Origin of the sequence: Citrobacter sp. Cf088 (assembly GCF_030334295.1) — a bacterium.
Lineage (GTDB): Bacteria > Pseudomonadota > Gammaproteobacteria > Enterobacterales > Enterobacteriaceae > Citrobacter > Citrobacter freundii.
Map to the genome: position 1 here is coordinate 57,672 of NZ_JAOWEE010000043.1, position 57,033 is coordinate 114,704.

At 52.6% G+C, this 57,033-nt stretch carries 55 protein-coding genes, 1 tRNA gene and 1 riboswitch (2 of these 57 running past the window's edge); of the genes, 37 read left to right on the plus strand and 19 right to left on the minus strand.

What is annotated here, in order from left to right; translation table 11 throughout:
- The 3 genes in view from cpdA to nudF are tightly spaced (at most 24 nt apart) and all read right to left on the minus strand, a layout consistent with a single transcriptional unit that may run on beyond the window.
- Positions 1-556, minus strand: the 5' portion of a protein-coding gene (gene cpdA / locus OGV71_RS08060; RefSeq protein ID WP_003838143.1) for a 3',5'-cyclic-AMP phosphodiesterase. The gene continues 272 nt to the left of window position 1, outside the view; the window shows 556 of its 828 coding nt (coding positions 1-556); it begins with the start codon at positions 554-556; the stop codon falls past the left edge of the window.
- Positions 557-580: 24 nt separating this feature from the next.
- Positions 581-1,003: a DUF1249 family protein gene (locus tag OGV71_RS08065; RefSeq protein WP_003024582.1), complete on the minus strand. Its 423-nt coding sequence runs from the start codon at positions 1,001-1,003 to the stop codon at positions 581-583.
- Entirely contained in the window at positions 1,000-1,632 is a 633-nt protein-coding gene (nudF, locus tag OGV71_RS08070) for an ADP-ribose diphosphatase (RefSeq protein ID WP_003024585.1), read from the minus strand. The genes OGV71_RS08065 and nudF overlap by 4 nt, the downstream gene beginning before the upstream one ends.
- Positions 1,633-1,831: 199 nt before the next feature.
- Here nudF and tolC point away from each other — a divergent pair, with 199 nt between their 5' ends.
- The 3 genes from tolC (at position 1,832) to OGV71_RS08085 (ending at position 5,311) form a co-directional block, all read left to right on the plus strand.
- The gene (tolC, locus tag OGV71_RS08075; RefSeq protein WP_085951568.1) at positions 1,832-3,310 is read left to right on the plus strand and encodes an outer membrane channel protein TolC; all 1,479 of its coding nucleotides are present in this window, start codon (positions 1,832-1,834) and stop codon (positions 3,308-3,310) included.
- Positions 3,311-3,467: 157 nt separating this feature from the next.
- Positions 3,468-4,145: a DUF1190 family protein gene (locus OGV71_RS08080; protein WP_003024591.1), complete on the plus strand. Its 678-nt coding sequence runs from the start codon at positions 3,468-3,470 to the stop codon at positions 4,143-4,145.
- 5 nt (positions 4,146-4,150) lie between these two features.
- Entirely contained in the window at positions 4,151-5,311 is a 1,161-nt protein-coding gene (locus tag OGV71_RS08085) for a glutathionylspermidine synthase family protein (protein ID WP_003024594.1), read from the plus strand.
- A gap of 85 nt (positions 5,312-5,396) precedes the next feature.
- Here the strand turns inward: OGV71_RS08085 and ygiD are convergent, their stop codons facing one another.
- Positions 5,397-6,185: a 4,5-DOPA-extradiol-dioxygenase gene (gene ygiD, locus OGV71_RS08090; protein ID WP_003024597.1), complete on the minus strand. Its 789-nt coding sequence runs from the start codon at positions 6,183-6,185 to the stop codon at positions 5,397-5,399.
- A gap of 147 nt (positions 6,186-6,332) precedes the next feature.
- Between ygiD and zupT the strand changes: the two genes are divergently transcribed.
- The 8 genes from zupT (at position 6,333) to OGV71_RS08135 (ending at position 16,239) form a co-directional block, all read left to right on the plus strand.
- Entirely contained in the window at positions 6,333-7,106 is a 774-nt protein-coding gene (zupT, locus tag OGV71_RS08095) for a zinc transporter ZupT (RefSeq protein ID WP_003024600.1), read from the plus strand.
- Positions 7,107-7,745: 639 nt separating this feature from the next.
- The gene (gene assT, locus OGV71_RS08105) at positions 7,746-9,542 is read left to right on the plus strand and encodes an arylsulfate sulfotransferase AssT (RefSeq protein WP_204583274.1); all 1,797 of its coding nucleotides are present in this window, start codon (positions 7,746-7,748) and stop codon (positions 9,540-9,542) included.
- A gap of 23 nt (positions 9,543-9,565) precedes the next feature.
- Positions 9,566-10,234 carry a thiol:disulfide interchange protein DsbA/DsbL gene (locus OGV71_RS08110; RefSeq protein ID WP_003024608.1) on the plus strand — a complete coding sequence of 223 codons (669 nt, stop codon included), beginning with the start codon at positions 9,566-9,568 and terminating at the stop codon, positions 10,232-10,234.
- Between the two features lie 14 nt (positions 10,235-10,248).
- The gene (gene dsbI, locus OGV71_RS08115) at positions 10,249-10,920 is read left to right on the plus strand and encodes a protein-disulfide oxidoreductase DsbI (protein WP_204583273.1); all 672 of its coding nucleotides are present in this window, start codon (positions 10,249-10,251) and stop codon (positions 10,918-10,920) included.
- A gap of 425 nt (positions 10,921-11,345) precedes the next feature.
- Positions 11,346-11,909 (plus strand): fimbrial protein, encoded by a 564-nt coding sequence (locus OGV71_RS08120; protein WP_044713712.1) that lies wholly within the window; start codon positions 11,346-11,348, stop codon positions 11,907-11,909.
- A gap of 67 nt (positions 11,910-11,976) precedes the next feature.
- Positions 11,977-14,424 carry a fimbria/pilus outer membrane usher protein gene (locus OGV71_RS08125; protein WP_286533026.1) on the plus strand — a complete coding sequence of 816 codons (2,448 nt, stop codon included), beginning with the start codon at positions 11,977-11,979 and terminating at the stop codon, positions 14,422-14,424.
- 13 nt (positions 14,425-14,437) lie between these two features.
- A complete protein-coding gene (locus tag OGV71_RS08130; protein ID WP_071696299.1) occupies positions 14,438-15,169 on the plus strand; it encodes a fimbrial biogenesis chaperone in 732 nt (243 codons plus the stop codon).
- Positions 15,166-16,239, plus strand: coding sequence for a fimbrial protein (locus OGV71_RS08135; protein ID WP_071684667.1), 1,074 nt, complete (start codon positions 15,166-15,168; stop codon positions 16,237-16,239). The genes OGV71_RS08130 and OGV71_RS08135 overlap by 4 nt, the downstream gene beginning before the upstream one ends.
- A 54-nt stretch (positions 16,240-16,293) precedes the next feature.
- Here OGV71_RS08135 and ribB read toward each other — a convergent pair whose 3' ends face one another.
- On the minus strand, positions 16,294-16,947 hold the full coding sequence (ribB, locus tag OGV71_RS08140) for a 3,4-dihydroxy-2-butanone-4-phosphate synthase (RefSeq protein WP_003828424.1): 654 nt from the start codon (positions 16,945-16,947) through the stop codon (positions 16,294-16,296).
- Between the two features lie 107 nt (positions 16,948-17,054).
- A riboswitch (FMN riboswitch) is annotated at positions 17,055-17,204 on the minus strand.
- A gap of 132 nt (positions 17,205-17,336) precedes the next feature.
- Here ribB and ubiK point away from each other — a divergent pair.
- Entirely contained in the window at positions 17,337-17,633 is a 297-nt protein-coding gene (gene ubiK, locus OGV71_RS08145; protein WP_003024618.1) for a ubiquinone biosynthesis accessory factor UbiK, read from the plus strand.
- Positions 17,634-17,665: 32 nt separating this feature from the next.
- On the opposite strand, the gene glgS is transcribed toward ubiK, so the two are convergent.
- A complete protein-coding gene (gene glgS / locus OGV71_RS08150) occupies positions 17,666-17,872 on the minus strand; it encodes a cell surface composition regulator GlgS (protein WP_019077704.1) in 207 nt (68 codons plus the stop codon).
- 260 nt (positions 17,873-18,132) lie between these two features.
- Here glgS and OGV71_RS08155 point away from each other — a divergent pair, with 260 nt between their 5' ends.
- Positions 18,133-18,762, plus strand: a complete 630-nt coding sequence (locus OGV71_RS08155; protein ID WP_204583272.1) for an OB-fold-containig protein — start codon at positions 18,133-18,135, stop codon at positions 18,760-18,762.
- Between the two features lie 24 nt (positions 18,763-18,786).
- Positions 18,787-20,454, plus strand: a complete 1,668-nt coding sequence (locus OGV71_RS08160; RefSeq protein ID WP_071696301.1) for a flotillin family protein — start codon at positions 18,787-18,789, stop codon at positions 20,452-20,454.
- 92 nt (positions 20,455-20,546) lie between these two features.
- Here the strand turns inward: OGV71_RS08160 and hldE are convergent, their stop codons facing one another.
- The 3 genes from hldE to OGV71_RS08175 form a co-directional block, all read right to left on the minus strand.
- Entirely contained in the window at positions 20,547-21,980 is a 1,434-nt protein-coding gene (gene hldE, locus OGV71_RS08165) for a bifunctional D-glycero-beta-D-manno-heptose-7-phosphate kinase/D-glycero-beta-D-manno-heptose 1-phosphate adenylyltransferase HldE (protein ID WP_054528791.1), read from the minus strand.
- A gap of 59 nt (positions 21,981-22,039) precedes the next feature.
- The gene (glnE, locus tag OGV71_RS08170; protein WP_003846303.1) at positions 22,040-24,880 is read right to left on the minus strand and encodes a bifunctional [glutamate--ammonia ligase]-adenylyl-L-tyrosine phosphorylase/[glutamate--ammonia-ligase] adenylyltransferase; all 2,841 of its coding nucleotides are present in this window, start codon (positions 24,878-24,880) and stop codon (positions 22,040-22,042) included.
- 125 nt (positions 24,881-25,005) lie between these two features.
- Entirely contained in the window at positions 25,006-26,307 is a 1,302-nt protein-coding gene (locus OGV71_RS08175; protein WP_044700902.1) for a CYTH domain-containing protein, read from the minus strand.
- Between the two features lie 241 nt (positions 26,308-26,548).
- Here OGV71_RS08175 and OGV71_RS08180 point away from each other — a divergent pair, with 241 nt between their 5' ends.
- Positions 26,549-27,169: a TIGR04211 family SH3 domain-containing protein gene (locus OGV71_RS08180; protein WP_003024650.1), complete on the plus strand. Its 621-nt coding sequence runs from the start codon at positions 26,549-26,551 to the stop codon at positions 27,167-27,169.
- 61 nt (positions 27,170-27,230) lie between these two features.
- Positions 27,231-28,472, plus strand: coding sequence for a multifunctional CCA addition/repair protein (locus tag OGV71_RS08185; RefSeq protein ID WP_286533029.1), 1,242 nt, complete (start codon positions 27,231-27,233; stop codon positions 28,470-28,472).
- A 61-nt stretch (positions 28,473-28,533) separates the two neighbouring features.
- Here the strand turns inward: OGV71_RS08185 and bacA are convergent, their stop codons facing one another.
- Both bacA and folB read right to left on the minus strand, forming a co-directional pair.
- On the minus strand, positions 28,534-29,352 hold the full coding sequence (bacA, locus tag OGV71_RS08190; RefSeq protein WP_049015216.1) for an undecaprenyl-diphosphate phosphatase: 819 nt from the start codon (positions 29,350-29,352) through the stop codon (positions 28,534-28,536).
- An 86-nt stretch (positions 29,353-29,438) separates the two neighbouring features.
- The gene (folB, locus tag OGV71_RS08195; protein ID WP_204583270.1) at positions 29,439-29,807 is read right to left on the minus strand and encodes a bifunctional dihydroneopterin aldolase/7,8-dihydroneopterin epimerase; all 369 of its coding nucleotides are present in this window, start codon (positions 29,805-29,807) and stop codon (positions 29,439-29,441) included.
- 106 nt (positions 29,808-29,913) lie between these two features.
- Between folB and plsY the strand changes: the two genes are divergently transcribed.
- Positions 29,914-30,531: a glycerol-3-phosphate 1-O-acyltransferase PlsY gene (gene plsY / locus OGV71_RS08200; protein WP_003024662.1), complete on the plus strand. Its 618-nt coding sequence runs from the start codon at positions 29,914-29,916 to the stop codon at positions 30,529-30,531.
- Between the two features lie 31 nt (positions 30,532-30,562).
- On the opposite strand, the gene ttdR is transcribed toward plsY, so the two are convergent.
- The gene (gene ttdR / locus OGV71_RS08205) at positions 30,563-31,504 is read right to left on the minus strand and encodes an L-tartrate utilization transcriptional activator TtdR (protein ID WP_061547806.1); all 942 of its coding nucleotides are present in this window, start codon (positions 31,502-31,504) and stop codon (positions 30,563-30,565) included.
- Positions 31,505-31,716: 212 nt separating this feature from the next.
- Between ttdR and ttdA the strand changes: the two genes are divergently transcribed.
- From ttdA to ureG, 10 genes are all read left to right on the plus strand, one after another.
- Positions 31,717-32,625 carry a L(+)-tartrate dehydratase subunit alpha gene (ttdA, locus tag OGV71_RS08210; protein WP_016150995.1) on the plus strand — a complete coding sequence of 303 codons (909 nt, stop codon included), beginning with the start codon at positions 31,717-31,719 and terminating at the stop codon, positions 32,623-32,625.
- Complete coding sequence (gene ttdB, locus OGV71_RS08215; RefSeq protein ID WP_016150996.1) at positions 32,622-33,227, plus strand: L(+)-tartrate dehydratase subunit beta; 606 nt, start codon at positions 32,622-32,624, stop codon at positions 33,225-33,227. Before ttdA ends, ttdB begins: the two co-directional genes overlap by 4 nt.
- Before the next feature lie 47 nt (positions 33,228-33,274).
- Complete coding sequence (locus tag OGV71_RS08220) at positions 33,275-34,738, plus strand: anion permease (RefSeq protein ID WP_032950139.1); 1,464 nt, start codon at positions 33,275-33,277, stop codon at positions 34,736-34,738.
- 121 nt (positions 34,739-34,859) lie between these two features.
- Positions 34,860-35,684, plus strand: a complete 825-nt coding sequence (locus tag OGV71_RS08225) for an urease accessory protein UreD (RefSeq protein ID WP_199991600.1) — start codon at positions 34,860-34,862, stop codon at positions 35,682-35,684.
- Between the two features lie 10 nt (positions 35,685-35,694).
- A complete protein-coding gene (locus OGV71_RS08230) occupies positions 35,695-35,997 on the plus strand; it encodes an urease subunit gamma (protein ID WP_003024678.1) in 303 nt (100 codons plus the stop codon).
- A gap of 9 nt (positions 35,998-36,006) precedes the next feature.
- On the plus strand, positions 36,007-36,327 hold the full coding sequence (locus OGV71_RS08235) for an urease subunit beta (RefSeq protein WP_003024680.1): 321 nt from the start codon (positions 36,007-36,009) through the stop codon (positions 36,325-36,327).
- Positions 36,320-38,023: an urease subunit alpha gene (gene ureC, locus OGV71_RS08240; protein ID WP_204583269.1), complete on the plus strand. Its 1,704-nt coding sequence runs from the start codon at positions 36,320-36,322 to the stop codon at positions 38,021-38,023. Before OGV71_RS08235 ends, ureC begins: the two co-directional genes overlap by 8 nt.
- An 8-nt stretch (positions 38,024-38,031) precedes the next feature.
- Positions 38,032-38,490 carry an urease accessory protein UreE gene (gene ureE / locus OGV71_RS08245; RefSeq protein WP_003024684.1) on the plus strand — a complete coding sequence of 153 codons (459 nt, stop codon included), beginning with the start codon at positions 38,032-38,034 and terminating at the stop codon, positions 38,488-38,490.
- Complete coding sequence (locus tag OGV71_RS08250) at positions 38,490-39,161, plus strand: urease accessory protein UreF (protein ID WP_061547810.1); 672 nt, start codon at positions 38,490-38,492, stop codon at positions 39,159-39,161. Before ureE ends, OGV71_RS08250 begins: the two co-directional genes overlap by 1 nt.
- A 9-nt stretch (positions 39,162-39,170) precedes the next feature.
- Positions 39,171-39,788: an urease accessory protein UreG gene (ureG, locus tag OGV71_RS08255; RefSeq protein WP_003024692.1), complete on the plus strand. Its 618-nt coding sequence runs from the start codon at positions 39,171-39,173 to the stop codon at positions 39,786-39,788.
- Between the two features lie 37 nt (positions 39,789-39,825).
- On the opposite strand, the gene tsaD is transcribed toward ureG, so the two are convergent.
- Complete coding sequence (tsaD, locus tag OGV71_RS08260; RefSeq protein ID WP_003024694.1) at positions 39,826-40,839, minus strand: tRNA (adenosine(37)-N6)-threonylcarbamoyltransferase complex transferase subunit TsaD; 1,014 nt, start codon at positions 40,837-40,839, stop codon at positions 39,826-39,828.
- Positions 40,840-41,075: 236 nt separating this feature from the next.
- Here tsaD and rpsU point away from each other — a divergent pair, with 236 nt between their 5' ends.
- The 5 genes from rpsU (at position 41,076) to OGV71_RS08285 (ending at position 48,584) form a co-directional block, all read left to right on the plus strand.
- Entirely contained in the window at positions 41,076-41,291 is a 216-nt protein-coding gene (gene rpsU, locus OGV71_RS08265; RefSeq protein WP_001144069.1) for a 30S ribosomal protein S21, read from the plus strand.
- A 237-nt stretch (positions 41,292-41,528) separates the two neighbouring features.
- A complete protein-coding gene (gene dnaG, locus OGV71_RS08270; RefSeq protein ID WP_003024697.1) occupies positions 41,529-43,274 on the plus strand; it encodes a DNA primase in 1,746 nt (581 codons plus the stop codon).
- Between the two features lie 243 nt (positions 43,275-43,517).
- Positions 43,518-45,365, plus strand: coding sequence for an RNA polymerase sigma factor RpoD (rpoD, locus tag OGV71_RS08275; protein ID WP_003024699.1), 1,848 nt, complete (start codon positions 43,518-43,520; stop codon positions 45,363-45,365).
- Positions 45,366-45,526: 161 nt separating this feature from the next.
- Positions 45,527-46,576, plus strand: coding sequence for a 7-bladed beta-propeller protein YncE (yncE, locus tag OGV71_RS08280; protein WP_048218613.1), 1,050 nt, complete (start codon positions 45,527-45,529; stop codon positions 46,574-46,576).
- Between the two features lie 10 nt (positions 46,577-46,586).
- Positions 46,587-48,584: a TonB-dependent receptor domain-containing protein gene (locus OGV71_RS08285; RefSeq protein ID WP_003838090.1), complete on the plus strand. Its 1,998-nt coding sequence runs from the start codon at positions 46,587-46,589 to the stop codon at positions 48,582-48,584.
- Between the two features lie 30 nt (positions 48,585-48,614).
- On the opposite strand, the gene mug is transcribed toward OGV71_RS08285, so the two are convergent.
- Positions 48,615-49,121 (minus strand): G/U mismatch-specific DNA glycosylase, encoded by a 507-nt coding sequence (gene mug / locus OGV71_RS08290; RefSeq protein ID WP_048218614.1) that lies wholly within the window; start codon positions 49,119-49,121, stop codon positions 48,615-48,617.
- A 125-nt stretch (positions 49,122-49,246) separates the two neighbouring features.
- On the opposite strand from mug, the gene OGV71_RS08295 reads away from it, so the two are divergent.
- Positions 49,247-49,322, plus strand: a tRNA-Ile gene (locus OGV71_RS08295).
- A gap of 220 nt (positions 49,323-49,542) precedes the next feature.
- Here the strand turns inward: OGV71_RS08295 and OGV71_RS08300 are convergent.
- The 5 genes from OGV71_RS08300 to OGV71_RS08320 form a co-directional block, all read right to left on the minus strand.
- The gene (locus OGV71_RS08300; RefSeq protein WP_001573898.1) at positions 49,543-49,866 is read right to left on the minus strand and encodes a DUF1889 family protein; all 324 of its coding nucleotides are present in this window, start codon (positions 49,864-49,866) and stop codon (positions 49,543-49,545) included.
- 109 nt (positions 49,867-49,975) lie between these two features.
- Complete coding sequence (locus OGV71_RS08305; RefSeq protein WP_264859468.1) at positions 49,976-51,790, minus strand: diol dehydratase reactivase subunit alpha; 1,815 nt, start codon at positions 51,788-51,790, stop codon at positions 49,976-49,978.
- A 10-nt stretch (positions 51,791-51,800) separates the two neighbouring features.
- Positions 51,801-52,229: a diol dehydratase small subunit gene (locus tag OGV71_RS08310; RefSeq protein WP_003024721.1), complete on the minus strand. Its 429-nt coding sequence runs from the start codon at positions 52,227-52,229 to the stop codon at positions 51,801-51,803.
- Positions 52,230-52,231: 2 nt separating this feature from the next.
- The gene (locus OGV71_RS08315) at positions 52,232-52,816 is read right to left on the minus strand and encodes a propanediol/glycerol family dehydratase medium subunit (RefSeq protein ID WP_003024724.1); all 585 of its coding nucleotides are present in this window, start codon (positions 52,814-52,816) and stop codon (positions 52,232-52,234) included.
- A gap of 11 nt (positions 52,817-52,827) precedes the next feature.
- Complete coding sequence (locus OGV71_RS08320; protein WP_048217121.1) at positions 52,828-54,495, minus strand: propanediol/glycerol family dehydratase large subunit; 1,668 nt, start codon at positions 54,493-54,495, stop codon at positions 52,828-52,830.
- A 392-nt stretch (positions 54,496-54,887) separates the two neighbouring features.
- Here OGV71_RS08320 and OGV71_RS08325 point away from each other — a divergent pair, with 392 nt between their 5' ends.
- The 4 genes in view from OGV71_RS08325 to OGV71_RS08340 are tightly spaced (at most 22 nt apart) and all read left to right on the plus strand, a layout consistent with a single transcriptional unit that may run on beyond the window.
- Positions 54,888-55,316, plus strand: coding sequence for a GlcG/HbpS family heme-binding protein (locus OGV71_RS08325; RefSeq protein ID WP_003024730.1), 429 nt, complete (start codon positions 54,888-54,890; stop codon positions 55,314-55,316).
- 22 nt (positions 55,317-55,338) lie between these two features.
- Positions 55,339-56,502, plus strand: coding sequence for a 1,3-propanediol dehydrogenase (dhaT, locus tag OGV71_RS08330; RefSeq protein WP_148361444.1), 1,164 nt, complete (start codon positions 55,339-55,341; stop codon positions 56,500-56,502).
- Between the two features lie 16 nt (positions 56,503-56,518).
- Positions 56,519-56,872 carry a glycerol dehydratase reactivase beta/small subunit family protein gene (locus tag OGV71_RS08335; RefSeq protein WP_032950260.1) on the plus strand — a complete coding sequence of 118 codons (354 nt, stop codon included), beginning with the start codon at positions 56,519-56,521 and terminating at the stop codon, positions 56,870-56,872.
- Positions 56,873-57,033, plus strand: partial view of a cob(I)yrinic acid a,c-diamide adenosyltransferase gene (locus OGV71_RS08340; protein ID WP_003841452.1) — the start only. It continues 370 nt past the right edge of the window; 161 of the gene's 531 nt are visible here — the first part of the coding sequence; its start codon is at positions 56,873-56,875; its stop codon lies off the right edge, out of view. It abuts the gene before it with no gap.

The window sequence follows — 57,033 nt, forward strand, 5'->3', positions numbered from 1 at the left end:
GCTCAGCGGCATTGCGCAGGCTATGCTGATCGAGCCAGCTACAGCCCGCAGGCAGAGGATGATGATGCAGAAGCAGCAAGGTATTACGCTCTGGTGCATCAGCAAGTTTACGCTCCAGCCATTCGAGCTGGAATTCACTTAATTCACCGTGGGGAACGCCGAACACCTGGCTGTCGAGCAGCAAAATTTGCCACTGTTCGCCGATGAAAACACGCTTGGCAGGGGAAATTCCCGCATCCTGCAGCGCGCTGTACATTGCCGGCTGAAAATCGTGATTGCCCGGTAGCCAAACGCAGGGCGCACGAAAGCTTGCGATGCCCTCAGCAAAATGCTGATAGGCCGCAGCGGATTGATCCTGCGCCAAATCACCCGTCGCGACGATCAGATCGTACTCAGGCGACTCTGCATGTATGGCATCCAGTACGGATTGATAACTGTCCCAGGTATTCACACCCAGCAGCGTTTCATGCTTTTCGGCAAACAGGTGAGTGTCTGTAATTTGTAAGATCCTGACTCTGGCCTCACCAGCCAAAGGAAGGGTTAACAGGCTTTCCAAATGGTGTCCTTAGGTTTCACGACGCTAATAAACCGGAATCGCCATCGCTCCATGTGCTAAACAGTACCGTAGCCAGTCGGCCAGAAACTGATTAATTTGATGCTTTTCGTCGCGTTGATGCAACTTTTTATTTGGATAATCATACCGCGCTTTGAAGCGAAAGATCTGCTGACTTGAACACACTTCAGCCACCCTCGCGTCATGATACAGGCGCACGGTCAATGACGGCAGGCTCCAGTATGTGACGGCCGGCGCCGTTTGTTCGATCGCGACAAGCGTAGTGTATCGGGTCGATTCAACGATCGTTAACCGATATTGTGCGTTTGCTACCTGATAGCTCACTGTTTCACCGGCTGCATCATTACGTGGCAGCAGGCGGCGCAATTGCGAATAGTTGGTTTCGCACAGGCGCATCATTTCAGGGAAGTCAGGTGTGTAACGCTTCATTTTTTCCACTCAGTTTTTAACTCTTGATAGTGCAGCTGTAACCATTGCAAGGCGATGACAGAAGCCGCGTTGTCGATTTTCCCCTCTTCTACCCATTGATAAGCCTGCTCCCGGCTCACCACATGAACACGAATATCTTCGTTTTCATCAGCCAGACCATGAATTCCGCTCGCGGTCGTAGCGTCCACTTCGCCAACTAAAATAGACAGGCGCTCACTGGTGCCGCCAGGGCTTGCCAGATAGCTCAGAACGGGTTTCGTACGTTTAACGTCCAGTCCGGCTTCTTCCATCGCTTCACGACGGGCCACATCTTCAACGGTTTCGCCCTCTTCGATCATTCCGGCTACCATTTCCAGTAGCCACGGGCTTTCGCTGGTATCAAACGCCGCGATACGGATCTGCTCGACCAGTACAACTTCGTCCCGCTCAGGGTCAAAGGGTAGCAAGACTGCCGCGTGTCCGCGCTCAAAAATTTCGCGCTTTACCTCACCGCTCATACCACCGTTAAACAAGCGATGGCGGAACCGATAAAGATCCAGTGAAAAAAAACCGCGGTATAGCGTTTCTCGTGCAATAATTTCTACATCATTTTTAGTGAAAGTCATTGGCAAGTTGTCTGGTTTACGCATTGTGCTGTCCTGAAACCAATAGTGATTAAAATGTGAATTTCAAGGTCGTTTGACTGATGTTTGAACGCCCTTGTGTTAAATTGATGCAAATTAACGCCGTATGGCACGTAACGCCAACTTTTTGCAGTGGCGGATTCTGCTAGAATCAGCAAATATTTTTACAATTTGATCAGCGCTAAATACTGCTTCACAACAAGGAATGCAAATGAAGAAATTGCTCCCCATCCTTATCGGCCTGAGCCTGTCGGGGTTCAGTACTTTGAGCCAGGCAGAAAACCTGATGCAGGTTTATCAGCAAGCACGCCTGAGCAACCCGGAATTGCGTAAATCCGCCGCCGATCGCGATGCTGCATTCGAAAAAATTAACGAAGCGCGTAGTCCATTACTGCCGCAACTGGGTTTAGGTGCCGATTACACCTACAGCAATGGCTACCGTGATGCAAACGGCGTCAACTCCAACGCCACCAGCGCGTCATTACAATTGACTCAGACGCTGTTCGACATGTCTAAATGGCGTGCCCTGACGCTGCAAGAAAAATCAGCGGGCATCCAGGACGTAACGTATCAGACCGATCAGCAAACGCTGATCCTGAATACCGCTACGGCCTATTTTAACGTACTGAACGCGATTGATGTGCTGTCTTACACCCAGGCACAGAAAGATGCGGTTTATCGTCAGTTAGATCAGACCACTCAGCGTTTTAACGTTGGTCTGGTCGCCATCACTGACGTGCAGAACGCCCGTTCACAATACGACACCGTGCTGGCGAACGAAGTGACCGCGCGTAACAATCTGGATAACGCGGTAGAACAGTTGCGTCAGGTGACCGGTAACTATTACCCGGAACTGGCTTCGCTGAACGTTGATGGTTTCAAAACCAACAAACCGCAGGCGGTGAATGCGCTACTGAAAGAAGCGGAAAACCGCAACCTGACTTTATTGCAGGCGCGTTTAAGCCAGGATCTGGCGCGTGAGCAGATTCGTCAGGCACAGGATGGTCACTTACCAACGCTAGATTTAACCGCCTCTACCGGGGTATCTGACACCTCGTACAGCGGATCTAAAACCAACAGCTCCCAGTATGACGACAGCAACATGGGCCAGAACAAAATCGGTCTGAGCTTCTCGCTGCCGCTGTACCAGGGCGGGATGGTTAACTCGCAGGTGAAACAAGCGCAGTACAACTTTGTTGGCGCGAGTGAACAACTGGAAAGCGCACACCGCAGCGTGGTGCAGACCGTTCGTTCTTCATTCAACAACATTAATGCTTCTATTAGTAGCATTAACGCGTACAAACAAGCGGTTGTCTCTGCTCAAAGCTCATTGGATGCGATGGAAGCCGGTTATTCCGTAGGTACACGTACCATTGTGGATGTGTTGGATGCCACCACCACGCTGTACAACGCCAAACAACAATTGGCTAATGCGCGTTATACCTATCTTATCAATCAGTTAAACGTCAAATCTGCGCTCGGTACGCTGAACGAGCAGGATTTGGTGGCACTGAACAATACGCTGGGTAAACCTGTATCCACAACGCCGGATACCGTGGCACCGCAAAATCCACAACAAGATGCCGCCGTGAATGACTTTAACGGCACTGGCAATTTGCCTGCGGCTCAGCCGACAGCAGCACGTTCAACCAGCAGCAACGGCAACAATCCGTTCCGTAACTGATGCTGATGACGGGGCTTCGGCCCCGTCTGAACGTAAGACAACGTAAAGATCCGCCCCTTCCTGCGCATTCTCGCCTCTTCCCGCTTCAATTTCGACCAGTCATCCTCTATCCTGAGCATTATTTACTGTGTTTACCACTGGGTCCTGGAAGACAAAAATGAAACGGACAAAATCTATACATCACGCCTCGTTCCGCAAAAGCTGGAGCGCGCGCCATCTGACTCCTGTCGCCCTGGCAGTTACCGCAGTGTTTATGCTCGCGGGCTGTGAAAAGAGTGACGAAACGGTTTCGCTTTATCAGAACGCTGACGACTGCTCTGCAGCGAATCCAGGTAAAAGCGCCGAATGTACTACCGCGTTTAACAATGCGCTGAAAGAAGCTGAACGTACCGCACCAAAATACGCCACTCGTGAAGACTGTATCGCTGAATTCGGCGAAGGCCAGTGCCAGCAGGCTCCTGCGCAAGCAGGTATGGCGCCGACCGGTGAAGGTCAGGCTCAGGCGCAGAATCAAAGCAGCGGCAGCTTCTGGATGCCACTGATGGCAGGCTACATGATGGGCCGACTGATGGGTGGCGGAATGGGCGCTCAGCAACCGCTGTTTAGTTCGAAAAACCCAGCCAGCCCGGCTTACGGCAAATACACAGATGCCAGCGGTAAAAACTACGGCGCAGCAACGCCGGGCCGCACCATGACCGTACCGAAAACCGCTATGGCACCGAAACCAGCCACCACCTCTACCGTAACCCGCGGCGGATTTGGTGAGTCTGTGGCCAAACAGAGCACCATGCAGCGTAGCGCAAGCGGCACCACCACACGTTCAATGGGTGGCTGATCGTCATGGAAAGAGTCAGTATTGTTGAGCGCCCGGACTGGCGCGATAAAGCCACCGAATACGGTTTTAATTTTCACACTATGTACGGCGAGCCGTACTGGTGTGAAGACGCGTACTACAAACTCACCCTTGCTCAGGTTGAAAAGCTGGAAGAGGTCACCGCAGAGCTGCATCAAATGTGCCTCAAAGTGGTGGAAAAGGTCATTGCCAGCGATGAGCTGATGACCAAGTTTCGCATTCCGAAGCATACCTGGGGTTTTGTCCGCCAGTCCTGGCTGACACAGCAACCGTCGCTGTATTCACGTCTCGATCTGGCGTGGGATGGAACCGGTGAACCCAAACTGCTGGAAAACAACGCTGATACCCCAACCTCGCTGTACGAAGCTGCGTTTTTCCAGTGGATCTGGCTGGAAGATCAGCTCAATGCGGGCAACCTGCCGGAAGGCAGCGATCAGTTCAACAGTCTGCAGGAAAAGCTGATCGAGCGTTTCACCGAGCTGCGTGAACAGTATGGTTTTCAACTGCTACATCTGACCTGCTGTCGTGATACGGTGGAAGATCGCGGTACGATCCAGTATCTGCAGGATTGCGCGGCCGAAGCAGAGATCGCTACAGAATTCCTCTATGTAGAAGATATTGGTCTTGGTGAAAAAGGCCAATTCACCGATATGCAGGATCAGGTGATCGCTAACCTGTTCAAGCTCTATCCGTGGGAATTCATGCTGCGTGAAATGTTCTCCACCAAGCTGGAAGACGCTGGCGTTCGCTGGCTGGAACCCGCCTGGAAGAGCATTATTTCCAACAAAGCACTGTTACCGCTGTTATGGGAAATGTTCCCGAATCATCCGAACCTTCTGCCAGCATATTTCGCCGAAGACGACTACCCGCAGATGGATAAATTCGTTGTCAAACCGATCTTCTCGCGCGAGGGAGCTAACGTCTCCATCATTGAGAACGGTAAAACGATCGAATCCGTGGAAGGACCGTACGGTGAAGAAGGCATGATCGTGCAGCAGTTCCATCAGCTACCGAAGTTTGGCGACAGCTATATGCTGATTGGCAGCTGGCTGATCAACGATCAACCCGCAGGGATCGGCATTCGTGAAGACCGTGCGTTGATCACGCAGGATCTTTCACGTTTCTATCCGCATATTTTTGTCGAATGATTGAGAGTGCCGGGTGGCGGCTCCGCCTTACCCGGCCTACGGCACGAACTTAATGCCCGATAAGCGTAGCGCCATCGGGCGTTCATCACCCAACCTGCACCGACAACATACTTAAACTTCCCATCTCGATACCATCTACAGGGATCGTAACAGACTCTTTACCATCCCATGCCCCGAGAACATACAGCAGCGGCAGATAGTGATCTGGCGTCGGGTTCGACAACGATCCACCTTCATGATCGAGATAGTTCACCAGCGGGTGCTGCTCAGCCGGTCCCTGCCAGGTCAGGTTAGCCTTAACATAATCATTGAATGAGGTTGCCCACGGATATGGCGTGTTCTCACCGTGCCAACGCGCAGTACGCAGGTTATGCACCACGTTACCACTGGCCACCAGCATAATACCCTCATCACGCAGTGCCGCCAGCTTGCGGCCCATCTCAAAATGCCAGGCCGCCGGTTTTGTACTATCGATGCTTAACTGCACCATCGGGATGTCGGCATTCGGGTACATCTTGATCAGTACGCCCCAGGAACCGTGGTCAAAACCCCACGCCTCTTTGTCTAACGCGACGGGTACAGGAGCAAGTAAATCAACCAGGTGCTGCGCCAGTTCAGGCGAACCGGGCGCTGGGTAATGGGTGTCATACAGCGCTTGCGGAAAACCGCCGAAATCGTGGATCGTTTTAGGCGCTTCCATCGCTGTCACACCCGTTCCACGGGTGAACCAGTGCGCCGAGACCACCACAATGGCTTTCGGACGCGGCAACGTTTCCCCCAGTTGCTGCCAGGCACGGGTATAAACGTTATCTTCCAGAACATTCATCGGGCTACCGTGGCCCAAAAACAATGCTGGCATACGAGTTGAAGACATGATGATATCCTTACTGAGGGAGTCATTTTGATACCATTACAATACGCTTATTCGGTTGATGAAGAACTCAGATAACCATGATGAAGATCATCAGTTATTTTGACGATCCAGTCCGGAAAGCAGATTGATAAGGAGTTTTATTTGTCGATGTCAGTACCTTTACTTCTGACTTTACTGGCAGGTGCCGCCACGTTTATCGGCGCATTTCTCGGCGTGTTAGGGCAAAAGCCTTCCAACCGCGTTCTCGCCTTTTCTTTAGGCTTCGCTGCCGGGATTATGCTACTGATCTCTCTAATGGAAATGCTACCTGCTGCGCTGGCCGCTGAAGGCATGTCGCCAGTTCTGGGCTACGGAATGTTTATCGTCGGCTTGCTGGGCTACTTTGGCCTGGACCGTCTATTGCCGCATGCGCACCCTCAGGATCTGGTACAAAAAACAACGCAGCCTCTACCCGGATCCATTAAACGCACCGCGATTTTATTAACGCTCGGCATCAGCCTGCACAATTTTCCGGAAGGGATTGCGACGTTTGTTACCGCCAGCAGCAACCTCGAGCTGGGCTTTGGTATTGCGCTTGCCGTCGCATTACACAATATTCCTGAAGGATTAGCCGTTGCAGGTCCGGTCTATGCAGCAACGGGCTCCAAACGTACGGCGATATTCTGGGCCGGGATCTCGGGCATGGCGGAAATACTGGGCGGCGTACTGGCGTGGTTAATTCTGGGGAGTCTCATCTCGCCTGTGGTGATGGCGGCAATAATGGCGGCAGTCGCGGGTATTATGGTGGCGCTGTCAGTCGATGAATTGATGCCACTGGCAAAAGAGATCGACCCAAATAATAATCCCAGCTATGGGGTCCTGTGCGGAATGTCGGTGATGGGGTTAAGTCTCGTCATCCTCCAGTCCATGGGAATCGGATAATCCAGAGGGCGGATGCCACCCTGCTATTTTACAGCATCCGCTCATCCATAGCAGAACGTGAAGGACTATTCCTGTTCCTTAATCACGCTGTTATCTTCACCAGAACGTCGGAAGAGTTTGTTTCGCGCCTCAAGCAATGCGTCCCTGTCTTGTCGGAATGCCCGACAATAACGCTTCATATGGCAATAATAACCCAATGCAACGAGTGCAATTAATACGATCCAATACCAGGCAATAAACATTCTTTTACCCTTAACATTTAACATCATTAAACATTTAACGTTAAAATTTTACATAAACTTATTCTGACATACCCCTATAGTGGCATATTTCAGAAACAAATATATGATTTCGATCATATAAACCAGCAGCTATGCCAATAGCTAAAACAGTTATAAAAAATAAAACTCTGTCGACGAGATCACACTAAGCAATAATAAACATTGTCCTTAAAATACCTCACTCATACTATCCAGAAAACAATAAAAATTAGATTTTGTAGAATAATACACTTCATCAATATTTATATACCCACAATAAAAGTGACATCAGTAGTACCATTTTCATTTTTAGCCATATCGTAAAAACATAATATATTCAGTGGAATTATATTTAAAGTTAATATAAGGAGATATATCCATGTTTAGACAATACCGAAAAACACTTCTCGCTGGCACACTCGCACTGACGTTTGGATTAACCGTTGGAAATTCGTTTGCTGCAGGTTTTCAACCCGCCCAACCCGCAGGGAAGCTGGGCGCTATAGTCGTTGATCCTTATGGAAACGCCCCGCTTACCGCACTGGTTGAATTAGATAGTCACGTTATTTCAGATGTTAAAGTCACCGTTCATGGCAAAGGCGAGAAAGGAGTTCCTGTTACTTATACAGTTGGCAAAGAGTCGTTAGCAACCTATGACGGCGTGCCTATTTTTGGTCTTTATCAAAAGTTTGCTAATAAGGTCACCGTTGAATATAAAGAAAATGGCAAAGCCATGAAGGATGATTATGTGGTGCAAACGTCCGCCATCGTTAATCACTACATGGATAACCGTTCTATTTCCGATTTACAGCAAACGAAAGTTATTAAGGTAGCGCCTGGTTTTGAAGACCGTCTCTATCTGGTGAATACCCATACTTTCACCGCACAGGGGGCGGAATTCCACTGGCATGGTGAAAAAGACAAAAATGCCGGCATCCTGGATGCGGGTCCTGCGGGCGGGGCATTACCCTTTGACATTGCCCCCTTCACCTTTATCGTCGATACGGAAGGTGAATACCGCTGGTGGCTGGATCAAGATACCTTTTACGATGGCCATGACATGGATATCAATAAGCGCGGTTACTTGATGGGTATCCGGGAAACGCCGCGCGGTACCTTCACAGCCGTTCAGGGTCAGCATTGGTACGAATTCGATATGATGGGGCAGATTCTGGCCGATCATAAGCTACCGCGCGGCTTCCTCGACGCGTCGCATGAATCGATCGAAACAATCAACGACACCGTGTTGCTTCGCGTGGGCAAACGCGATTATCGCAAAGAAGATGGCATCCATGTGCAAACCATCCGCGATCAGATAATTGAAGTAGACAAGTCCGGTCGTGTGGTTGATGTGTGGGATCTGACAAAGATACTCGATCCGATGCGTGATGCGCTTCTGGGTGCACTGGACGCAGGCGCGGTATGCGTCAACGTTGACCTCGCTCATGCCGGTCAACAGGCGAAACTGGAGCCAGATACTCCTTACGGTGACGCCCTCGGAGTGGGTGCAGGTCGTAACTGGGCGCACGTTAACTCCATTGCTTATGATGCCAAAGATGACTCCATTATTATCTCTTCCCGCCATCAGGGCGTCGTCAAAATCGGTCGCGATAAACAGGTGAAATGGATCCTCGCTCCGTCGAAAGGCTGGAATAAGGCGCTGGCAAGCAAGCTGTTAAAACCGGTTGATGATAAGGGCAACGCGCTAAAATGTGACGAAAACGGTAAGTGCGAGAATACTGATTTCGATTTTACCTACACCCAACACACCGCATGGATCTCGAGCAAAGGGACATTAACCATCTTTGACAACGGCGATGGTCGTGGGCTCGAACAACCGGCATTGCCGACGATGAAATATTCCCGTTTCGTCGAATATAAAGTTGACGAGAAAAAAGGAACCGTTCAGCAAATTTGGGAATACGGCAAAGAACGCGGTTACGATTTCTATAGTCCCATCACCTCGGTTATCGAATATCAGAAAGACCGCGACACCATGTTTGGATTTGGTGGTTCTATTAATTTATTTGACGTTGGACAACCAACCATCGGCAAAATCAACGAAATTGACTATAAGACTAAAGAAGTCAAAGTCGAAATTGATGTCCTTTCAGATAAGCCAAACCAAACGCACTACCGCGCATTACTGGTTCACCCACAACAAATGTTTAAATAATATCGTTAGATTAAGGATTAATTATGTCATCTAAATGGATTACTTCATTATTTAAAAGCGTGGTATTAACCGCCGCACTTGCCTCGTCGTTTGCCGCCTCAGCTTTTACAGAAGGCACTGATTATATGGTTTTGGAGAAACCGATTCCTAATGCTGATAAGACGTTAATAAAAGTATTCAGCTACGCCTGTCCGTTCTGTTACAAATATGATAAAGCCGTGACTGGCCCGGTTTCTGAAAAAGTGGCCGATCTCGTCACCTTCACACCATTTCATCTTGAAACCAAAGGGGAATATGGTAAACAGGCCAGTGAAGTTTTTGCAGTAATGATTGCTAAAGATCAGGCAGCAGGGATTTCATTATTTGATGCCAAATCACAGTTCAAAAAAGCGAAATTTGCTTATTACGCTGCTTACCACGACAAGAAAGAGCGCTGGTCAGATGGTAAAGATCCGGCCGCATTCATTAAAACAGGCCTGGATGCTGCAGGCATGAGCCAGGCAGATTTTGACGCCGCGCTACAAGATCCCACCGTTCAGCAAACGCTGGAGAAATGGAAAGCGGCATATGACGTCGCCAAAATTCAGGGGGTTCCGGCTTACGTCGTTAACGGTAAATACCTGATCTACACCAAGAGTATCAAATCCATTGACTCCATGGCTGAGCTTGTCAGAGAGCTGGCGACAAAATAAACAGGGACGAGGCTATGGTTTTCATAAAAGGATGGTGGCGGGACTTACGTACCACGCCGGTTGATACGCTGGTGAGATGGCAGGAACGGCGCTTTCTGTGGCTACTGATGGCCTGCGCGATGGGCGGGTTAATAATATTGGCCCACTCGTTTTTCCAAATCTATCTCTATATGGCCCCCTGCGAGCAGTGTGTCTACATTCGCTTTGCCATGTTTGTGATGGTTTTCGGTGGATTGATCGCGGCAATAAACCCTAAAAATGTTGTTCTGAAGCTTATTGGCTGCATTGCGGCATTTTACGGCAGCATCATGGGCATTAAGTTCTCGCTCAAACTCAATGATATTCATCATGCGGTACATAGCCCGGATTCGCTGTTTGGCGTCCAGGGGTGTTCCACCGATCCGACATTCCCTTTCAATTTGCCGCTGGCAAACTGGGCTCCGGAGTGGTTTAAACCCACTGGAGATTGCGGCTATGATGCCCCCATAGTGCCTGATGGCGTGGCACTCAGCAGTACGCAAAAGTGGTTTATCGATCTATACCAACAGTCTGAAGGCTGGTATCTGCTTCCACCGTGGCAATTTATGAACATGGCGCAGGCATGCCTGCTAGCCTTTGGCTTATGTTTATTACTGTTGGTGATAATGAGCGGCGCATGGGCATTGAAACTGGCCAGGGCCAAATAACCTGAATGGAAAAACCAAAGCAGAAGTCTGTATTCAGATTTCTGCTTTTTTTACGATGGTTATACAATCCTGCTGCTTGCTTCCCTTCGGTTCAAATCATACAAAACGCAAATTATTTGGCGCAAACAATAATAAATCAATATTTATACATTCTGATTTGCAGAAAAAACTCATCTAAATCACAGTTTTACAATAATCACCTTAAAGCCAACACCACGAAAATAATAATAAAACACCATTCATTTCCTCATCAAATGCAATGCAAATTGCAACATTGAAATATATATACACCAAACTTAATCAATGCCGGGTCAAATTCCGAATATCACGCAAAAACAAAATATCCTGGTGATATAATATTTTAAAAAACCTATTATTTCGACTTAAGCATAAAGGATATTGTATATTACTAAAGGAATGATTGTATGAAACTAGGCAAAGAAACGTTATTAGCAGTGGCTATCGCCACATTAACTACCACCAGTGCCTTCGCCGATGTTGACGGTGGTAGCGGCAAAATAACCTTCACGGGTACCATTATTAATGCCCCTTGCGCCATTGAACCTGACGATATTGACAAGCAGGTTGAGCTGGGTGAAGTTCCTGCCAGCTATATCAATACTAACGGACATTCTGATGCGGTTGACTCCAGCCTTCACTTAGTCAATTGCGATCTGCCACACTCAAATAATGGCAGCGATGTACCTGTGTCCAAAGTTGATGTCACATTTAACAGTGACAGCGTTACAGCTGAAGATACCAGCCTGCTTAGCAATACTTTTGCCAGTGGTGCAACAAATGTTGGCGTACGCCTTCTGGACAAAACAAGCACGAAGATTACTCTGGGGACCGCAAAAACCATTGATCTAAGTGCAGGATCAGCGACTCAAATCCTTCCATTCCAAGCCTATATGGAAAAAATTGGCGCAACGGATGTCACCGTGGGCGCTGTCGCCGCGACGGCAACCTACAGACTTACCTATAAGTAGTCACATTATGGTGGCCGGATGGCCACCCTATAACACTTGCAACGCTTGGGTATAGGTAAGGATTGCCATGAATACCTGCAAGGTCGTGGCCTATGGATGTGGGCTACTGTTGTCATTTTCCACTCTGGCCGTCGAATTCAACCTGAATGTACTGGATAAATCCATGCGTAGCAGTGTGGATCTCTCACTACTAAAAGATGATCTCTCAATTGCCCCTGGGAACTACTTTGTCACAATTGCTGTGAATAAAAACCAAATCTCCTCTGGCCGCCAACTGAGCTGGGGGAAAAAAGGTGAAGGTGTTGCAGTCTGTATTCCTACCGATCTTGCCGAGCAATTGGGGTTAAAAGAGAAAATTTTACGTTCCCTGCCAATGCAGAACAATTGCGTAGATTTCACCGCATACGCCGACATTGCGTTTACGCTAGACATTGCGAATCAACACCTGGATATTAGTATTCCGCAAGTATTAATGGCATGGAAATCAGAGAGCTGGATGCCGCCATCCACCTGGGATCACGGCGTAAATGGCTTGCTCTTCGACTACAACTTATTTGCCAGCACTTATCGCCCCGATCAGGGCGCAAGTACAGAAAATATAAACTCATACGGTACTTCGGGTCTGAATATGGGCGCGTGGCGCTTACGTAGCGATTACCAAATCAGTCAGAACCGCAATGAAAAAAACACCCAAACGACACGGAGCATTTCGCGTACCTATCTTTTTCGCCCTCTCCCTTCTCTGGGCGCCAAACTCACACTGGGAGAAACTGATCTAAGTTCCAATATCTTCGACGGTTTTTCCTATAATGGCGCTGCACTGGCAAGCGACGATCGCATGCTGCCGTGGGAATTACGTGGCTATGCCCCACAAATCAGCGGTATCGCACAAACCAATGCGACCGTCACCGTCAGCCACTCCGGTCGCGTTATTTATCAAACAAAGGTTGCCCCTGGCCCCTTTGTCATTACCGATCTCAACCAATCGGTACAGGGTACGCTAGATGTTAAAATCACCGAGGAAGATGGCAGAACCAATACATTTCAGGTTTCTGCAGCATCCACGCCCTTCTTGACCCGCGAGGGGCAGGTCCGTTACAAAATCGCGGCAGGCCGTGCACGTCCGGACATCTCGCATTATGTGATCGATGAGACCTTTGCCAGTGGAGAAGCCTCGTGGGGAATATTGTCCAATACCTCGCTGTATGGCGGGATCCTCGCAGGAGGCAGCGATTATCGCTCTGCGGCACTCGGCATTGGGCAGAATATGCTATGGCTGGGCGCACTTTCATTTGACGTTACACGTGCCAGCAGCACTTTCGATGATGGTCATCAAGAAAACGGTCTCAGTTACCGACTGAACTACAGCAAACGCTTTGATGCGACAAACAGCCAGATTTCACTTGCGGCATATCGTTTCTCCGAACGTGAATTTCATAGCTATGCCAACTTTATCGCCCATCAGTACAACAATGCTGATACGCAGGACGAAAAGCAGACCGTAAGCATCGCCTTCAACCAGCCGATCGATCCTTTGCGGATGAATTTGTACGTCAGCGCACTACGCCAGCAATGGTGGGATGGCGACAGCTCTACTACCGCATCCGTAACTGCCGGATTTAATTTCGATATCGGTGACTGGAAAGGTTTATCGCTATCGACATCCTTCAGCACAACGCATTACGAAGAGAGTGATAACGATAAGCAGGTCTATGTTTCGCTCTCCGTTCCCTTCGACTTTGGTCGGCGGTTGAATTACGACATGCGCAATAGCAGCAACACCACTAACACTCTCTCATGGAATGATTCCTCCGATCCCCGTAATACCTGGGGCGTTTCCGCAGGAACCGTCACCGACAAGCCAGATAACGGCGCGCAATTCAGGGGCAACTACCAGCATACTACCCCTGCGGGCGAACTACAGTTCTCCGGAAGCTATGCTGCCAGCGACTACACCTCTGTCAGCGCCAGTTGGAGCGGTTCAATGACCGCCACGGGCAAAGGTATTGCCTTGCATCGTCGCAGTTTTGGTAATGAACCTCGAGTTATGATCGGTACAGATGGCGTGGCCGATATACCTGTTCAGGGAGATAGCAATCGCACCAACCGCCTCGGCTATGCGGTTGTACCGATGATATCCAGTTATCAACCCTCAACCATCGCCGTCAACATGAACGATCTCCCTGACGGCGTTACCGTTGATGAAACGATCACCCGCCAAACCTGGACGGAAGGAGCTATCGGTTACAAAGCGCTGATATCCCGTGCAGGCAAAAATATTACCGTCGCCATCAGAATGGAAAATGGAGACTACCCGCCACTTGGCGCGATCGTTCGGCATATTGCCAGCAATACCGAAGTAGGAATGGTCAGTGAAGAAGGTCATGCCTGGCTTGGTGGTGTCGACAGTGGGCAACACTTTACAGTTCAATGGGGTGATAAAAAGGCATGCACCTTCGCATTACCAGACACATTGGATATCACCACGCAAAACCTTATTTTACCTTGTCATTAATTAAGGATGAAAAATGACATTATTTAAAAAATTGCCAATAGTACTACTCGCCTTATCACTCACCTCTCAGGCGGCAATTCAACCTGACAGAACGCGGATAATATTTAACGGCAACGAAAAGGCCAGCAGCCTGAAAATCGAAAACCAGAGCGAGCAGCTGCCCTATCTGGCCTATTCATGGATTGAAGATGAAAAAGGTAATAAGGACGACACCTTTCTGGTTGCCCTGCCTCCAATCCAACGCTTAAATCCCAGCGCAATTTCACAAGTGAGGATCGTTAAGCAGGATAAAGCTCGCTCACTACCTCAGGATCGGGAAACGCTGTTCTATTTTAATGTCCGTGAAATTCCGCCTGCGCCAGAAAATAAGGGAAGCAATGCCATTGTGCAGATGGCCCTGCAATCTCGATTGAAATTGTTCTGGCGTCCAGCGGCTTTGAAGAAAAAGCCGGGTACTGAAGTTGAACTTCAGCTCAAAGTTAGCCAACAGGGAAATACGCTGTTGGTTAATAATCCTACCGCCTACTACATTACGTTGGCTTTTTTTGGCAAAGACAGCAAAAGCCAATTGTCAGGCTTTAGCAGTAAGATGATTGCCCCTTTTTCCTCTGTCACATTAAATGCCGGCGGTTATAACGGAAATGCGTTCGCACTAGGATATATGGATGATTATGGCGGACTGCGCATGCTGAACGTGAAATGCCATGGTCAATGCGATCTTATCGTGCCGGAGGCCAGAAAATGATCCGCACGCTACGGTTATTTCTGCTGTTAATATTCATCGCGCTCCCTTTTCGTTCAGCGCTGGCGGTTCACTGCTATCTGGGAGCCACCGGAGGTCCTGTTGAAGGTTATACCGCTATCGAACCGTTTGCAGTCCCTAACAACGCCAAACCCGGGGACAAAATATGGGAAAGCAACGATATAAAAATTCCCGTGTACTGTGATAACGCCACTTCCGATGATGGATATAGCGGTGAAAACGCCTATGCCTGGGTTAACCCCTATGCTTCTGTCAATGATACCTACTACCAGTTAGGTGTCACCTACGAAGGCGTTGATTATGACGCGACGCAAGGTGCTATCAGTATTGATACCCACCAGTGTATTGATAATCAGAAACTGAAGATCTATAACCCGGCGCAAATCAAAGCCAGCGGTTGGGAACATTATCTTTGCTCAGGTAATGCGGAAGATACACACTACTCGAGAACGTTTATCGCACGAATGCGCCTGTATGTAAAAGTCATCTCTATGCCTCCCCATGACTACACCAGTAGTATCGGCGATTATATTCTTGTGCAGTTTGATGGTGTTGGTGGTATCAACGTCAGCCCGGATGCCGCTAACCTGAAATATCATGTCACTGGATTAGATCAAATTCGAGTACTGGACTGTAGCGTAAAATTCAACATCTATCCGGAAAATCAGACCATTGACTTTGGCACCTTTAATAATATGGAAATTAATGCCAAAACCATGACCAAAAGTTTCTCCATCAAGACTATAAAGAATTTAAATGCAGACAGTGGATGTACTGATACATTCAAAGTTTCATCTTCATTCTATACTACTGAAGAATTAGCAGAAGATGATACTTCACTGAGAATAGGGAATGGCTTGCAATTAAAAATCCGTAATATGGAAGATAATACACTCTCCACCTACAACGCGTACGCAGAGTATGCCGAATTTGATACGGAATTATTGACCAGAGAGAAAAGTTATCAAGCAGAGTTAAGTCAAGTCGCTGGCGAGGCCGTTCAGACCGGACCATTTGAAACGGTAGTGTTATTTAAAATTAACTACAACTAAACAAAAAAAGCCGATGGCATTGCATCGGCTTTTCTTCACCATGGCACTGTACGATTAGCTGGCTTTGCGCTCGTGCGCCTGACGGTAAGCCACCAGGTCTTCGATAGTCACCACCGCCATATTATGCTTGCCGGCAAATTCGATGCACTCTGGCGCACGCGCCATGGTGCCATCATCATTAGTCAATTCGCACAGCACCCCCGCTGGTTTAAACCCAGCCAGCGTCATCAAGTCGATGGTCGCTTCAGTATGACCACCGCGGGTCAACACACCACCAGCTTGAGCACGCAGCGGGAACACGTGCCCCGGACGGTTCAGATCGGAAGGTTTAGCGCCATCCTTAATTGCCGCACGCACCGTAGTAACACGGTCTGCTGCGGAAACGCCGGTGGTCACGCCTTCTGCGGCTTCAATGGTCACGGTAAAACCGGTACCGTAAGCGCTGGTATTATTTTCCACCATCATTGGCAGATCGAGCTGTTTACGTCGGTCTTCAGTGATGCAAAGGCATACAATACCGCTACCGTGACGGATGGTCAGCGCCATCTGTTCTACGGTCATGGTTTCTGCCGGGAAAATCATATCGCCTTCGTTTTCACGGTCTTCGTCGTCAAGCACCATTACACCGCGTCCTTCACGCAGCGCAGACAGCGCATGTTCAACACGTTCGAAAGGCGTACCAAAAGAGGAAAGTAGCGTCTGATTCATGGTAAAAAAAACCTCACTAAAATTATGGTTACCAGAATCAGGGCAGTCTTAGGAGTACCGTCTAAGCGGCAAAAAAATAACGTGAGCGGGTCCATGCCCGACTGGATCGTTACTCTCTCCCATCCGGACTCTAACCGTCGGCCCCGGAATTACACCGGATCTGCTGACCTTTTTGCCGTAACAAAAAGCGCTCGCGGGCTTTCAACATCAGTTGATTTACCGCCGGTGGGGAATTTCGCCCCGCCCTGAGAATAAGCGAGTTAACTATAACGCTATTGATTACCTTCATCAACGCCTTTACTCGTCTTAGCTTCACACAATTCTGGTTTATGCCTGTGCCAGTTCGCACTACAATAGGCAGCAACACGTACCAGTTCAGGGAAACCACAATGATTGACCCGAAAAAAATTGAGCAGATTGCTCGTCAGGTTCACGAGTCGATGCCGAAAGGGATCCGCGAGTTTGGCGAAGACGTCGAGAAGAAAATTCGTCAAACGCTGCAGTCACAGCTGACCCGTCTGGATCTGGTAAGCCGTGAAGAATTCGATGTACAGACTCAGGTTTTATTGCGCACACGTGAAAAGCTGGCGCTGCTTGAGCAACGTCTGACTGAGCTGGAATCGCGTGAAAAAACGGCAGAAGTTAAACCTGCCCCCGCGATCCCGTCAGTCGATCCGCAAGAGTAAAACAACAACGGGCCGCAAGGCCCGTTTTTCTGTTAGTGTTCCAGTTCTAGCTTCCTGGCTTCCGTCGCCTGCTGGCAGTACAGCGCATAGCGTTTGCAAAACCAGCTACGATGTTCTTCATCCATGTTCCCGGTTATCGCCTGGATATCAACGGGATGGCCCTCAGCCTGCATTCTGGCAAAACTACGGGCCAGGAAATCGAAATTGTTCATTGAATACATATTGCTGTTCATGAGCATACCCTCCAGTTATTGAATATCTGCTAAGGCCATATGCTTTTTCTAATTTCAGTATTTCCCTGGATACGAAGTTATTCTGTACATATTGTGCGCAAAAAAACCGCCTGCTTCACAGTTTCCTACAAAATCTAAGAGGGGGATGAGCCCCTTTTCGGATTAAAGACCAGGGTAACGCATGTTATTGTAACGTCATGTAAAAGTAAGAGGTAAAACCATTACTTTTGACACGGACAGGGAACGCAGTAACAGGAGGAAACAACTTGGTATTATTCACGGATTATAACAGCCCCTACCTGTTTGCTATTTCATTTGTACTGTTGATTGGCCTACTGGAAATCATCTCTCTTATTTTTGGCCATTTTCTTTCAGGTGCGCTTGATGCTCACCTCGAACATTACGATGCCCTGACTTCCGGCAATATCGGCCAGGCGCTTCACTATCTCAATATCGGGCGGATCCCGGCACTGATCGTGCTGTGTTTACTCGCTGGCTTCTTTGGACTCTTCGGTATCCTCCTTCAGCATGGCTGGGTCACGCTGTGGCAAGCACCGCTCAGCAACCTGCTGCTTGCTCCGGTGAGTTTTATTCTTGCCGTCTTCGCCGTGCATTACAGCGGAAAAATCATTGCTCCCTGGCTTCCGCGGGATGAAACCACCGCCCTCGCTGAAGATGAATTTATCGGCAGCATGGCGATTATTACCGGCCATTCCGCAAGTGCCGGAACCCCCTGCGAAGGCAAATTTACCGATAAGTTCGGGCAGACTCACTATGTGCTGCTGGAGCCTGAAGCGAGCAAAGAATTCAAAAAAGGAGACAAGGTGCTGATTATCTGCCGACTCTCCGCAACGCGTTACCTGGCCGAGCTAAACCCCTGGCCAAATGTTTTGTAATTTTTACTTTAAGGGAATAACACAATGGATGATGTTTTTGGCATGTTACCTTCATGGATGTTTACCGCCATTGTGGCGGTGGTCATCTTAGTAATTATCGGGATTATCTTTGCCCGCCTGTATCGCCGCGCGTCAGCTGAACAGGCGTTTGTGCGTACCGGCCTTGGCGGACAAAAAGTGGTGATGAGCGGCGGCGCAATTGTCATGCCTATCTTCCACGAAATTATTCCTATCAACATGAACACCCTCAAACTTGAGGTGAGCCGTTCAACTGTCGACAGTCTCATCACCAAAGACCGTATGCGCGTGGATGTCGTCGTCGCCTTTTTCGTGCGTGTAAAACCGTCTGTTGAAGGGATTGCTACCGCCGCACAGACGCTGGGACAGCGAACACTGTCACCAGAGGATTTACGTGTGCTAATAGAAGATAAGTTTGTTGATGCCCTACGTGCCACTGCGTCGCAGATGACCATGCATGAACTGCAGGATACGCGTGAAAACTTCGTTCAGGGCGTACAAAATACCGTCGCGGAAGACCTGTCCAAAAACGGCCTGGAACTCGAGAGCGTTTCACTCACCAACTTTAACCAGACCGAAAAAGTCCATTTCAACCCGAATAACGCCTTTGATGCCGAGGGTCTGACCAAGCTGACCCAGGAAACAGAACGCCGTCGTCGCGAACGTAACGAAGTCGAGCAGGACGTAGAAGTTGCCGTTCGTGAGAAAAACCGTGATGCGCTGTCGCGCAAGCTGGAGATCGAACAGCAGGAAGCCTTCATGACGCTCGAGCAGGAGCAGCAGGTGAAGACCCGCACGGCCGAGCAAAACGCCAAAATTGCCGCCTTCGAAGCCGAACGTCATCGTGAAGCTGAGCAGACGCGCATTCTTGCCGAACGGCAGATTCAGGAAACAGAAATCGAGCGCGAACAGGCGGTGCGATCCAGAAAAGTCGAGGCCGAGCGTGAAGTTCGCATCAAAGAGATCGAACAGCAACAGGCAACGGAGATCGCCAACCAGACCAAGTCCATCGCCATTGCCGCCAAGTCTGAACAGCAGTCTCAGGCTGAAGCACGCGCTAACGATGCGCTAGCCGAAGCGGTTCGCGCCCAGCAGAACGTAGAAACCACCCGCCAGACCGCAGAAGCGGATCGTGCCAAACAGGTGGCGTTGATTGCCGCAGCGCAGGATGCAGAAACCCAGGCGGTTGAACTGACCGTCCGGGCAAAAGCGGAAAAAGAAGCCGCAGAATTGCAGGCGGCGGCAATTGTGGAACTGGCCGAAGCCACGCGGAAAAAAGGTCTGGCGGAAGCCGAAGCCCAGCGTGCGCTGAACGATGCCATCAACGTGCTTTCCGACGAACAGACCAGTCTGAAATTTAAGCTGGCCCTGCTGCAGTCCCTGCCAGCAGTCATTGAGAAATCCGTTGAGCCAATGAAGTCTATCGATGGGATCAAGATTATCCAGGTTGATGGTCTGAATCGTGGCGGCGCCGTCGGTGAAGTGACCGCAGGTAACGTAACCGGAGGGAATCTGGCTGAGCAGGCATTATCCGCCGCCCTTGCCTATCGTACACAAGCGCCGCTGATTGACTCGCTGTTAAATGAAATTGGTTTGTCCGGCGGTTCGCTGTCGGCACTGGCCGATCCGCTGAAAAACAGTCCACAGCCTGTTGAGAAAACGACTGAAGAATAAGAAACAGAAATGCCGGATGGCAACGCTTACGCGTTTTATCCGGCCTACAACCTCGTAGGCCGGACACCGCCATCCGACAAACATTCCAATTGTTATTTATCGCTGTCTTTCTGGATCTTCTTGATGATATTGGTCGTTGAGCAGCCATCTTCGAAGTTCAGCACCAGCACTTCACCGCCGTTCGCCCATACCTCTTTGCTACCCGCAATATCTTCTGGCTTATAGTCACCGCCTTTGACCAGCAGATCCGGCAGGATGCCGGCGATCAGACGCTGCGGTGTATCTTCTTCAAAAGAGACCACCCAGTCGACGGATTCCAGCGCGCCCAGCACGATCATGCGCTGTTCCAGCGGGTTGACCGGACGCGTTTCTCCTTTCAGACGTTTGGTCGACGCATCGCTGTTTACCGCCACGATCAGGCGATCGCCCAGCTTGCGCGCATTTGCCAGATAGGAAACGTGGCCCGCATGCAGGATGTCGAACACGCCGTTAGTCATCACCACTTTCTCACCGCGCTTGCGGGCGCTGGCAACGGCCTGTTTCAGCTCAGATTCGCTCATCACGCCAAAACCAGTATCAGCCCGACCACGCACCGCGTTTTCCAGTTCAATCGGAGAAACGGTGGAGGTTCCCAGTTTACCGACCACAACACCGGCTGCAGCGTTGGCAAAATAGCACGCCTCTTCCAGTGTGTTACCCGCCGCCAGCGTCGCCGCCAGCACGCCGATTACCGTATCGCCCGCACCGGTCACGTCATACACTTCCTGCGCCTGCGTCGGCATATGCAGTGGCGATTTGCCCGGTTGCAGCAACGTCATCCCCTGTTCTGAACGGGTAATCAGCAGTGCGGAAAGGTCGAAATCAGCAATCACTTTCATACCGCGCTCAACCAGTTCATCTTCGCTTTTGCATTTACCCACTACCGCTTCAAACTCAGACAGGTTGGGCGTTAGCAGCGTTGCGCCGCGGTAACGTTCAAAATCGGTCCCTTTCGGATCGATAAGTACCGGCACGCCAGCCTTACGCGCCAACGCAATCATCTGCTGCACGCTTGCCAGCGCGCCTTTGGCGTAGTCGGAGAGCACCAGAGCGCCAATAGAACCCAGCGCCTGGTTAATACGCTCGTGCAGCGGCTGCGGATCCACGCCTTCAAAACCTTCTTCAAAATCCAGACGAATCAACTGCTGGTTGCGGGAAAGCACGCGCAGTTTGGTGATTGTCGGATGCGTCGGCACGGACACGAAATCGCATTTTACGTTCACATCCGCCAGCGTTTTGCTCAGTGCACGCGCCGCGTCGTCGATACCGGTCAAACCCACCAGACGGGAATTTGCGCCCAGAGAGGCAATGTTCATCGCCACGTTTGCTGCGCCACCGGGACGTTCTTCGATGGTATCGACCTTCACCACCGGAACCGGCGCTTCAGGTGAAATACGGCTGGTAGGGCCGTACCAGTAGCGATCCAGCATCACATCACCGACAACCATGACTCCTGCACGTTCAAACTCTGGCAGCGTTACTTTCATTCCTGTCTCCTGAGAGATTCTCTGAGGGTCTTAAAATTTGCGCGCGATAATAGCACACTTCACTCGGCAACCAGCCACTTCTGCCAGCTGTCACGCACCAGCGTACGTTCAGCGTCAAAGTGCTCCAGCGCCACATGGCCCGGAAGTTCCTGCAACGCAAGATGGTGAAGTTCATCACGCAACGTCGTATAAGCACGGGTAAGCGCCAGCGCTTCCTGCTCGTCCATAATGTCGTTTTGCGCCAGTAATTCCAGAATGCGCACATTATCCGACCAGCGCGTCAGCTTCGGTTTTTCATGCGCATAGCGCAACACCAGATACTGCGTAATAAACTCAATGTCTGTGATGCCACCCTCATCCGCTTTAATATCAAAACGATCCCGATGCTTATTGCCCAAATGGGCGCGCATTTTCTCACGCATTTCACGCACGTCGGTCTGCAAGGTTTTCCCATCACGGACGAGGGTCATGATATCGCGACGAATCGCATCAAACTGAGAGGTCAACTGCGGGTCGCCATATACCACACGAGCACGCACCAGCGCCTGATGCTCCCATGTCCAGGCTTCGTTGCGCTGGTAATCGTCGAAAGCGTCGGTTGATGTCACCAGCATTCCCGCCGCGCCGGATGGACGCAGCCGCGCATCCACTTCGTACAAAATACCGGACGAGGTGCGGGTGCTGAAAAGGTGCATAATGCGCTGCGACAGACGCAGATAGAACTGTCGCCCGTCAATCTCACGCTCACCGTCCGTCATCACGTCCATCGGACAATCATGCAGGAAGATCAAATCAAGATCCGAACTGTAACCCAGTTCCCAGCCGCCCAGTTTGCCATAGCCGACGACGGCAAAACCGCGCCCCTCACGTTCGCCAAGATGGGTAGGTTGGCCGTAGCGAGCAACCATCTGCGTCCACGCCTGCTGGACTACCGCATCAATAATCGCTTCCGCCAGCCAGGTTAAATGGTCGCTCACCTTCATCACCGGCAGCGTGCCGGCGATATCAGCCGCGGCAATACGCAGTAGCTGCGTTTGCTTAAACTGGCGCAGTGCCTCCAGTTGCTGCTCTTCGTCATCTTCCGGCACGCGCAGCAAATACTGGCGCAGCTCATCACGGTAGGCGTCCGTCGCGGTAGGTTGATACAGGGTATTCGGATCCAACAGTTCATCGAGCAACAACGGATACCGCGCCAGCTGGCTGGCGACCATCGGCGAAGCCGCACAGAGCGAAATCAAATGCTTCAGCGCCCCGGGGAATTCGCTCAGCAGTTCCAGATAGGTCGTGCGAGTCACAATACCCACCAGCAGCGGTGTAATGCGTGACAGCGGGACTGAGGCGTCGTCACGCGTACAGACATCGCTCAGCAGATGCGGCATTAAATGATCCAGCACCTGTCGTCCGCGTGGGCCAATAGTGCGTTTATCCAGCTCTTTGCGGAAATCAGCAATCAGAGACAGCACGCGCCGCCGATCGTCATCCGCCAGATGCGTCAGCACTGGCGTGGTGTCATCTTCCTGTAAGGCATCCTGCCACAATTCGCGCCACTGTTCTGAGAGCGACTCTTCCTGGGTTTCGGCCTCGTCATCGCCAATCAGCTCGTTAAATACCCGGCGTACGTTGTCCATATGATTGGTCAGCACATCGGTTAACTGCTGCCAGTCATCAACGTTCATCCCCCACGCTAGCCGCGCGCGATTCAGTTCATCACCCGGCAGCGTCTGAGTCTGCTCATCATTGATACTTTGCAGCAGGTTTTCCAGGCGGCGTAAATAGAGATAGGCTGCGCGCAGTTGTTCCGCGTCGGTATCAGAAAGCAAGTGCAGCGCATTGATGGCGCTAAGCGTCGGTAACAGCGAGCGGGATTGCAGCGATGGCTCGCGCCCACCGCGAATCAGCTGGAATACCTGCACGATAAATTCGATTTCACGAATGCCGCCCGCCCCCAGCTTGATGTTGTCTTTCAGGCCACGACGGCGTACTTCACGCGCAATCATCCCTTTCATGTTACGCAGCGACTGGATCACGCTGAAATCAATATAGCGACGGAAGACAAAAGGCCGCAGCATGGCACGAAGCTCGCTGACGTATGTGCCGTCGGCATCGCCCATAATGCGGGCTTTAACCATCGCATAGCGTTCCCAGTCGCGCCCTTGTTCCTGATAATAATCCTCCAGCGCGGAGAAGCTCAGCACCAGCGGGCCGCTGTCGCCAAACGGGCGTAAACGCATATCCACCCGATAGACAAACCCATCCATTGTGGGCTGATCCAGCACTTTGATAAGCCGCTGGCCCATACGGGTAAAGAACTGCGCGTTATCCAGCTCGCGGCGCCCACCCTGTGTACTGCCGTGTTCCGGCCAGGCAAAAATCAGGTCGATATCGGAGGAAAAATTCAGCTCGCCGCCGCCGAGTTTCCCCATGCCTAAAATCAGCAGCGGCTGCGCAACACCTTCAGGATTACACGGCGTACCCCATTCGCGACAGCAGGCTGCGTACAACCAGTCGCGCGCGGCGACGATCAACGTTTCAGCCAGATGACTTAGCTGCTGCAAAATACTCTCTTCGGTCACCAGCGACAGCGTCTGTGCCCAGGCGATACGCACCATAATGCGACGACGAAACAGGCGTAACTCACGCATCAGTGTGTTTTCGTCACTAACGTCAGCCAATGCTTGCTGTAACCAGTTGGCATAGTGTTGCCATTCATCCGCCAGGGGCGGAGTGCTTTCCAGCTCAGCCAGCCATTCGGGATGGGCAATAATGCTGTCACGGACAAAATCACTGAATGTAAGTACTGACTTCGCCTGAACGCTAAGCGAGGACTCAGATATTGCTGCTGGCAGCCGCTCAACAACGGTCGGCCAGTACTGCTGTAACGGTGAAGAGAGCTGCTTCATTTACGGGTTATCCTTTGAATGGTGCCGGATGCGTCTTTTCGCCTTATCCGACCTACATGACAGTTACACACATCGCGTAGGCCTGATAAGCGCAGCGCCATCAGGCATCCCGGCCTCGGCCCTGATTATCGTTTTCCGCTGTGCAGCCAGAACGGTTCCAGCGCGATCGCCTCGTTGCGGAAGTGTTCAATTTCAATATATTGGTTGGCCGCAATGGCGCGACGTAAGCCCTGCCAAGTAGCGATCCATTCTGATGCGACATTTTCGTCGTAGTATCCCGCCAGCATCAGCATGCTATCAATGTTGCGCGTCAAACGTGGAAGCTGATCGGCGTACTGATCGCCCAACGGCTGCGCAAAAGCGGTTTTCAGCTCAGCGGCATGCCGTGAAAGATGGGTATCAGAGAAGCGCTTAAAGGAGTCGGCAATTTTGCCCTGCGCCTTCGCATCCAGGAACGGCTGCCATCCTTTGGTCACCAGCCATTCGGTCAGCGCCAGCTTGGCCATTGCCGTTTGCGTACTGTAAACCGCCGAAATAGCAGAAACGTCCGACGCAATGATCGCTTCCGATTGGGTCAGCAAATCACGTAAGTGAGCGCTCGCTTTTCGTGGCACATTACCGCCAAACAACATCAGAATGTGACGCACCAGCCCCATTGCCGCCAGCACCTCGGCTTTCGCCCCTTTAACGCCGCGTACCCACAGCTCTTCGTGGTACTGCCACTGTGATAATGCCAGCTCCAGCGCCGCTTCCAACCCCTGCTCAATGCTCGCCTTCGCCGGAACCTTCAAAATCCGCGTCGGTTTGAGTTCGCGCGGCGCATTCCCCAGGGCCAAATGATAACCGCGCGCGGCTTTGCTCAAACTGCCCTGGCGTAAACCGGTTTGCGAAACCAGCTGGTTTGCCAGCTTCAGTACCGCACGGGTATCGCCGCTTAGCAGTTCAAGTTCAAGCTCACAGATAGGTTCTGCAAACTCGCCCGCTTTCACTTCCCCCACATCGAGGGCCATTTCAATCCGGCTGCCATCAACATCAACCAACCATTTCTCACGGAAAAAATCGGTGCTGAACAACGGCTGCACTTGAGAAGCAAGTTCAGCGGGCAGTTTGCCATCAGGCCAGACTTCCGTTGGGAACAAGGCGAGATCCAGCTCAGGCGCGTCCAGCGCAACGTTAAATTCCGGTCGCTGATGCAGGCCGCCCGTCACGCGTCCGGCAATTTTCATGGTCATTTCGTAATGACCGTTTTCACCGCGAATACGCAGCCCCATATCGTGACCACGCAACCACGCATCCGGCGTTTCGTAGTAAATATTCAGCAACTGGCTGGGTGCATGATGCTCTCCCCCCAGCGTATTCAGACGTTCACGTAGCGCATCGACAGCGTCACTATTAACGATAAATTTTAATTCGATTTCCTGGGCCATGGTCTTGTACTTATGGGTTATGTCACAGTTGAGAAAACTGACTGCGAACTAAGTTCGTTCTTTATGGTCAGTAGATAGTATTTTGCGCCAAATTGCCATGCAACGAGCAATTTGACGGGCGTAAAAGTTTCGAGTGGTGGCAAAAAGGACACAGATGATTCCGATTGATGTCGAATGCTTTGCGTAGAGACACTGATGCCACTACTATCGTTCCACTTTCTATGACAATAACGACAGCCTGATGCCAAAATTACGCCTGATTGGATTAACTTTACTCGCACTTAGCGCCACTGCAGTCTCTCATGCCGAAGAAAAGCGCTATGTCTCTGACGAACTGAACACCTGGGTCCGCAGCGGTCCGGGAGATAATTATCGCCTCGTGGGTACGGTTAACGCCGGCGAGGAAGTCACGCTATTACAGACTGATGCCAACACCAACTACGCCCAGGTGAAAGACAGCACCGGACGTACCGCCTGGATCCCACTGAAAGAGCTGAACAGTACGCCGAGCCTGCGTACCCGCGTTCCCGACCTGGAAAACCAGGTTAAGATCTTGACCGATAAGCTCAATAATATCGATACCACATGGAATCAGCGTACCGCCGACATGCAGCAAAAGGTAGCGCAGAGCGACAGCGTGATTGACGGGCTGAAACAAGAAAACCAGAAGCTGAAGAACGAACTTATCGTGGCGCAAAAGAAGGTGAGCGCAGCCAACCTTCAGCTTGATGACAAGCAGCGTACTATCATCATGCAATGGTTTATGTATGGCGGCGGCGTGCTGGGTCTTGGTCTGCTGCTCGGTCTGGTTCTGCCACACATGATCCCAAGCCGTAAACGCAAAGATCGCTGGATGAACTGAATCGCCTTCTCCGCCACACTGACATATGATTAAGGGATGTTTTTTTCAAAAGGAAAGTGGCGTGAAGATTTATCTGGTCGGTGGTGCTGTTCGGGATGCGTTATTAGGGCTACCGATTAAAGATAAAGATTGGGTCGTTGTCGGTGCCACGCCGCAAGGAATGCTCGACGCGGGTTACCAACAAGTAGGCCGCGATTTTCCCGTGTTTCTGCATCCGCAAACCCGGGAAGAGTATGCGTTGGCGCGTACTGAACGTAAATCAGGTTCGGGATATACCGGATTCACCTGCTACGCCGCGCCAGATGTGACGCTGGAGGCCGATCTTCAGCGGCGCGACCTGACCATCAACGCAATGGCCCGCGATGACAACGGGGAGATTATCGACCCGTATAACGGACGCGATGATCTGGAAAACCTCCTGCTGCGTCATGTTTCCCCGGCTTTTAGCGAAGATCCACTTCGCGTGCTGCGCGTAGCGCGCTTTGCTGCCCGCTATGCGCACCTTGGCTTTCGTATTGCCGACGAAACCATGACGCTGATGCGCGATATGAACGCCGCTGGCGAGCTGGAACACTTGACGCCAGAGCGCGTGTGGAAAGAAACGGAAAGCGCCTTAACCACCCGCAACCCACAGGTATTTTTTCAGGTCCTGCGCGACTGCGGCGCACTGCACGTTCTGTTTCCTGAAGTGGATGCTCTGTTCGGCGTTCCCGCGCCCGCGCAGTGGCACCCGGAAATTGATACCGGTATTCACACGCTGATGACGCTGTCGATGGCAGCCATGTTAAGCCCGGAGGTCGACGTGCGTTTTGCCACGCTGTGCCACGATCTTGGCAAAGCATTAACGCCTAAAGCGCTATGGCCGCGCCATCATGGCCACGGTCCGGCGGGCGTTAAGCTGGTCGAGCAACTGTGTCAGCGCCTGCGCGTGCCGAATGACATCCGTGATTTAGCCAAATTGGTGGCCGAGTTCCACGACCTGATTCATACCTTCCCGATCCTGCAACCGAAAACCATCGTTAAGCTGTTTGATTCCATCGATGCATGGCGCAAACCGCAGCGCGTGGAGCAAATCGCCCTCACCAGCGAGGCCGACGTGCGTGGGCGAACCGGTTTTGAAGCGGCGGATTACCCGCAAGGCAGGCTGTTGCGTGAAGCCTGGCTGGTTGCACAGGCGGTTCCCACGAAAGATGTCGTGGAAGCGGGATTCAAAGGTCAGGCAATTCGTGAAGAACTGACCCGGCGTCGCATTGCGGCGGTGGCCAACTGGAAGGAGAAGCGGTGTCCTAAACCCACCGCCTGAACGAATATCACCCGTAGGCCGGATAAGGCGAAACGCCGCCATCCGGCACCACGGTAAGTCATCAGAAGAACACGACGTAAACGGCAGCCGCCACAATAAAGCGGTAAATCGCAAACGGAATGAACGAAATACGCTTAATCAGTTGCAGGAAGGTTTTGATCGCGACCAGCGCCACGATAAACGCCGTCACAAAACCGACTGCAAACATTGGGATATCTGATGCGCTAAGGAACGACCAGCTCTTGTAGAGATCCAGCGCCGTCGCGCCCATCATCATCGGCACCGCCAGCAGGAATGAAAACTCAGAAGCCGCATAACGGCTCACGCCCATCAGCATACCGCCAGAAATCGTCGCCCCTGAGCGAGAAAAACCCGGCCACAGCGCGAGACACTGAAAACAGCCAATCATAAACGCCTGGCGATAGGTCATATCATCCAGACCCGGCGCGCGCGGCTCTTTCGGCTTCAGGCATTCTGCGGCAATCAGCAGTACACCACCCACCACCAGCGCATACATCACGTTGATCGGGTTAAACAGCGACTTGATGGTGTCGTGGAACACCAGTCCCAGTACAACCGCCGGAATCATCCCCAACAGGATATGCCCCAGCGTCAGCCGACCTTTGCCAGTACCTTCATGCGGGGCCTTGCCGAAGTGAATGCCGATCAGGCCAAACAAACGTCGCCAGAACATCACCACCACTGCCAGAATAGATCCCAACTGGATCACCACCTCGAATGTTTTTGCGGTATCACCCTCAAAACCCAACAGGTGGCCAACAATAATCATATGGCCGGTACTGGAAACGGGTAAAAATTCCGTCAATCCTTCGACCACACCCAAAATTGCCGCCACCAGCAGCGAGTGCATATCACTCATTAATAAACCCCTAGATAGAGAAAACACGGCAAAAAAGAGCCGACGAAAGGACTCTTTTATACCCGTTTGATTTAGAAATTATTAAATTAATTATTTTCTTTCAGATTATTGCCACGCTCAATGACGACCCCGACGTTTGCCGCACGGGCTACCGCGCCAGGTTTGCTGAGTTTGATCCGCACCCACGGTGAATTAAAGCGGTTAAGTAGCAAATCCGCCACCTCTTCCGCCACACGTTCTACCAGCGCAAAACGCCCACCTTCCACATGATTAACAACCGCTTGAGCAATATCAGCATAGCTCAGGCAATCAGCCACATCATCGCTTTTAGCTGATTTGCGGTTATCCCATGCCATTTCGATATCGAACACCAACCGTTGTTCGATCGTTTGTTCCCAGTCGTAAACACCAATAGTGGTGATTACAGAAAGTTGCTCTATAAATACAATATCCATCACGACCTGCCTGCTTTTTGGCTAACCCGGATACCACTTCCGGCGAAATATGCGTATTATCCACAGAAGTAGCGTTTTACACGACATTTTCAAAACGGAACAGCTTATGAGTGCAATCGCGCCTGGAATGATTATCTTCGCGTACCTCTGTGGCTCAATTTCCAGTGCTATTCTGGTATGCCGCCTTGCTGGATTGCCGGACCCGCGCGACAGCGGCTCTGGGAATCCGGGCGCGACAAACGTGCTGCGCATCGGTGGCAAGGGAGCCGCCGTCGCGGTACTGATTTTCGACGTCCTGAAAGGTATGTTACCCGTCTGGGGTGCCTATGCGCTAGGCGTCAGCCCCTTCTGGCTGGGATTGATCGCAATCGCCGCCTGTCTGGGACACATTTGGCCGGTATTTTTCGGCTTTAAAGGTGGAAAAGGCGTTGCCACCGCCTTTGGCGCAATTGCGCCGATTGGCTGGGACTTAACCGGCGTGATGGCCGGAACCTGGCTACTAACCGTCCTGTTAAGCGGCTATTCGTCGTTAGGCGCTATCGTCAGTGCGCTGATCGCCCCTTTTTACGTCTGGTGGTTCAATCCCCAGTTCACTTTCCCGGTGTCCATGTTGTCGTGCTTAATTCTGCTTCGTCACCATGACAACATTCAGCGTCTGTGGCGTCGTCAGGAGCCGAAGATCTGGACCAAGCTAAAGAAAAAACGCGAAAAAGACCCCGAGTGATTTTATTGTCGGATAGCGACGCGTCGGCGTCTTATCCGGCCTCGGGGATGTGATACCCCTCCACCGGTTTGCCTAATCGGTTCTGACACCACGTCGCCAGAAACTCCACGCACACGCGAAGCTTCACGCTGCGATACAGCGGCTCCTGATAAACCGCCCAGATATTAGCGCTCTGCGCATAGTCCGACAGCACACGCACCAGCTCGCCGCTGGCCAGAAACTGTTGTACGTCCCATTCAGAACGCAGCATGATCCCTTTTCCCTGTAGTGCCCACTGCAGCACAATCTCACCGCTGTTAGAAGAAAGATGTCCCGCTACCTTAACCGACTTTTTCTCCTGACCGTTATCCAGTTCCCACACCCCGTGAGTCATATCCCGTTCTTTGGTGACCAGACAATCATGCCGAATTAATTCCTGTAACGTCGTCGGCTCACCGTATTTTTGTAAATACGTCGGTGCTGCGCATAATATCCTTTTATTTTTCGTTAACAAATGCGCAATATAATAATCAGGAATTTCATCATTGATACGAATATCCAAATCGATATTATCCTGCGCCAAATCAATTTGCCGATCGTAAAGTTCAAAATGTACCTGTAATTCAGGATAGCTGTGCATCAATTCTGTAATTGCCGGTGCAATATAACTGCGCCCAAAACCAAAGCTACAGCCGATACGAATCATCCCTGCCGGACGCGTTTTGAGTTGCGTAACGTCATCGACCAAATGTTGATAACCTGCGAGGATCGCTTGCGCGTGTTCATAGCAACGTTGGCCACTCTCCGTTAGCGCCACGCCGCGCGCCGAGCGGCTTAGCAACGTAGCCCCTAGCGTGGACTCGAGGATCTGAATGCGCTTCGTCACAAACGCTGGCGTCTGGCCCAGCGTCGCAGCGGCGGCGCTAAAGCTGCCGCTATGAACAATTTCAACCAGCACCTGTAGGTCTTTCGCCAGGGGATACGTATTCAGCATGATCGGTAATCCGTAATGTGATTAACCGCAGTGTAATTCTCCCATACGTATTAAACCCTGCCCTGGCGCAATTTTTATTGCCTTATCTGGACATCATTCACGAACTGTTAATTAGATATTCACAGTGCCAAATAATATAAAACCACATTTTTAGTGGTAGTTTGTGGCGGAGAATTTATTTCCAGACAAATAAAAGAACTGGAGTTAATAAGATGAGCAATCAAAATAACCAACATGCGATAACTACGCTGACGAACATTGTCGCCGACTTTACCGCCATGATTTCTACCCGCATGCCTGACGATGTTGTGGATAAATTAAAACAGCTGCGTGAAGGCGAAACCTCGCCGATGGGTAAAATCATCTACCACACCATGTTTGACAACATGCAGAAAGCTATCGACCTGAACCGCCCTGCCTGTCAGGACACCGGGGAGATTATGTTCTTCGTGAAGGTCGGTTCCCGTTTTCCGCTACTTGGCGAACTGCAAAGCATTCTGAAGCAGGCTGTTGAAGACGCCACGGTAAAAGCGCCGCTGCGCCATAACGCGGTCGAGATTTTTGACGAAGTGAACACTGGAAAAAATACCGGTACCGGTGTGCCGTGGGTCACCTGGGACATCATCCCTGATAACGATGACGCGGAAATCGAAGTCTACATGGCAGGCGGCGGCTGTACGCTGCCGGGGCGCTCGAAAGTGTTAATGCCTTCTGAAGGCTATGAAGGCGTGGTGAAATTTGTCTTCGAAAATATCTCCACGCTGGCAGTTAACGCCTGTCCTCCGGTGCTGGTGGGCGTGGGTATTGCCACCTCTGTAGAAACCGCTGCCGTGCTTTCTCGTAAAGCGGTGCTGCGCCCAATCGGATCACGCCATCCAAACCCAAAAGCGGCAGAACTGGAACTGCGCCTGGAAGAAGGACTTAACCGTCTGGGCATTGGGCCGCAAGGGTTGACCGGGAATAGCTCAGTGATGGGCGTACATATCGAATCCGCCGCGCGCCACCCGTCGACTATCGGCGTTGCCGTCTCTACCGGCTGCTGGGCGCATCGTCGCGGCACGCTGTTGGTTCATGCCGACCTCTCCTTCGAAAACCTGTCTCACACCCGGAGCGCGTTATGAAAAAGATCCTCACAACCCCGATCAAAACCGAAGATCTGGCAGACATTCGCGTTGGCGATGTCATTTACCTGACCGGCACGCTGGTGACCTGCCGCGACGTTTGCCACCGTCGCCTGATCGAACTGAAGCGCCCGATTCCTTATGACCTGAACGGCAAAGCCATTTTCCATGCGGGCCCGATCGTCCGTAAGAACGGTGAAAAATGGGAGATGGTCTCCGTCGGCCCAACTACCAGCATGCGTATGGAAGCGTTTGAGAAAGACTTTATCGAGCAGACGGGCGTCAAGCTGGTGGTCGGCAAAGGCGGCATGGGGCCGCTGACGGAAGAAGGCTGCAAACAGTTCAAAGCGCTGCACGTCATCTTCCCGGCTGGCTGTGCGGTCGTGGCGGCTACTCAGGTTGAAGAAATTGAAGAGGTACACTGGACCGAACTCGGCATGCCGGAATCTCTGTGGGTATGCCGGGTAAAAGAGTTCGGCCCGCTGATCGTTTCCATCGATACTCACGGTAATAACCTGATTGCCGAAAACAAAAAGCTGTTCGCTGAACGTCGCGATCCTATCGTCGAAGAAATCTGCGAGCACGTGCACTACATCAAATAACCCTCCCGGAGGGGCGAACGCCTCTCCCTCTTCGCAGGGATACAACAATGGCACCTTTAGCTGGTTGGTGGCGATACCTGGCTCCGCTGGTGGTCATCGCCATTATTGCTGTTCTGCCCGTCCCCACCGGTCTTGAGAGTCACACCTGGCTCTATTTTGCCGTCTTTACCGGTGTGATTGTCGGGCTTATTCTGGAACCTGTACCGGGCGCGGTGGTGGCGATGATTGGCATTTCGATCATCGCTGTCCTTTCACCGTGGCTGCTGTTCAGTCCGGAGCAACTCGCGCAGGACGGTTTTAAATTTACCGCCAAATCGCTGTCGTGGGCGGTATCTGGATTCTCAAACTCGGTCATCTGGCTGATCTTCGCGGCCTTTATGTTTGGTACCGGCTATGAGAAAACCGGCCTTGGTCGGCGAATCGCGCTGATGCTGGTGAAAAAGATGGGGCACCGGACGTTATTTCTCGGCTATGCGGTGATGTTCTCCGAACTTATCCTCGCTCCCGTCACGCCTTCCAACTCCGCGCGCGGAGCCGGAATAATCTACCCGATTATCCGCAACCTGCCGCCGCTGTATAACTCGCAGCCCAATAGCGCCAGTTCACGCTCCATTGGCTCGTACATCATGTGGATGGGCATTGTCGCTGACTGCGTTACCAGCGCTATTTTCTTAACGGCGATGGCACCGAACCTGCTGTTGATCGGCCTGATGAAAGGCGCGTCCCATACGGCGCTGAGCTGGGGCGACTGGTTCTTAGGCATGCTGCCGCTGAGCATTTTACTGGTGCTGATCGTGCCGTGGCTGGCGTACCTGCTGTATCCACCGGTGCTGAAATCCGGCGATCAGGTTCCACGTTGGGCGGATACAGAGCTAAAAGCGATGGGACCGCTCTGCGCTCGCGAGAAAAAGATGCTGGTACTGATGGTCGGCGCGCTGGTGCTGTGGATCTTCGGCGGCGACTACATTGACGCCGCAATGGTCGGATACAGCGTGGTGGCGTTGATGCTGGTACTACGCATCATTAGCTGGGATGACATCGTCAGCAATAAAGCCGCATGGAACGTCTTTTTCTGGCTGGCCTCGCTGATAACGCTCGCCACCGGGCTCAATAACACCGGTTTTATCACCTGGTTCGGCAAACTGCTGGCGGGAGGACTGAGCGGCTATTCGCCGATGATGGTGATGGTGGCGCTGATCGTGGTGTTCTATCTGCTGCGCTACTTCTTTGCCAGCGCCACGGCGTATACCTCTGCCCTCGCGCCGATGATGATTGCCGCCGCGCTGGCAATGCCGGAAATCCCGCTACCGGTCTTCTGCCTGATGGTCGGCGCCGCCATTGGTCTGGGCAGCATTCTGACCCCGTACGCCACCGGTCCTAGTCCTATCTACTACGGCAGCGGTTATTTGCCAACGGTGGATTACTGGCGACTCGGCGCTATTTTTGGCCTGATTTTCCTCGTGCTGCTGGTGATCACCGGTCTGGTCTGGATGCCCCTCGTTTTGCTGTAATCTCCCTTGGGCGGCGTATTGTCGCCCCTTTATCCATAAGCTTCTCATATGATCGATTTCCCGATGCGCTGAGGCATACTTTTTTGTATGCAAACACCCTCATGCTGATAGGGGAAACGCTCTGGACACGGTTGCGCACGAGACACTCACACGAGGCTGGCAGGCCGAACTGGAACTGCATTTTACCTGCTCCGGGCACAAAACGGTGCTCGCCTCGGCGCGTCATCATGGTCCATTGACGGTTCAGCGTCCGTTTTACCCGGAAGAGGACGTCTGCCACCTCTATTTGCTGCATCCACCTGCGGGGATCGTTGGCGGGGATGAGCTTCATATTGCCGTCACACTCGACGAAAACAGCCATGCGTTAATCACCCAGCCCGGCGCGGGCAAGTTTTATCGCAGCCGAGGGCCACAAGCGCTGCTGCGCCAGCATTTTACCCTCGCCTCGCACGCCACGCTGGAGTGGCTGCCGCAGGATACGATCCTCTTTCCCGGCGCCAACGCCGCTATTCAGACCGTCTTTCATCTGACATCCGCAAGCCGCCTGCTGGCCTGGGATCTGCTGTGTCTTGGCCGACCGGTTATGCAGGAAACTTTCAGCCACGGCATGCTGCAAAATCGCCTGGAAGTGTGGCGAGATGGGCAGCCGCTGCTGATAGAACGCTTGATATTGCAGGAGGGGAATCTGAGCGGCGTCGCGCATCATCCCTGGGTCGGCACGTTGCTGTGTTATCCGGCCAACGAACACATGCTGGAGGGCACGCGGGAGCGGCTTATGGCGCTTGGCGATTACGCCGGGGCAACACTTAACGACTCGCTGCTGACAATCCGTTTTCTTGCTAACGACAACCTGGTTGTTCAGCGCGTTATCCGTGACATCTGGCAATTTTTGCGCCCGCTGCTGACACATAAAACGCCTGTACTACCGAGAATCTGGCAAACCTAAGAGAACCCTTATGGAACTGACCCCCAGAGAAAAAGATAAGTTGTTGCTGTTTACCGCCGCGCTGGTGGCGGAACGTCGCCTGGCCCGCGGGCTGAAGCTGAACTACCCGGAATCGGTGGCGCTGATTAGCGCTTTCATCATGGAAGGGGCGCGCGACGGGCAAACCGTGGCCGCGCTGATGGAGGACGGGCGTCACGTCCTGCGCCGCGATCAGGTGATGGAAGGCGTACCGGAAATGATCCCGGATATTCAGGTTGAAGCCACCTTTCCGGACGGATCGAAGCTGGTCACTGTCCACAATCCGATCGTCTAAGGAGCGGCAATGATCCCAGGTGAATATCAGATCGCAAAAGGCAGTATCGCACTTAATCAGGGGCGAGAGATCTGCACGATCGTGGTGGAAAATCATGGCGACAGGCCCATCCAGGTGGGATCGCACTATCACTTTTTCGAAGTGAACCCGGCGCTGCACTTTGACAGGCTGGCCGCACGCGGCTTTCGTCTGAACATTGCTGCGGGCACAGCGGTGCGTTTTGAGCCAGGACAAAAACGCGAAGTCGAACTGGTGCGCGTTGCTGGCGCACAAAGGATCGTGGGTTTTCGCAGCGAAGTGATGGGCGCGCTGGAGGCAGATAATGAGTGACATTTCCCGGCAGGCGTACGCCGACATGTTTGGCCCAACCACCGGCGATAAAGTGCGCCTGGCGGATACTGACCTGTGGATCGAAGTGGAAAAAGACTTCACCACCTACGGTGAAGAGGTCAAATTCGGCGGCGGAAAAGTGATCCGCGACGGCATGGGCCAGGGGCAAATGCGCGCCGAAGCATGTGTGGATCTGGTGATAACCAACGCGCTGATCGTCGATCACTGGGGGATCGTGAAAGCAGATATCGGTATCAAAGCCGGCAGGATCTTCGCCATCGGCAAGGCAGGTAATCCCGATATTCAGCCCAACGTTACGATCCCGATAGGCGTGGGAACTGAAGTCATCGCCGGGGAAGGCAAGATCGTCACCGCAGGCGGCGTGGATACGCATATTCACTGGATCTGCCCACAGCAAGCGCAAGAGGCGCTGGTTTCCGGCGTGACGACGATGATCGGCGGCGGCACCGGTCCGGCCGCAGGCACTCACGCCACCACCTGTACGCCGGGTCCGTGGTACATCGCACGCATGCTGCAGGCGGCAGACACGTTACCAGTTAACATCGGTTTACTGGGCAAAGGTAACGGCTCAAATCCTGACGCCTTGCGCGAGCAAATCACCGCGGGCGCAATTGGCCTGAAAATCCATGAAGACTGGGGTGCCACGCCCGCCGCTATTGACTGCGCACTGACCGTGGCCGACGAGATGGACATCCAGGTCGCGCTGCACAGTGACACGCTCAATGAGTCCGGTTTCGTGGAAGATACGCTGGCGGCGATTGGCGATCGCACCATTCATACTTTTCACACCGAAGGCGCGGGCGGCGGTCATGCGCCGGATATCATCACCGCCTGCGCGCATCCGAATATCCTGCCCTCCTCTACGAACCCGACGCTGCCCTATACCATCAACACCATCGACGAGCATCTCGACATGCTGATGGTTTGCCACCATCTCGATCCGGATATCGCCGAAGACGTGGCCTTTGCCGAATCACGCATTCGCCGGGAAACGATCGCTGCCGAAGATGTGCTGCATGACATTGGCGCCTTTTCCCTGACCTCGTCCGATTCACAGGCAATGGGGCGCGTGGGCGAAGTGATCCTGCGCACCTGGCAGGTGGCACACCGTATGAAGGCGCAGCGTGGACCTTTGGCAGAAGAAACCGGCGACAACGACAACCTGCGCGTTAAACGCTACGTCGCCAAATACACCATCAATCCGGCGCTAACCCACGGTATCGCCCATGAAGTCGGCTCCGTTGAGCCTGGCAAACTGGCCGATCTGGTGCTGTGGTCACCGGCCTTCTTTGGCGTAAAACCAGCGACGATCGTTAAAGGCGGGATGATCGTCTGTGCGCCGATGGGCGACATCAATGCCTCGATTCCCACCCCACAGCCGGTGCATTACCGCATGATGTTCGGCGCACTTGGCGCAGCGCGGCATCACACCCGGCTGACCTTTATTTCGCAGGCCGCTGATGCGCAAAACATCGCGCAGCAGCTCAACCTGCAAAGCGCCATCGCCGTCGTTAAAGGCTGCAGAACAGTGAAAAAGGCCAACATGATCCACAACGACCTGCAACCCAATATCACCGTCGATGCTCAGACCTACGAGGTGCGTATTGATGGCGAACTGATTACCAGCGAACCGGCAAACGTTTTGCCGATGGCACAACGCTATTTTCTGTTTTAGGAGTGACGATGATCTACCTGACCCAACGCCTTGACCACGCTCACCGCGTCACCGCAAGCGTCACGCTACCCATTGATATGCGGGTAAAAAGTCGTGCCAGAGTGGCGCTGAACGACGGTCGCGAAGCCGGGCTGATGCTACCGCGCGGTTTGCTGTTACGCGGTGGCGACCTGCTGACCACCGACGATGGCAGCGAGGTGATCGAAGTGATCGCCGCGCCGGAGTCGGTTTCCGTGGTGCGCTGCGCCGATCCTTTCCTGCTCGCCAAAGCCTGTTATCACCTCGGCAATCGCCACGTTCCGTTGCAAATTCTGCCCGATGAGCTGCGCTACCACCACGATCATGTGCTGGACGCCATGCTGCGCCAGTTCAACCTCGAGGTGACGTTCGCCCAGTTGCCGTTTGAACCGGAAGCAGGCGCTTATGCCAGTGAATCACACGGGCATCATCACGGCCATGCGCACTGATGCATAACACCCAACAACTGCGTCTGATGCAGCTCGCCAGCAGCGCACTCCCGGTGGGATCGTTTACCTGGTCCCAGGGTCTGGAGTGGGCGGTGGAGATTGGCTGGGTGAAAAGCATCGATGACTTCTCTGCCTGGCAAATTCAGCAGATGGAGCAGAACTTTTTTACCGTCGACCTACCGCTGCTGGCGAGACTGTATCGCGCCTGCGAGCAGGACGATCTCGACGCCGCACGCCGCTGGAGCGCTTACCTGTTGGCCTGCCGGGAAACCCGCGAACTGCGGGATGAAGAACGCAGTCGGGGCGCGGCGTTTACGCGGCTGGTCACCGACTGGGAGGCGGATTGCTCGCGAGAGTGGCGCACTCTCTTCGCCGACAGCCAACTCTGCGGCATGGCCTGGCTGGCCGTGCGCTGGAGAATTCCCCTGACCGAACTGGCGTTAAGCCTCGGCTACAGCTGGATTGAGAGCGCTGTGATGGCTGGCGTCAAGCTGGTTCCTTTTGGACAACAGGCGGCCCAGCGTTTGATTATTGCGCTCTGCGATCGCTATGCGCAGGGGCTGGCACAGGCGCTGGCGACGCCTGACGCCAGTCTCGGCTCCGCAACGCCGTTGGCCGCTATCGCGTCTGCCCGGCATGAAACCCAATATTCCCGATTATTCCGCTCCTGAGGAGAAAAAATGAGTAACTACAAGCATCCCCTGCGTGTGGGCGTTGGCGGCCCGGTCGGTTCCGGCAAAACGGCGCTGCTGGAAGCGTTATGCAAATCCATGCGCAGCAGCTATCAACTGGCGGTGGTGACCAACGATATCTACACCAAAGAAGATCAGCGCATTCTCACCGAGGCGGGCGCACTGGAGCCAGACAGGATCGTCGGTGTGGAAACCGGCGGCTGCCCGCATACTGCTATCCGCGAAGATGCGTCGATGAATCTGGCTGCCGTAGAGGCGCTGAGCGAGAAATTCGGCAATCTGGATCTGATTTTTGTGGAAAGCGGTGGCGATAACCTGAGCGCCACCTTCAGTCCGGAATTAGCGGATCTGACGATCTATGTGATCGACGTTGCCGAAGGCGAGAAGATCCCGCGTAAGGGAGGGCCGGGGATCACTAAATCCGATTTTCTGGTTATCAATAAAACCGATCTGGCCCCTTACGTCGGCGCCTCGCTGGAGGTGATGGAACGCGATACCCTGCGTATGCGCGGCGAGCGTCCGTGGACGTTCAGCAATTTAAAATCCGGAGAGGGTCTGGAAAAAATTATCGCGTTTCTGGAAGAGAAAGGAATGCTGCGGATGTAGCGTCTTGCCCGGTAACATTGCGCCACCGGGCAAAAAATCACGCCGCCGGTAATTCCGCCAATGGCCAGCGTGGGCGCACGGTTACGCCAAGATCCGCCGTTGCGCCTGCTTTAAAACGTACCATGCCCGCGTAGGCGATCATCGCCCCGTTGTCGGTACAAAATTCCGGACGCGCGTAAAATACTTCGCCACGACGTTTTTGCATCATCTCGGCCAGTTTTGCGCGTAGCGTACGGTTAGCGCTCACGCCCCCGGCCATCACCAGACGTTTAAAACCGGTTTGATCCAGCGCGCGTTTGCACTTGATCATCAGCGTATCAACTACCGCATCTTCAAAGGCACGAGCAATATCTGCGCGCGTCTGATCGTCATTTTCGTTATTACGAATAGTATTCGCGGCAAAGGTTTTCAGCCCGGAGAAGCTGAAATCCAGCCCCGGACGATCGGTCATCGGGCGCGGGAAGACAAAACGTTTTTCAACGCCTTGCGAGGCCAGCTTTGACAACATTGGACCGCCAGGATAATCCAGCCCCAGCAGCTTGGCGGTTTTGTCGAACGCTTCGCCAGCAGCATCATCAATCGATTCGCCGAGTAATTCATACTGACCGATACCGGTGACGCTGATCAGCTGCGTGTGACCGCCGGAAACCAGCAGCGCGACGAACGGGAACGCAGGGGGATTATCTTCCAGCATTGGCGCCAGCAGATGCCCTTCCATGTGGTGCACAGGAATTGCCGGTACGCCCCAGGCGAACGCCAGCGAACGTCCTACTGTTGCGCCAACCAGCAGCGCGCCAACCAGACCAGGACCTGCGGTATACGCCACCGCATCAATCTCTTTTGCAGTCAGTCCCGCCTCTTTCAGCGCGGCCTGGATCAGCGGTACGGTTTTACGTACGTGATCGCGCGAGGCCAGTTCTGGCACTACGCCGCCGTAGTCAGCGTGTAATTTCACCTGACTATACAATTGGTTGGCTAAAAGACCTTTTTCATCGTCGTAAATGGCGATGCCGGTTTCATCGCAGGATGTTTCAATACCCAGTACACGCATGACTTGTTTTACCTCGCTCTATTACCGCGCAGTGTAGGACCAATGCGGGTTGATGTAAAACTTTGTTCGCCCCAGGAGTTCCGCTCGTGTATACTCCTTGTCCTTATAAAAGTCCCTTTCAAAATCGCGTCGGTGCTTTACAAAGCAGCAGCAATTGCAGTAAAATTCCGCACCATTTTGAAATAAGCTGGCGTTGATGCCAGCGGCAAACCGAATTTATTAAAGGTGAGAGTTACATGCCGGTAATTAAAGTACGTGAAAACGAGCCGTTCGACGTAGCACTGCGTCGCTTCAAGCGTTCATGCGAAAAAGCAGGTGTTCTGGCGGAAGTTCGTCGTCGTGAGTTCTATGAAAAACCGACTACCGAACGTAAGCGCGCTAAAGCTTCTGCTGTGAAACGTCACGCGAAGAAACTGGCTCGCGAAAACGCACGCCGTACTCGTCTGTACTAATCCATTGAGAGCCAAAGCTCTCAATTCAGACTGAGTTGTAGTTGTAAGGCCGTGCTTCCGGAAGGAATGCGCGGCTTATTTTCGTTTATACACGTCATCATTCAAGCTGCCTCAGTGTTGGCTGCAGTCGCTCACCCCAGTCACGTACTGCTGTACGCTCCTGAGGATTCGCTTCCTTGCCGCCTTGATGCATCCTGAATGATTTTGTGTATATGAGTCATCAAAAAACAGGGGCTTATGGCTGGACGAATTCCTCGCGTTTTTATCAATGACCTGCTGGCAAGAACCGACATCGTCGATCTCATTGACGCGCGGGTAAAGCTGAAAAAGCAGGGCAAAAATTATCACGCGTGCTGTCCGTTTCATAACGAAAAAACCCCCTCTTTCACCGTAAACGGTGAAAAACAGTTTTATCACTGCTTTGGGTGTGGCGCGCATGGCAACGCCGTCGACTTTCTCATGAACTACGACAAGCTCGAGTTTGTGGAAACCGTCGAAGAACTGGCCGCAATGCACAACCTTGAAGTGCCCTATGAAGCAGGCAGTGGCCCCAGTCAGATAGAGCGCCATCAACGGCAAAGCCTTTATCAATTGATGGATGGCCTGAACACTTTTTATCAACAGTCTTTGATGCAACCCGCCGCTACCCCTGCGCGCCAGTACCTGGAAAAGCGAGGATTAAGTAGCGACGTTATCACCCGTTTTGCTATTGGTTTTGCGCCCCCCGGCTGGGACAACGTCCTGAAACGGTTTGGCGGCAATGCTGAAAATCGCAAATCGCTGGTTGATGCGGGGATGTTGGTCACCAACGATCAGGGACGCAGTTACGATCGCTTCCGCGAACGGGTGATGTTCCCCATCCGCGACAAACGTGGTCGGGTCATTGGTTTTGGTGGACGCGTGCTGGGCGATGCCCTGCCGAAGTATCTGAACTCCCCGGAAACCGATATTTTCCATAAAGGTCGCCAGCTGTATGGTCTTTATGAAGCCCAGCAGGATAACGCCGATCCACAGCGCCTGTTAGTGGTAGAAGGCTATATGGATGTGGTGGCGCTGGCACAATACGGCATTAACTACGCCGTGGCATCCCTTGGGACGTCGACCACCGCCGATCACATCCAACTGTTGTTCCGCGCGACGAACAACGTAATTTGCTGTTACGACGGCGACCGTGCCGGACGTGACGCAGCGTGGCGCGCGCTGGAAACCGCACTGCCCTATATGACAGACGGACGCCAGCTACGCTTTATGTTTTTACCTGACGGCGAAGACCCCGATACGCTGGTGCGTAAAGAAGGGAAAGAGGCCTTTGAAGCCCGGATGGAGCAGGCGCTGCCGCTCTCCGCGTTTTTATTTAACAGCCTGTTGCCGCAGGTGGATTTGAGTACCCCAGACGGACGCGCACAGCTCAGCACGTTGGCATTACCGCTGATTACTCAAGTACCAGGCGAAACGTTACGCATTTATCTGCGACAGGAGTTGGGAAACAAGCTCGGCATTCTGGATGACAGCCAGCTTGAACGTTTAATGCCAAAACTGGCAGAAAATGGGGCTTCCCGCCCTGTTCCACAGCTAAAACGTACGACCATGCGTATACTTATAGGGTTGCTGGTGCAGAACCCGGAGCTCGCCCCGCTGGTTCCACCGTTAGGCGCACTGGATAGCAATAAGCTGCCTGGACTTGGCTTATTCAGAGAACTGGTCAACACTTGTCTGGCTCAGCCAGGTCTGACCACCGGGCAACTTTTAGAACACTATCGTGGCACAAATGATGCTGCGACCCTTGAAAAACTGTCGATGTGGGACGATATAGCAGATAAAGATATCGCAGAAAAAACCTTCACCGACTCACTCAACCATATGTTTGATTCGATGCTTGAACTGCGCCAGGAAGAGTTGATAGCTCGTGAGCGCACACACGGTTTAAGTAGCGAAGAACGCCGGGAACTCTGGACGCTGAACCAGGAACTGGCCAAGAAATAAGAGAAAGACAAAACAAAGACAAAATCATTCGCGTTGTATCAAGGCAGCAAGTAAACGAACGCAGCTAACGCAGAGACAACGTGAAAGATGAAGTATTTAACGGCTTAACTGCCGAATATCGATCGGGAAGCCCCCGACAGCCGCACGGAGAGGCAGCGGCAAAATATAAGTATGCCCTCGTTTTGCCGTTGGCGGTTTTACCGCCCAACACCAATCAAACGAATTAAGTGTGGATACCGTCTTATGGAGCAAAACCCGCAGTCACAGCTGAAGCTTCTTGTCCAACGTGGTAAGGAGCAAGGCTATCTGACCTATGCCGAGGTCAATGACCATCTGCCGGAAGATATCGTCGATTCAGATCAAATCGAAGACATCATCCAAATGATCAATGACATGGGTATTCAGGTGATGGAAGAAGCACCTGATGCCGATGATCTGCTGCTTGCTGAAACCTCCAACAGCACCGATGAAGACGCGGAAGAAGCGGCTGCCCAGGTTCTGTCCAGCGTTGAGTCCGAAATCGGTCGTACAACTGACCCGGTCCGCATGTACATGCGTGAAATGGGTACCGTTGAACTGTTAACCCGCGAAGGCGAAATCGACATCGCTAAACGCATCGAAGACGGGATTAACCAGGTTCAATGCTCCGTTGCCGAATACCCGGAAGCTATCACCTACCTGCTTGAGCAGTACGATCGCGTAGAAGCTGAAGAAGCACGTCTTTCCGATCTGATCACTGGCTTTGTCGATCCAAACGCGGAAGAAGACATGGCGCCAACGGCGACCCACGTCGGTTCTGAACTCTCTCAGGAAGAGATGGATGACGATGAAGACGAAGATGAAGAAGATGGCGACGACGACAGCAGCGATGATGACAACAGCATCGACCCTGAGTTAGCGCGTGAAAAATTCGGTGAACTGCGTACTCAGTACGAAATCACTCGCGACACCATCAAAGCGAAAGGCCGCAGCCATGCTGCCGCGCAGGAAGAAATTCAGAAGCTGTCCGAAGTGTTCAAACAGTTCCGCCTGGTGCCGAAGCAGTTCGACTACCTGGTAAACAGCATGCGCGTCATGATGGACCGCGTGCGTACTCAGGAACGTCTGATCATGAAGCTCTGCGTTGAGCAGTGCAAAATGCCGAAGAAAAACTTCATCACCCTGTTCACTGGCAACGAAACCAGCGAAACCTGGTTCAACGCGGCAATCGCGATGAACAAACCGTGGTCTGAAAAACTGCACGATGTGGCAGATGACGTTCACCGCGGCCTGCAGAAACTGCAGCAGATTGAAGAAGAAACCGGCCTGACCATCGAGCAGGTTAAAGATATCAACCGTCGCATGTCCATCGGTGAAGCGAAAGCCCGCCGTGCGAAAAAAGAGATGGTTGAAGCGAACTTACGTCTGGTTATCTCTATCGCTAAAAAATACACCAACCGTGGCTTGCAGTTCCTGGATCTGATTCAGGAAGGTAACATCGGTCTGATGAAAGCGGTTGATAAGTTTGAATACCGTCGTGGTTACAAGTTCTCCACCTATGCAACCTGGTGGATCCGTCAGGCGATCACCCGTTCGATCGCGGATCAGGCGCGTACCATCCGTATCCCGGTACATATGATTGAGACTATCAACAAGCTCAACCGTATCTCCCGTCAGATGCTGCAAGAGATGGGCCGCGAGCCTACGCCGGAAGAACTGGCTGAACGCATGCTGATGCCGGAAGACAAGATCCGTAAAGTGCTGAAGATCGCTAAAGAGCCTATCTCCATGGAAACGCCGATCGGCGACGATGAAGATTCGCATCTGGGTGATTTCATCGAGGATACCACCCTCGAGCTGCCGCTGGACTCTGCGACCACCGAGAGCCTGCGTGCCGCAACGCACGACGTTCTGGCTGGCCTGACCGCCCGTGAAGCGAAAGTTCTGCGTATGCGTTTCGGTATCGATATGAACACCGACCACACGCTGGAAGAAGTCGGTAAACAGTTCGACGTTACCCGTGAACGTATCCGTCAGATCGAAGCGAAAGCGCTGCGTAAACTGCGCCACCCGAGCCGCTCTGAAGTACTGCGTAGCTTCCTCGACGATTAATCGTTTCTGTTATTAAGAAGCTCCCTCCGGGGAGCTTTTTTTTTGGGATTTTCCGCAGTGTACAAAAATTAGTAGGGGGCATTGCCTATATATGCAATTGTAAATGATATTTATTTTCATTATCATTTTTCTTTTCGTAAACAACTGTAAAGAAAAATGACATGAATTTAAAAACATTAAAAAATCAGTCCCTCTGCGCGCTTGCGATTTCACTGGCACTTTATGCCGGTTCAGCCCTGGCAAAAGACTTTACTGAGGATCAGTTCGCCTCTCAGACGCTTGGTCATGGCGTTTACGAACTGGCTTATGACGCCGGACAACAGGCTATCTATGCAGCCTCTGCCCCCTCTTTCGACAAAGATAAAACCGCCGGTGAAGTGTTCCTGTTTTCAACTGAATCATTAAAAGTCGATGAGCGGATCGCCACCGAACGCCGTCCTTTTGCGGTCTCACTGGATGAACCTAACCACATTCTCTGGCTAGGTAATGCGCTGGATGGCTCACTGACCCTGCTGGATACCCGTACCCATAAAGAAGTGAAAATGCTTCAGCTTGCAGACGAAGAAAATAAAGCCCACGTTCGTGAAGTGGTGCTCGACAAGAAGCACCACCGTCTGTATGTCTCCGGTATTGGCAGTGAAAATAAAGGTGTGCTGTGGGTTGTCGACACGTATAACCAGAAACTATTACACGCCCTCAAAGGGATGGATCCGGTCGGTTTCGCCGTTGATGAAGCTGGCGATAAAGTTTACGCCGTCACTGGCAAAGGCGAACTGGTTACCCTGGATGGCAAAACGTCGCAGGTTCTGTCGCGTGTGAAGGTTGACCCCTCCGAGCCGAAGCATTACTTCCTGAACATCGCGTTGAACACGGCCAAAGGCGTCGGATTTATCGCCGATACCAACACCGCCGACGTGCTGGTAGTCCAACTGGGCAGCGGTAAAATTGTTCACCGCGTTCCCACGCCAAACTCTATCGCAGCGGTCTATAACCCTGCCCGCAACGAAGTGTATGTTACCCATCGCAATGCCCGTCAGATTAGCGTTATCGATGCCAACACTTACAGCCTGAAGCACACCATCAAAACGGCAGCAATGCCAAACAGCATGGTGCTTTCTCCTGACAGCAAAACGCTCTTCGTTAGCGTGAAGCAGGATGAAAAAGCCAACAAGGCTGACTATGTACTCAAGCTCGATTTAACCCAGTTCTGAGGAATGCGTTGTGATTAACCAGACTCGTACCGCGCTGGCGATTTCGCTCGCCCTTGCCAGCCTCCCGGCGACTGTTTTCGCCGAAGAAACCACACCAGATAATGAAGATCAACTGGTGGTCACCGCCACCGGTTTCGCACAGGAACGCCGTGAGGCACCGGCGACCATCTCCGTCGTCGGCGAGAAAGAACTGAACACCCGCTCTAACCAGAACGTCACCGAAGCCCTTCGCGAGATGCCCGGCGTATTGGTGGGTAATGGCAACGGTAGCCTTGCCACAGGCGATGTGCAGATGCGCGGCATGGACTCGACCTATACCTCCTACATGGTCAACGGCATCAAACAAGGCACCCGCGAATCGCGTCCTTACGGACACCATATCGGGACAGAGGCTGCCTTTTTACCGCCGCTTGCTGCTATCGAGCGAATCGAGGTGATTCGCGGACCGATGTCCTCACTGTATGGCTCTGACTCCATCGGCGGCGTGGTCAACGTCATCACCAAAAAAGGCTACAACCTCGATAAATGGACGGGTGTGCTGGAAGATAACTACTTCCTGCAAGAGAAGAGCGAGTACGGTAACACCAACCAGACTAATGTCTTCCTGATGGGGCCAATTATCCCCAGCAAGCTCGGAGTGAGCGTAGCGGCGGATTATCTTGATCGCCGTGATGACGACAGCATCTCCGATGAGCGCTTTGTGAAGCACCAGGCTGGCAATCTGGATGCCACCATCAACATGTCGCCGACCGACACCCAACTGTGGGATTTGAACGTCGTCAAAGGGCATCAGGTAAAATCACACAATGATAAAGCCTGGCAATGGGACTTTGACCGCGATGCCGCTTCACTTGCGCAGCATGCCTGGTACGGCGACGATCTGCTGGAAGTGAAGAACTTCATCAGCTACGAGAACGCTAAAACCGAGTATCGTGTGCCGGGCATGAGTTCGCAATTCATTAAGCAGAAAAACTATGAAGCCAACAGCGCGAACACCTTTACGCTGGGCGACCACAAGCTGACGCTGGGGATCAACTTCACTCGTAATGAGCTGGACGACACTTTCGGCATCGAAAACAAAGAAGTGCCGGGCATAACGCCGGTCAGCAAGATCACCCGTGACGGCTGGGCCATCTTCGCGGAAGATGCCTGGATGATGGTTCCGGACTTCACCCTCACCACCTCGGCGCGTCTCGATCACGACAGCTACTTTGGCTATCACGTCACGCCAAAACTCTACGGTAACTGGACGATTGACGAAAGCTGGGCGCTGAAGGGCGGCGTATCGGCGGGCTATAAAAAACCGGACCTGCGTGAGAACAATGAAGGTTTCACCAGCGTCTACGGTTCGTATCCGTATTCCTTCATTGGGATCGGTAACGATGACCTGAAACCTGAGCAGAGCGTCAACACCGAGCTGGGCGTCTACTGGCAACAGGACACACTGGCACTGGATGCAACCGTGTTCTTCACCAAATTCAAGGACAAGATCAGCGACTACACCATCTGTACCGCAACGGCCACGCAGAAGTGCATTTACAACGGGTATGAAGCGGAAGAAGTCTCGCAGTATTTCAACGTCAGTGACGCGGAAATCTATGGCCTGGAGCTGAACGGCGACTGGCAGGTCACTACCGCGCTGAAAGCGAACGCGAACTACACCTATACCCACAGCGAGCAAAAGAGCGGTCAGTACAAGGGAGAGGCACTGAACGAGTTCCCGACGAGCATGGCCAACCTGTCTCTGACATGGAATGCACTTAACGATCTTGAACTGTGGAGCAAAGCCAGCTGGCGCAGCAATACGCCTGACATCGGCAAATCAACGTCAACCGACGCCTATGCGCTGGTCGATTTAGGGGCACGCTACCATCTCAACAAGAGCATCACATTGATGGCGGGGGTTTATAACCTGTTCGACGTGAACCCAATCTACAAAACGTCCTATAACCAGTCTTCCATCCTGGAAGGACGCCGCTACAACATGGGCGCACGCTTCGAGTTCTGACAGTGACGCCGGAGCCTAAGGCTCCGGCAGTTACAGGCCGCGCGCCTTCAACGCCACATTCACTTCCCGATACGCCTCTACCAGTTTATCCAGCGTGATCCGGCTTAACCCGCTGGGATTCGGCAATACCCATATTTGCGTCGCGCCAATGGTCAGCGTCTGTTTTCCCCACTGCGCCCCACGCTGGCTAAGCCCCTGCTCAAATGCCTGCTTCCCGAGGATAGCGAGCGCGGCTGGCTGATACTCTTCTATTTTCTCAATAAGCAGACGACCGCCGCTACGCATCTCTTGTAGCTTTACCTCATTGGCTTGCACCGTTGGTCTGTCGACAAACTTAGTCACGCCGCAGCGGAAGTCCAGCAGATGCTGTGCCTCTTCAGGTTTAAGCTGGCGATCGGTAAACCCCGCCTGATGGATAACCTTCCAGAAGCGATTCGCGGGATGCGCAAAGGGGAATCCTGTACCTGCGGAAGATAACCCCGGATTGATGCCGCAAAACACCACCCGCAGCCCCGGTGCCAGTATGTCCTTAACCATAATTACTCCGAACAATACATCAGAGGAACAAGTATAACGGACTGAAAATACATTGTTTATAAAAACAGCATCCGTACGCTTATGTCTGGATTGCAACGCGGAGTTACTTTATAATCCACCGCCACGGCCCCTTAGCTCAGTGGTTAGAGCAGGCGACTCATAATCGCTTGGTCGCTGGTTCAAGTCCAGCAGGGGCCACCAGACTTCAAGGACTTGCGAGAAATCGCAGGTCCTTTTTGTTATTGGAAATATATGCAATTGTTGGCAAAGCCAATAATTGGATGGCTCTGAATGCGTAGCGGGGGATGGCGAGGGAATAAGGATATATCATGCGATACGCCAGCCCATATCGCTGGCATTCCATTTGGACGCCGCCATCCCGAGATGGAAACGTCCGTTAGAGTTTGATTCGATAGTCAGCTCACACTAGCTCTTTGAGCTGCTCCTGCATATAGGTTGAAAAATACTCTGGGTTCTTGATAAGGATGCGGTTACCGGAGGCGACTTTTTCTGCCCATCCGGCCACTTTTTTCGTGAACTCGGGATTCCATCCCTCCTGCTCACCCCGTGCCATCACAACTTCCGGACTCGCTGGCACACCTAAGTCATGCAAATACTTTAAGATTCCCTTAGCGGTGCTTTCATCCATTGAATGGGGTACTGACGCCGAAGTGTTCATACCACCAATAAAATCCAATGCTTTCTCAATTGCTGTTGGCATGCTCTTATCCTTAAAATTAACCACGTGAGAGACACATTTATACTATGTACCCAACTCCGCCGGGATATCAAAGAGAACATCGCCTTTATTTGACTTACCCCGCAGCTAAACGCTTGCGCGGCTGTTTTCTGCGCTATTTTTTTGCATCTCCGGCTAAAACCAGTCCAGTTGCCACCGCATTACGCGGCCCTTCGGTACCTCGAATATTGCCCTGCCCGGCGACAACGCCGTAATGCGCCAGCGCATCGGTGATCATCTGCGGGATTTCGAAATCCAGTGAAGAACCGCCTACCAGCACCACAAAAGTCATATCGCGAATAGATCCACCGGGTGACACCTGGCGTAACGCGCGCAGGCAGTTGGTCACAAAAACCTTCTCTTTGGCCTGTCGGCGCACCAGACGTATTTTTTCCAGCGAGGTCTGGTTATCTACCGGGATCAGCTCGCCCTCTTTCAAATACACAACTTTGGCAAACACCGACGGGCTGAGCGGTTCGCGGAAAAACTCTACCGCGCCGTTCTCATGGCGAATGCTGAACAGGCTCTCCACTTTTGCCAGCGGGTATTTTTTAATTTCCTCCGCCAGAAATGCATCGCTTAAGCCCAGCTCTGTTTGAATCAACAGGCTGACCATATTCCCCGCCCCGGCCAGATGTACCGCTTTCACTACGCCATCGCTATTGATGACGGCTGCATCGGTAGATCCTGCGCCTAAATCGAGGATTGCCAGCGGCGCAGCGCATCCAGGCGTTGTTAACGCACCCGCTACAGCCATGTTGGCCTCCACGCCACCAACCTCAACCAAAGTGTTTAACCGGGCGCTCAGCTCACTGGCGATGGCCTGCATCTGTAAGCGATCGGCTTTCACCATCGCCGCAATGCCCACGGCGTTCTCCATTGAACACTCTCCGGCGATGCCGCCCTGCACCTTACGCGGAATAAATGTATCGACCGCCAACAGATCCTGAATATGCACCGTGTTCATGTCATGACCGGTCAGCGAGGCCATCACCTTTCGCACCCGCTCCAGCATGCCGCCTGCGTGCGTACCAGCTTCCCCAGCAATATCGCGCACGGGCGCGCAGGCGCTCATCGCCTGCATAATGGCCTGCGCGCCTTGCGCTACGTCGGCTTCACCGCCACGCTTTTCACCACGGATAAAGATCTTACCCGCCGGGATCACTCTTGATTGCACATCGCCCTGCGGGGTTTTCAGCACCACGGCGGAACGGTTGCCAATCAGCGCTCTGGCGATGGGGACGATAGTTTGCGTTTCCTCGGGCGTCAGGGCAAAGAAGGTCGCAATGCCGTAAGGGTTCGACAGCACCCGCACCACCTGTCCTGGGGCCGCCACTTCCACCGCCGCCAGAACACCTTCCGGTACCTTCTCCAGCAGAGTGACTTCATCAACCACCGGCATTGGCCGATGCAGGCGATTATTCACCAGCACGCCATCATCTTTTTTCAGGATGGCCGCCACCACATTGACGCCGCGATCCAGCGCTTCATTGATAAACCAAACCGCCTCAAGGAAATCCATCTCCTCACCTACCAACGGGATCCAGCCCTGGGCAAATCGATCCTCGCTCAACGCCGCCAACTTCTCCACGGCGATGGTGGTTCCCATGCCCACGCCAACGCCACCGGGCGTTTGCGGGTTATGACCAATCATCGTCGATTCGGTAATGATGGTTTCAGTGATGGTTTCCATCGCCACATCGCCAATCACCGGTGCGGCCTCGTTGATGCAAATTTTTGCTACGTCCTGCAGCGACCACGGCGTGTTATTCAGCGCCTGCTGCAGGGACGCGACTACCCCGGCGATATTATCCCGCGTGCCTTTCATACCGGTCGTGGCGACAATCCCGCTGCCGATAAACCGGCCATCCTGCGCCAACGCCACTTCGGTGGTGGCGTTGCCGATATCGATCCCTGCAATTAACGGCATGCTGCCTCCGTCACTGGCTGCCTTTACGCAGCTTATTTCTCTGCTGATATACCTCTGCCGATTCGCGGACAAACCCGGCGTTCACCGTGGCATGCCATGTGTGTTCCAGTTCATCGGCAATGGCCTGCAACTCGGCGAAAGAAGAACGAAACGGTCGCAGCGCGTTGTAGATCTCCAGAATGCGGGCATCCGGAATCGCAATCAGTTCTGCCGCACGACGAAAATTGCGCGCCACGGCATGACGCTGCATCTGCTCGGCAATCTGCGCCTGGTACTCCAGCGTTTGCTGAGAAATACGCACATCCTGCGGTCCTACGCGGCCCGCCAGCACATTCTCAAGAGTAATGTCGGTTAGCGGCTTGCCGGTAGGCGTCTGGATTTTCTCCGGGCAGCGGGTCGCTAATGGGTAATCCTGCGCAGTCATGATGTTGTCGTTCATGGTCATTCCCTTACCAGTGCAATATGCAACGTGACAGGCGCAGCATCCTGCACCACGTGTTTGGTTTCTTTGATATGAAACAGCGCGGCCTTGGCCATAAATTTAGGGCGCACCATCTGGTCATTGACCACTGGCACCGGCGAAGGCGACTCTTTGCGTGCATATCGCGCGGCGTTTTTACCAATCTGACGATAGGTTTCCAGCGTCAGCAGCGGAGCCTGAGAGAACAGCTCGAGGTTGCTTAACGGCAGCAGATCGCGCTGATGAATCACCGTGGTTCCTTTCGACTGGATGCCAATCCCGATGCCTGAGCCGCTGAGGTTTGCCGCATCCCATGCCATAAAAGAAACATCCGAGGTGCGCAGGATCCTCACTACCCGCGCATGTAATCCCTCTTCTTCGATGCCAGCAACCAGCTCTTTCAGAATCGCGTTGTGAGGCATATCAATCAGGGTTTTATGCTGGTGCTTGCCAAAGGCCGGGCCGACGCCAATCACCACTTCATCCACGCGTTCATCCGCGTTAGCCGCCTCGCCTTCGCTCACTTGTAAGGTGAAAACCGGCTTACGTTCAGTTGTGCATTCCACAGTGTTCCGCCTTATTCGATCGAGCCGGGCTGAACCACGCCCGCAATATTTTTAATTTCCGCCCAGCGTTCGGCACTGATGCGATAGCCGGTACCAGGTCCCTGATAATCATTGATGTCGTTGACGGCGCTGACGACGTCGAACTGGCGATCCAGAATGGCCGACGTTTGCAGGTAATCACCAGTAACACGCTGTCTCAGCATATTGAGGATATTGCTGGCGATATCTTCAAAACCGCTGCAACTCAACGCGCCGACGATATCCAGCCCGGTGATATTACGCTTCATCATCTCTTCCACGGCCGCCAGATCCTCCACTACATTGCGCGCAGGCATATCTTTGCTGCCGTGAGCATAAGTAGCGGCTTCCACTTCTTCATCGCTAATCAGCGGCAGGCCCAGTTCGCGGAACACCGCCTGAATGGCGCGTGCAGCCTTATTGCGTATAGCGATGGTTTCTTCTTCAGTCACCGGACGCAGACCGCCGTCAACCATCAGATCGCGTTGCAGGATGTTGTAATCATCGAAGTCTTCAGCGTCGAAGTTCGACCCGGCAAACATGTTGTCGTAGTTGGGTACCGCGCTGTAACCAGAGAAAATAAAGTCGGTACCCGGCAGCATCTGCATCAGGGTGCGGGCAGTACGGCGAATATCGGAGTGAGAAAAGGTCTGGTCATTGGCGGAGGCCACTTCAAGGTCGAGCATTGAGGCAATCAGGTTTTCCGCCAGCACCGCGCGGATCCCCGAAGGCACGGCGCCGGTCATGCCGATGCAGCTGACCGCACCGTTTTGCAGCCCCTGTACGCCCGCGCCTTTAGTGATAAAAATGCAGCGCGACTCCAGATATAGCATCGATTTACTTTCGGAATAGCCCATCAGCGCTTCCGAGCCAGTGCCGGAGGTGTAGCGCATCTTCAGGCCACGCGATGCATAAGCCGAGGCGAGAAACGCTTTGGACCACGGAGTGTCATCACCGTCGGTAAACACCGATTCTGTGCCATACACCGACACAGTTTCGGCATAACTGGTTAGCCCACGCATGCCCAGCTCCAGCTCCGTGGCCTCTTCAACAGAACATTGCGTCAGCACACCAGGACGACCGCACTGGGAACCCACCAGCAGCGCCAGGGCGTTAAACGGCGCGTAGCGGGCGATGCCAACCGTCGTTTCCTGCTCGGAAAAGCCACGGATCCCCGCTTCAGCAGCGTCGGCGGCAATCTGTACCGGGTTATCTTTCAGGTTGGTCACGTGGCACTGGTTGGAGGGCGTGCGTCTGGCACGCATTTTTTGCAGCGCCATCATCATCTCCACCACGTTCATTTGCGCCATCACTTCCACCGCTTTCGCCGGGGTGATGGCAGTGGTAATGGCAATAATATCTTCCCGACTGACGTGGATATCCACCAGCATTCTGGCGATCTCCAGCGCGTCGAGCTGCATGGCGTGCTCGGCCTCAGCCACGTTAATGGCGTAGTCGGCAATGAAACGGTCGATCATGTCGAACTCGGCGCGGCTCTTACCGTCCAGCTCAACAATACGACCATTTTCCACCTTCACCGACGACGCTGGATCGTAGGGGCTTTCCATGGCGATCAGCCCCTCTTCAGGCCATTCGCCAATCAGCCCATCCTGATTTACAGGCCGCTTCGCAAGTACTTCGAATCGTTTTGATCTTCTCATGATTTATTGACTCAAAAGATAAAAAATAGGGACGCCGGGCCGCATTGCCGGGGACACAACACCCGTCATTCGCCTTTCATCAGCAATGGTCGAACTCTAAATGAGCAGAACAATAAAAAAATAAAATTAATTTCGTTCCAATTTGGTACCTAATAAAAACGCATCGTTTCATATTGAAACGCAATTCAGGAATATCCATCGTGAATTGTGACGAGGTTAAATGATCATTATCAATAAACGCAAAACCGGGAAGGTGAATTTAATATCTTTGAAATTTTCGCCCTATTGACTTAATAACGTGCGGCGAGAAAATAAGGTAAAGCCAATGATAAAAATAGCTGTTGCGCGATATGTTTCGTGACCTCAGCCCTACAACATTTTCAGGAGAAACTGTGAATAAGAGCCAACAAATTGCCACCATTACGCTGGCGGCTGCAAAAAAAATGGCGCAGGCCGTTGAGGCTAAAGCGCTTGAGATCAGCGTTCCGGTGGTCTTTTCCGTGGTGGATCGCGGTGGGAATACGCTGCTAATGCAACGCATGGACGATGCGTTTGTCACCAGCTGTGATATCTCTCTTAATAAAGCGTATACCGCCTGCTGCCTGCGCCAGGGTACCCATGAAATTACCGATGCGGTACAACCTGGTGCTTCGCTATATGGTTTGCAGCTTACCAACCAACAGCGCATTGTTATTTTCGGCGGCGGTTTACCTGTCATATTAAACGGTAAATTAATTGGTGCCGTTGGCGTTAGCGGCGGCACCGTGGAACAAGACAGATTATTAGCAGAAACCGCACTGAATTGTTTCTCTGAATTATAATTTAAATCTAAGAAGGTATATTATGAGCTATCGTATGTTTGATTACCTGGTGCCAAATGTGAACTTCTTTGGCCCCAATGCTATTTCCGTTGTCGGCGAACGCTGCAAACTGTTAGGCGGTAAAAAAGCGCTGCTGGTTACTGATAAAGGTCTGCGGGCCATTAAAGACGGCGCGGTAGATAAAACCCTCGCCCATTTACGTGAAGCGGGCATTGACGTGGTGGTTTTTGATAGCGTTGAACCTAACCCCAAAGACACCAACGTGCGTGACGGTCTGGAAGTCTTTCGCAAAGAGCATTGCGATATCATCGTTACCGTCGGTGGCGGTAGCCCGCATGACTGCGGTAAAGGCATCGGTATCGCAGCAACTCACGAAGGCGATCTCTACAGCTATGCCGGGATTGAAACCCTGACCAACCCGCTGCCGCCGATCGTTGCGGTGAATACCACTGCCGGTACCGCCAGCGAAGTCACCCGCCACTGCGTGCTGACCAATACCAAGACCAAAGTGAAGTTTGTGATTGTCAGTTGGCGTAACCTGCCGTCGGTCTCCATTAACGATCCGCTGCTGATGCTTGGCAAACCCGCCCCGCTGACCGCCGCGACGGGTATGGACGCCCTGACCCACGCCGTGGAAGCCTATATTTCCAAAGATGCCAACCCGGTCACCGACGCTGCCGCTATTCAGGCTATTCGCCTGATCGCACGCAACTTGCGTCAGGCCGTAGCGCTGGGCAGCAACCTGAAAGCTCGCGAGAACATGGCCTACGCCTCCCTGCTGGCAGGTATGGCTTTCAACAACGCCAACCTCGGCTACGTTCACGCGATGGCGCATCAGCTTGGCGGTCTGTACGACATGCCGCACGGCGTGGCGAATGCCGTACTGCTGCCGCACGTGGCGCGCTATAACCTGATCGCTAACCCGGAAAAATTTGCCGACATTGCAGAGTTTATGGGCGAAAACACTGACGGACTTTCCACCATGGATGCCGCCGAACTGGCTATTCACGCCATTGCCCGTCTCTCTGCTGACATCGGCATTCCGCAGCATCTGCGCGATCTGGGTGTCAAAGAAGCCGATTTCCCGTACATGGCGGAAATGGCGCTGAAGGACGGCAACGCCTTCTCTAACCCGCGCAAAGGGAACGAGAAAGAAATTGCCGAGATCTTCCGTCAGGCATTCTGATAGTACAGGGGGCGCAATGTCACTTTCATCACCGGGCGTACATCTGTTTTATCACTCACGCTGGCAGGATACTCGCGTGCTTGATGAGCTGTGCTGGGGACTGGAAGAGCAAGGCGTCCCTTGCCGGGCAATCTGTTGCGACGAGCATGACTGCGCACTGGCATTGAGCAAACTTGCGGCCAAAAGCTCAACGCTACGTGTCGGTCTGGGTCTTAACGCCACGGGTGATATTGCGTTAACCCACGCCCAGTTGCCCGAGGATCGGGCGCTGATCCGTGGTCATATCCGCGCCGGTGCAGCCCGGCTCCGCGTCCTCGGTGCTAATGCTGGTCAACTGGTCAAAGTGCTTCCCTTCAGCGAGATAAAATAAATGTACCGCATCTACACCCGAACCGGCGATAAAGGCACGACCGCACTGTTTGGCGGCAGCCGTATCGACAAAGACGACATCCGCGTTGAGGCCTATGGCACGGTGGATGAACTGATTTCCCAACTTGGCGTCTGCTATGCCAGCACGCGTCAGGCCGGGCT

What these genes read in the sequence shown, in the direction of transcription:
- OGV71_RS08080 (WP_003024591.1), top strand. Translation starts at nt 3,468, where the DNA reads ATGAAACGGACAAAATCTATACATCACGCCTCGTTCCGCAAAAGCTGG.
- ribB (WP_003828424.1), bottom strand. Translation starts at nt 16,947, where the DNA reads ATGAATCAGACGCTACTTTCCTCTTTTGGTACGCCTTTCGAACGTGTT.
- OGV71_RS08175 (WP_044700902.1), bottom strand. Translation starts at nt 26,307, where the DNA reads ATGGCCCAGGAAATCGAATTAAAATTTATCGTTAATAGTGACGCTGTC.
- plsY (WP_003024662.1), top strand. Translation starts at nt 29,914, where the DNA reads ATGAGTGCAATCGCGCCTGGAATGATTATCTTCGCGTACCTCTGTGGC.
- OGV71_RS08135 (WP_071684667.1), top strand. Translation starts at nt 15,166, where the DNA reads ATGATCCGCACGCTACGGTTATTTCTGCTGTTAATATTCATCGCGCTC.
- yncE (WP_048218613.1), top strand. Translation starts at nt 45,527, where the DNA reads ATGAATTTAAAAACATTAAAAAATCAGTCCCTCTGCGCGCTTGCGATT.
- OGV71_RS08110 (WP_003024608.1), top strand. Translation starts at nt 9,566, where the DNA reads ATGTCATCTAAATGGATTACTTCATTATTTAAAAGCGTGGTATTAACC.
- OGV71_RS08180 (WP_003024650.1), top strand. Translation starts at nt 26,549, where the DNA reads ATGCCAAAATTACGCCTGATTGGATTAACTTTACTCGCACTTAGCGCC.
- OGV71_RS08160 (WP_071696301.1), top strand. Translation starts at nt 18,787, where the DNA reads ATGGATGATGTTTTTGGCATGTTACCTTCATGGATGTTTACCGCCATT.
- OGV71_RS08320 (WP_048217121.1), bottom strand. Translation starts at nt 54,495, where the DNA reads ATGAGAAGATCAAAACGATTCGAAGTACTTGCGAAGCGGCCTGTAAAT.
- OGV71_RS08130 (WP_071696299.1), top strand. Translation starts at nt 14,438, where the DNA reads ATGACATTATTTAAAAAATTGCCAATAGTACTACTCGCCTTATCACTC.
- OGV71_RS08305 (WP_264859468.1), bottom strand. Translation starts at nt 51,790, where the DNA reads ATGCCGTTAATTGCAGGGATCGATATCGGCAACGCCACCACCGAAGTG.
- dhaT (WP_148361444.1), top strand. Translation starts at nt 55,339, where the DNA reads ATGAGCTATCGTATGTTTGATTACCTGGTGCCAAATGTGAACTTCTTT.
- ureG (WP_003024692.1), top strand. Translation starts at nt 39,171, where the DNA reads ATGAGTAACTACAAGCATCCCCTGCGTGTGGGCGTTGGCGGCCCGGTC.
- mug (WP_048218614.1), bottom strand. Translation starts at nt 49,121, where the DNA reads ATGGTTAAGGACATACTGGCACCGGGGCTGCGGGTGGTGTTTTGCGGC.
- ubiK (WP_003024618.1), top strand. Translation starts at nt 17,337, where the DNA reads ATGATTGACCCGAAAAAAATTGAGCAGATTGCTCGTCAGGTTCACGAG.
- OGV71_RS08310 (WP_003024721.1), bottom strand. Translation starts at nt 52,229, where the DNA reads ATGAACGACAACATCATGACTGCGCAGGATTACCCATTAGCGACCCGC.
- rpoD (WP_003024699.1), top strand. Translation starts at nt 43,518, where the DNA reads ATGGAGCAAAACCCGCAGTCACAGCTGAAGCTTCTTGTCCAACGTGGT.
- OGV71_RS08085 (WP_003024594.1), top strand. Translation starts at nt 4,151, where the DNA reads ATGGAAAGAGTCAGTATTGTTGAGCGCCCGGACTGGCGCGATAAAGCC.
- dnaG (WP_003024697.1), top strand. Translation starts at nt 41,529, where the DNA reads ATGGCTGGACGAATTCCTCGCGTTTTTATCAATGACCTGCTGGCAAGA.
- ygiD (WP_003024597.1), bottom strand. Translation starts at nt 6,185, where the DNA reads ATGTCTTCAACTCGTATGCCAGCATTGTTTTTGGGCCACGGTAGCCCG.
- glgS (WP_019077704.1), bottom strand. Translation starts at nt 17,872, where the DNA reads ATGCTCATGAACAGCAATATGTATTCAATGAACAATTTCGATTTCCTG.
- hldE (WP_054528791.1), bottom strand. Translation starts at nt 21,980, where the DNA reads ATGAAAGTAACGCTGCCAGAGTTTGAACGTGCAGGAGTCATGGTTGTC.
- ttdA (WP_016150995.1), top strand. Translation starts at nt 31,717, where the DNA reads ATGAGCAATCAAAATAACCAACATGCGATAACTACGCTGACGAACATT.
- OGV71_RS08120 (WP_044713712.1), top strand. Translation starts at nt 11,346, where the DNA reads ATGAAACTAGGCAAAGAAACGTTATTAGCAGTGGCTATCGCCACATTA.
- nudF (WP_003024585.1), bottom strand. Translation starts at nt 1,632, where the DNA reads ATGCGTAAACCAGACAACTTGCCAATGACTTTCACTAAAAATGATGTA.
- OGV71_RS08250 (WP_061547810.1), top strand. Translation starts at nt 38,490, where the DNA reads ATGCATAACACCCAACAACTGCGTCTGATGCAGCTCGCCAGCAGCGCA.
- OGV71_RS08235 (WP_003024680.1), top strand. Translation starts at nt 36,007, where the DNA reads ATGATCCCAGGTGAATATCAGATCGCAAAAGGCAGTATCGCACTTAAT.
- OGV71_RS08335 (WP_032950260.1), top strand. Translation starts at nt 56,519, where the DNA reads ATGTCACTTTCATCACCGGGCGTACATCTGTTTTATCACTCACGCTGG.
- dsbI (WP_204583273.1), top strand. Translation starts at nt 10,249, where the DNA reads ATGGTTTTCATAAAAGGATGGTGGCGGGACTTACGTACCACGCCGGTT.
- ttdB (WP_016150996.1), top strand. Translation starts at nt 32,622, where the DNA reads ATGAAAAAGATCCTCACAACCCCGATCAAAACCGAAGATCTGGCAGAC.
- assT (WP_204583274.1), top strand. Translation starts at nt 7,746, where the DNA reads ATGTTTAGACAATACCGAAAAACACTTCTCGCTGGCACACTCGCACTG.
- ureC (WP_204583269.1), top strand. Translation starts at nt 36,320, where the DNA reads ATGAGTGACATTTCCCGGCAGGCGTACGCCGACATGTTTGGCCCAACC.
- OGV71_RS08065 (WP_003024582.1), bottom strand. Translation starts at nt 1,003, where the DNA reads ATGAAGCGTTACACACCTGACTTCCCTGAAATGATGCGCCTGTGCGAA.
- ureE (WP_003024684.1), top strand. Translation starts at nt 38,032, where the DNA reads ATGATCTACCTGACCCAACGCCTTGACCACGCTCACCGCGTCACCGCA.
- glnE (WP_003846303.1), bottom strand. Translation starts at nt 24,880, where the DNA reads ATGAAGCAGCTCTCTTCACCGTTACAGCAGTACTGGCCGACCGTTGTT.
- OGV71_RS08220 (WP_032950139.1), top strand. Translation starts at nt 33,275, where the DNA reads ATGGCACCTTTAGCTGGTTGGTGGCGATACCTGGCTCCGCTGGTGGTC.
- folB (WP_204583270.1), bottom strand. Translation starts at nt 29,807, where the DNA reads ATGGATATTGTATTTATAGAGCAACTTTCTGTAATCACCACTATTGGT.
- rpsU (WP_001144069.1), top strand. Translation starts at nt 41,076, where the DNA reads ATGCCGGTAATTAAAGTACGTGAAAACGAGCCGTTCGACGTAGCACTG.
- ttdR (WP_061547806.1), bottom strand. Translation starts at nt 31,504, where the DNA reads ATGCTGAATACGTATCCCCTGGCGAAAGACCTACAGGTGCTGGTTGAA.
- tolC (WP_085951568.1), top strand. Translation starts at nt 1,832, where the DNA reads ATGCAAATGAAGAAATTGCTCCCCATCCTTATCGGCCTGAGCCTGTCG.
- OGV71_RS08125 (WP_286533026.1), top strand. Translation starts at nt 11,977, where the DNA reads ATGAATACCTGCAAGGTCGTGGCCTATGGATGTGGGCTACTGTTGTCA.
- zupT (WP_003024600.1), top strand. Translation starts at nt 6,333, where the DNA reads ATGTCAGTACCTTTACTTCTGACTTTACTGGCAGGTGCCGCCACGTTT.
- OGV71_RS08230 (WP_003024678.1), top strand. Translation starts at nt 35,695, where the DNA reads ATGGAACTGACCCCCAGAGAAAAAGATAAGTTGTTGCTGTTTACCGCC.
- tsaD (WP_003024694.1), bottom strand. Translation starts at nt 40,839, where the DNA reads ATGCGTGTACTGGGTATTGAAACATCCTGCGATGAAACCGGCATCGCC.
- bacA (WP_049015216.1), bottom strand. Translation starts at nt 29,352, where the DNA reads ATGAGTGATATGCACTCGCTGCTGGTGGCGGCAATTTTGGGTGTGGTC.